Annotated in this window: 50 protein-coding genes, 1 tRNA gene and 2 pseudogenes (1 of these 53 only partly in view); 28 read left to right on the forward strand and 25 right to left on the reverse strand. The window is 71.1% G+C overall.

Going from position 1 to position 56739, the window contains the following annotated elements; translation table 11 throughout:
- Positions 1–137: 137 nt before the first annotated feature.
- The 5 genes from ACWD0A_RS18060 to ACWD0A_RS18080 form a co-directional block, all read right to left on the reverse strand.
- Complete coding sequence (locus tag ACWD0A_RS18060) at positions 138–1400, reverse strand: beta-ketoacyl-[acyl-carrier-protein] synthase family protein (protein ID WP_451299180.1); 1263 nt, start codon at positions 1398–1400, stop codon at positions 138–140.
- A 76-nt stretch (positions 1401–1476) separates the two neighbouring features.
- Positions 1477–1725 carry an acyl carrier protein gene (locus tag ACWD0A_RS18065; protein WP_010987188.1) on the reverse strand — a complete coding sequence of 83 codons (249 nt, stop codon included), beginning with the start codon at positions 1723–1725 and terminating at the stop codon, positions 1477–1479.
- 66 nt (positions 1726–1791) lie between these two features.
- Positions 1792–2793 carry a beta-ketoacyl-ACP synthase 3 gene (locus ACWD0A_RS18070; RefSeq protein WP_451299182.1) on the reverse strand — a complete coding sequence of 334 codons (1002 nt, stop codon included), beginning with the start codon at positions 2791–2793 and terminating at the stop codon, positions 1792–1794.
- Positions 2794–2809: 16 nt separating this feature from the next.
- Complete coding sequence (locus ACWD0A_RS18075; protein WP_451299184.1) at positions 2810–3727, reverse strand: ACP S-malonyltransferase; 918 nt, start codon at positions 3725–3727, stop codon at positions 2810–2812.
- An 89-nt stretch (positions 3728–3816) separates the two neighbouring features.
- Positions 3817–5001, reverse strand: coding sequence for a PucR family transcriptional regulator (locus ACWD0A_RS18080; protein ID WP_177153422.1), 1185 nt, complete (start codon positions 4999–5001; stop codon positions 3817–3819).
- A 93-nt stretch (positions 5002–5094) separates the two neighbouring features.
- On the opposite strand from ACWD0A_RS18080, the gene ACWD0A_RS18085 reads away from it, so the two are divergent.
- Entirely contained in the window at positions 5095–5766 is a 672-nt protein-coding gene (locus tag ACWD0A_RS18085) for a pirin family protein (protein ID WP_451299186.1), read from the forward strand.
- A 79-nt stretch (positions 5767–5845) separates the two neighbouring features.
- Positions 5846–7987: a HEAT repeat domain-containing protein gene (locus ACWD0A_RS18090; protein ID WP_451299188.1), complete on the forward strand. Its 2142-nt coding sequence runs from the start codon at positions 5846–5848 to the stop codon at positions 7985–7987.
- A 29-nt stretch (positions 7988–8016) separates the two neighbouring features.
- On the opposite strand, the gene ACWD0A_RS18095 is transcribed toward ACWD0A_RS18090, so the two are convergent.
- The 3 genes from ACWD0A_RS18095 to ACWD0A_RS18105 form a co-directional block, all read right to left on the reverse strand.
- Positions 8017–8280, reverse strand: a complete 264-nt coding sequence (locus tag ACWD0A_RS18095) for a DUF397 domain-containing protein (RefSeq protein WP_451299190.1) — start codon at positions 8278–8280, stop codon at positions 8017–8019.
- A complete protein-coding gene (locus ACWD0A_RS18100; RefSeq protein ID WP_451299192.1) occupies positions 8246–9088 on the reverse strand; it encodes a helix-turn-helix domain-containing protein in 843 nt (280 codons plus the stop codon). The genes ACWD0A_RS18095 and ACWD0A_RS18100 overlap by 35 nt, the downstream gene beginning before the upstream one ends.
- 67 nt (positions 9089–9155) lie before the next feature.
- Positions 9156–10373: an Ig-like domain-containing protein gene (locus ACWD0A_RS18105; RefSeq protein WP_451299194.1), complete on the reverse strand. Its 1218-nt coding sequence runs from the start codon at positions 10371–10373 to the stop codon at positions 9156–9158.
- 210 nt (positions 10374–10583) lie between these two features.
- On the opposite strand from ACWD0A_RS18105, the gene ACWD0A_RS18110 reads away from it, so the two are divergent.
- From ACWD0A_RS18110 to ACWD0A_RS18130, 5 genes are all read left to right on the forward strand, one after another.
- A complete protein-coding gene (locus ACWD0A_RS18110) occupies positions 10584–11756 on the forward strand; it encodes a lipid II:glycine glycyltransferase FemX (RefSeq protein WP_451299196.1) in 1173 nt (390 codons plus the stop codon).
- A gap of 572 nt (positions 11757–12328) precedes the next feature.
- Positions 12329–13909, forward strand: coding sequence for a murein biosynthesis integral membrane protein MurJ (gene murJ / locus ACWD0A_RS18115; protein ID WP_451299408.1), 1581 nt, complete (start codon positions 12329–12331; stop codon positions 13907–13909).
- Between the two features lie 24 nt (positions 13910–13933).
- A complete protein-coding gene (locus ACWD0A_RS18120; RefSeq protein ID WP_451299198.1) occupies positions 13934–14617 on the forward strand; it encodes a response regulator in 684 nt (227 codons plus the stop codon).
- Entirely contained in the window at positions 14614–16128 is a 1515-nt protein-coding gene (locus tag ACWD0A_RS18125; RefSeq protein ID WP_451299200.1) for an ATP-binding protein, read from the forward strand. The genes ACWD0A_RS18120 and ACWD0A_RS18125 overlap by 4 nt, the downstream gene beginning before the upstream one ends.
- A 4-nt stretch (positions 16129–16132) precedes the next feature.
- Positions 16133–16810 (forward strand): hypothetical protein, encoded by a 678-nt coding sequence (locus ACWD0A_RS18130; RefSeq protein ID WP_451299202.1) that lies wholly within the window; start codon positions 16133–16135, stop codon positions 16808–16810.
- Here ACWD0A_RS18130 and ACWD0A_RS18135 read toward each other — a convergent pair.
- Complete coding sequence (locus tag ACWD0A_RS18135) at positions 16776–17591, reverse strand: serine hydrolase domain-containing protein (RefSeq protein WP_451299204.1); 816 nt, start codon at positions 17589–17591, stop codon at positions 16776–16778. The genes ACWD0A_RS18130 and ACWD0A_RS18135 overlap by 35 nt on opposite strands.
- Before the next feature lie 20 nt (positions 17592–17611).
- Positions 17612–18076 carry a GNAT family N-acetyltransferase gene (locus ACWD0A_RS18140; RefSeq protein ID WP_307715666.1) on the reverse strand — a complete coding sequence of 155 codons (465 nt, stop codon included), beginning with the start codon at positions 18074–18076 and terminating at the stop codon, positions 17612–17614.
- Positions 18077–18163: 87 nt separating this feature from the next.
- Here ACWD0A_RS18140 and ACWD0A_RS18145 point away from each other — a divergent pair, with 87 nt between their 5' ends.
- Together ACWD0A_RS18145 and ACWD0A_RS18150 are read left to right on the forward strand one after the other, a co-directional pair.
- The gene (locus ACWD0A_RS18145; protein ID WP_451299206.1) at positions 18164–18625 is read left to right on the forward strand and encodes a MerR family transcriptional regulator; all 462 of its coding nucleotides are present in this window, start codon (positions 18164–18166) and stop codon (positions 18623–18625) included.
- Between the two features lie 5 nt (positions 18626–18630).
- Complete coding sequence (locus ACWD0A_RS18150; protein WP_451299208.1) at positions 18631–19641, forward strand: aldo/keto reductase; 1011 nt, start codon at positions 18631–18633, stop codon at positions 19639–19641.
- Between the two features lie 206 nt (positions 19642–19847).
- Here ACWD0A_RS18150 and ACWD0A_RS18155 read toward each other — a convergent pair whose 3' ends face one another.
- The 3 genes from ACWD0A_RS18155 to ACWD0A_RS18165 form a co-directional block, all read right to left on the reverse strand.
- Complete coding sequence (locus ACWD0A_RS18155) at positions 19848–20717, reverse strand: DUF4429 domain-containing protein (RefSeq protein WP_451299210.1); 870 nt, start codon at positions 20715–20717, stop codon at positions 19848–19850.
- A gap of 66 nt (positions 20718–20783) precedes the next feature.
- Entirely contained in the window at positions 20784–22004 is a 1221-nt protein-coding gene (locus ACWD0A_RS18160) for an alpha/beta hydrolase (protein WP_451299212.1), read from the reverse strand.
- A 509-nt stretch (positions 22005–22513) separates the two neighbouring features.
- Positions 22514–23179, reverse strand: coding sequence for a TetR/AcrR family transcriptional regulator (locus ACWD0A_RS18165; RefSeq protein ID WP_451299214.1), 666 nt, complete (start codon positions 23177–23179; stop codon positions 22514–22516).
- Between the two features lie 92 nt (positions 23180–23271).
- Here ACWD0A_RS18165 and ACWD0A_RS18170 point away from each other — a divergent pair, with 92 nt between their 5' ends.
- Both ACWD0A_RS18170 and ACWD0A_RS18175 read left to right on the forward strand, forming a co-directional pair.
- On the forward strand, positions 23272–24894 hold the full coding sequence (locus ACWD0A_RS18170; protein ID WP_451299216.1) for an MFS transporter: 1623 nt from the start codon (positions 23272–23274) through the stop codon (positions 24892–24894).
- A 150-nt stretch (positions 24895–25044) separates the two neighbouring features.
- Entirely contained in the window at positions 25045–25422 is a 378-nt protein-coding gene (locus tag ACWD0A_RS18175) for a peptidase inhibitor family I36 protein (RefSeq protein ID WP_451299218.1), read from the forward strand.
- On the opposite strand, the gene ACWD0A_RS18180 is transcribed toward ACWD0A_RS18175, so the two are convergent.
- Both ACWD0A_RS18180 and aceE read right to left on the reverse strand, forming a co-directional pair.
- On the reverse strand, positions 25403–26185 hold the full coding sequence (locus tag ACWD0A_RS18180; protein ID WP_451299220.1) for a potassium channel family protein: 783 nt from the start codon (positions 26183–26185) through the stop codon (positions 25403–25405). The genes ACWD0A_RS18175 and ACWD0A_RS18180 overlap by 20 nt on opposite strands.
- 63 nt (positions 26186–26248) lie before the next feature.
- Positions 26249–28996: a pyruvate dehydrogenase (acetyl-transferring), homodimeric type gene (aceE, locus tag ACWD0A_RS18185; protein WP_451299222.1), complete on the reverse strand. Its 2748-nt coding sequence runs from the start codon at positions 28994–28996 to the stop codon at positions 26249–26251.
- A 477-nt stretch (positions 28997–29473) separates the two neighbouring features.
- Between aceE and ACWD0A_RS18190 the strand changes: the two genes are divergently transcribed.
- The 6 genes from ACWD0A_RS18190 to ACWD0A_RS18215 all read left to right on the forward strand — a co-directional run bounded on the left by ACWD0A_RS18190 (position 29474) and on the right by ACWD0A_RS18215 (position 34007).
- On the forward strand, positions 29474–29905 hold the full coding sequence (locus tag ACWD0A_RS18190) for a DUF3052 domain-containing protein (protein ID WP_177149976.1): 432 nt from the start codon (positions 29474–29476) through the stop codon (positions 29903–29905).
- A gap of 175 nt (positions 29906–30080) precedes the next feature.
- Entirely contained in the window at positions 30081–30539 is a 459-nt protein-coding gene (locus tag ACWD0A_RS18195) for a peroxiredoxin (protein WP_177149977.1), read from the forward strand.
- 157 nt (positions 30540–30696) lie between these two features.
- A complete protein-coding gene (locus ACWD0A_RS18200) occupies positions 30697–31272 on the forward strand; it encodes a TerD family protein (protein WP_177149978.1) in 576 nt (191 codons plus the stop codon).
- Between the two features lie 93 nt (positions 31273–31365).
- Positions 31366–31941, forward strand: coding sequence for a TerD family protein (locus ACWD0A_RS18205; protein ID WP_451299225.1), 576 nt, complete (start codon positions 31366–31368; stop codon positions 31939–31941).
- Between the two features lie 71 nt (positions 31942–32012).
- A complete protein-coding gene (locus ACWD0A_RS18210) occupies positions 32013–33155 on the forward strand; it encodes a DUF475 domain-containing protein (protein ID WP_451299227.1) in 1143 nt (380 codons plus the stop codon).
- 111 nt (positions 33156–33266) lie between these two features.
- The gene (locus tag ACWD0A_RS18215) at positions 33267–34007 is read left to right on the forward strand and encodes a TerD family protein (protein ID WP_451299229.1); all 741 of its coding nucleotides are present in this window, start codon (positions 33267–33269) and stop codon (positions 34005–34007) included.
- A gap of 67 nt (positions 34008–34074) precedes the next feature.
- Here the strand turns inward: ACWD0A_RS18215 and ACWD0A_RS18220 are convergent, their stop codons facing one another.
- Positions 34075–34893 carry a TerD family protein gene (locus ACWD0A_RS18220; RefSeq protein ID WP_451299231.1) on the reverse strand — a complete coding sequence of 273 codons (819 nt, stop codon included), beginning with the start codon at positions 34891–34893 and terminating at the stop codon, positions 34075–34077.
- A gap of 212 nt (positions 34894–35105) precedes the next feature.
- On the opposite strand from ACWD0A_RS18220, the gene ACWD0A_RS18225 reads away from it, so the two are divergent.
- From ACWD0A_RS18225 to ACWD0A_RS18235, 3 genes are read left to right on the forward strand one after another with little or no spacing between them, the layout of a single operon-like run.
- Entirely contained in the window at positions 35106–36272 is a 1167-nt protein-coding gene (locus tag ACWD0A_RS18225; protein ID WP_451299233.1) for an HpcH/HpaI aldolase/citrate lyase family protein, read from the forward strand.
- The gene (locus tag ACWD0A_RS18230; protein WP_451299235.1) at positions 36269–38764 is read left to right on the forward strand and encodes a phosphoribosyltransferase; all 2496 of its coding nucleotides are present in this window, start codon (positions 36269–36271) and stop codon (positions 38762–38764) included. The genes ACWD0A_RS18225 and ACWD0A_RS18230 overlap by 4 nt, the downstream gene beginning before the upstream one ends.
- Positions 38761–39576 carry an HAD family hydrolase gene (locus ACWD0A_RS18235; protein ID WP_451299237.1) on the forward strand — a complete coding sequence of 272 codons (816 nt, stop codon included), beginning with the start codon at positions 38761–38763 and terminating at the stop codon, positions 39574–39576. The genes ACWD0A_RS18230 and ACWD0A_RS18235 overlap by 4 nt, the downstream gene beginning before the upstream one ends.
- Positions 39577–39722: 146 nt before the next feature.
- On the opposite strand, the gene ACWD0A_RS18240 is transcribed toward ACWD0A_RS18235, so the two are convergent.
- From ACWD0A_RS18240 to ACWD0A_RS18255, 4 genes and pseudogenes are all read right to left on the reverse strand, one after another.
- Positions 39723–39947: an FmdB family zinc ribbon protein gene (locus tag ACWD0A_RS18240; RefSeq protein ID WP_451299239.1), complete on the reverse strand. Its 225-nt coding sequence runs from the start codon at positions 39945–39947 to the stop codon at positions 39723–39725.
- Positions 39948–39956: 9 nt separating this feature from the next.
- Positions 39957–40559, reverse strand: coding sequence for a DUF4383 domain-containing protein (locus ACWD0A_RS18245; RefSeq protein WP_451299241.1), 603 nt, complete (start codon positions 40557–40559; stop codon positions 39957–39959).
- Positions 40560–40772: 213 nt separating this feature from the next.
- Positions 40773–42155, reverse strand: coding sequence for a hypothetical protein (locus tag ACWD0A_RS18250; RefSeq protein ID WP_451299243.1), 1383 nt, complete (start codon positions 42153–42155; stop codon positions 40773–40775).
- A 75-nt stretch (positions 42156–42230) separates the two neighbouring features.
- Positions 42231–43008 (reverse strand): annotated as a pseudogene (locus tag ACWD0A_RS18255) (DUF4097 family beta strand repeat-containing protein).
- 163 nt (positions 43009–43171) lie between these two features.
- Between ACWD0A_RS18255 and ACWD0A_RS18260 the strand changes: the two are divergent.
- A tRNA-Val gene (locus tag ACWD0A_RS18260) sits at positions 43172–43246 on the forward strand.
- Between the two features lie 764 nt (positions 43247–44010).
- Entirely contained in the window at positions 44011–45153 is a 1143-nt protein-coding gene (locus tag ACWD0A_RS18265; protein WP_451299245.1) for an IS110 family transposase, read from the forward strand.
- Positions 45154–45185: 32 nt separating this feature from the next.
- Here ACWD0A_RS18265 and ACWD0A_RS18270 read toward each other — a convergent pair whose 3' ends face one another.
- Positions 45186–45623, reverse strand: a complete 438-nt coding sequence (locus ACWD0A_RS18270) for a hypothetical protein (RefSeq protein WP_451299247.1) — start codon at positions 45621–45623, stop codon at positions 45186–45188.
- A 329-nt stretch (positions 45624–45952) separates the two neighbouring features.
- Between ACWD0A_RS18270 and ACWD0A_RS18275 the strand changes: the two are divergent.
- Together ACWD0A_RS18275 and ACWD0A_RS18280 are read left to right on the forward strand one after the other, a co-directional pair.
- Positions 45953–46529: pseudogene (locus tag ACWD0A_RS18275) on the forward strand (IS5/IS1182 family transposase); the annotation flags it as partial.
- A 361-nt stretch (positions 46530–46890) separates the two neighbouring features.
- Positions 46891–48966, forward strand: a complete 2076-nt coding sequence (locus ACWD0A_RS18280) for a PA14 domain-containing protein (protein ID WP_451299249.1) — start codon at positions 46891–46893, stop codon at positions 48964–48966.
- Positions 48967–49268: 302 nt separating this feature from the next.
- On the opposite strand, the gene ACWD0A_RS18285 is transcribed toward ACWD0A_RS18280, so the two are convergent.
- The 4 genes from ACWD0A_RS18285 to ACWD0A_RS18300 all read right to left on the reverse strand — a co-directional run bounded on the left by ACWD0A_RS18285 (position 49269) and on the right by ACWD0A_RS18300 (position 52957).
- On the reverse strand, positions 49269–49811 hold the full coding sequence (locus tag ACWD0A_RS18285) for an SMI1/KNR4 family protein (protein WP_451299251.1): 543 nt from the start codon (positions 49809–49811) through the stop codon (positions 49269–49271).
- A 361-nt stretch (positions 49812–50172) separates the two neighbouring features.
- Positions 50173–50658: a hypothetical protein gene (locus ACWD0A_RS18290; RefSeq protein WP_451299253.1), complete on the reverse strand. Its 486-nt coding sequence runs from the start codon at positions 50656–50658 to the stop codon at positions 50173–50175.
- Between the two features lie 585 nt (positions 50659–51243).
- A complete protein-coding gene (locus ACWD0A_RS18295; RefSeq protein WP_451299255.1) occupies positions 51244–52197 on the reverse strand; it encodes a DUF4344 domain-containing metallopeptidase in 954 nt (317 codons plus the stop codon).
- Between the two features lie 109 nt (positions 52198–52306).
- Entirely contained in the window at positions 52307–52957 is a 651-nt protein-coding gene (locus tag ACWD0A_RS18300; RefSeq protein ID WP_451299257.1) for a hypothetical protein, read from the reverse strand.
- 287 nt (positions 52958–53244) lie between these two features.
- Between ACWD0A_RS18300 and ACWD0A_RS18305 the strand changes: the two genes are divergently transcribed.
- The 4 genes from ACWD0A_RS18305 to ACWD0A_RS18320 all read left to right on the forward strand — a co-directional run.
- Positions 53245–53508 carry a hypothetical protein gene (locus ACWD0A_RS18305; protein ID WP_451299259.1) on the forward strand — a complete coding sequence of 88 codons (264 nt, stop codon included), beginning with the start codon at positions 53245–53247 and terminating at the stop codon, positions 53506–53508.
- On the forward strand, positions 53505–53735 hold the full coding sequence (locus tag ACWD0A_RS18310) for a hypothetical protein (protein WP_451299261.1): 231 nt from the start codon (positions 53505–53507) through the stop codon (positions 53733–53735). Before ACWD0A_RS18305 ends, ACWD0A_RS18310 begins: the two co-directional genes overlap by 4 nt.
- A gap of 1172 nt (positions 53736–54907) precedes the next feature.
- Entirely contained in the window at positions 54908–56239 is a 1332-nt protein-coding gene (locus ACWD0A_RS18315; RefSeq protein WP_451299263.1) for a phosphatase PAP2 family protein, read from the forward strand.
- 375 nt (positions 56240–56614) lie between these two features.
- Positions 56615–56739, forward strand: the 5' portion of a protein-coding gene (locus tag ACWD0A_RS18320; RefSeq protein WP_177150028.1) for a hypothetical protein. Its footprint extends 52 nt past the window's final position; only the first 125 of its 177 coding nucleotides appear in the window; it begins with the start codon at positions 56615–56617; its stop codon lies off the right edge, out of view.

Raw genomic sequence — 56739 nt, forward strand, 5'->3', positions numbered from 1 at the left:
GGTCCGGGGGCGGAGCCCCCGGTTACGGGATGGGGGCACCTCCCACGGCCGCCAGGCCGTAGGGGGAGGGCGGGGTGGGGAAATGCCGAGGCCCGCCCCCAACAGGGGGCGGGCCCGAAGCATGTGCGCTGTGCGCGTCACACCGTGCGGAACGCCAGCACCACGTTGTGGCCGCCGAAGCCGAACGAGTTGTTGATCGCCGCGATCGTGCCCTCCGGCAGCGCCCGCGGCTCGCCGCGGACGATGTCCGCGTCCACGCTCTCGTCCAGGTCGTCGACGTTGATCGTCGGCGGGGCAGTGCGGTGGTGCAGCGCGAGCACGGTCGCCACCGTCTCGATACCGCCCGCGCCACCCAGCAGGTGACCCGTCATCGACTTCGTGGCGGAGACCGCGACGTGGTCGAGGTCGTCGCCGAGGACCGACCGCAGCGCCTTGATCTCCGCGACGTCACCCTGCGGCGTCGAGGTGGCGTGCGCGTTCAGGTGCACGACCTCGGACGGCTTGAGGTCCGTCGTCTCCAGCAGGTTCCGCAGCGCGGCGGCGATACCGCGGCCCGTCGGCTCCGGCTGCGCGATGTGGTGGCTGTCCGCGGACAGACCCTGGCCCAGCACCTCGCAGTACACCTTCGCGCCGCGTGCGGCCGCGTGCTCGGCCGACTCGAGGATCACGACGCCCGCGCCCTCGCCGAGGACGAAACCGTCCCGGGCCGTGTCGTACGGGCGCGAGGCCTTCGTCGGCTCGTCGTTGTTCTTGGACATCGCCATCATGTTGGCGAACGCGGCGATCGGCAGCGGGTGGATGGCCGCCTCGGTGCCGCCCGCGACGACCACGTCGGCACGGCCGGTACGGATCATCTCGACGGCGTAACCGATCGCCTCCGCGCCCGACGCGCACGCCGAGACCGGGGTGTGGACGCCCGCCTGGGCGTTCACCTCCAGGCCGACGTTCGCGGAGGGGCTGTTCGGCATCAGCATGGGGACGGTGTGCGGGGAGACGCGGCGTACGCCCTTCTCCTTGAGCACGTCGTACTGGTCGAGCAGCGTCGTGACGCCACCGATGCCGGAGGCGATCACGGTGCCCAGCCGGGCCGGCGCGACGGCGGCGTCCTCGCCCGCGGGGGAGGTGAAGCCGGCGTCGGCCCACGCCTCGCGCGCCGCGATCACGGCGAACTGCGCGGAGCGGTCCAGCTTGCGGGCCAGCGGGCGGGGCAGGACCTCGCCCGGGTCGACCGCGGCCGCGGCGGCGATGCGCACCGGGAGGTCGGCGAAGCGCTCGCCCTCCAGGAGCTGCACTCCGGAGCGCCCGGCGATCAGGCCCTCCCAGGTCGATGCGCTGTCGCCACCCAACGGTGTGGTTGCGCCGATACCGGTGACGACCACGGTGCGATTGGTCGAGTTCACAGGAATTCTTTCTCCACGTGTAGGGGGTGCGGAATGTGCACGGCGCCACCGCTGGGCGGCGACGAGCGCGTCAGTCTCAGGCCTGGTGCTTGAGGATGTAGTCCGCGGCGTCGCCGACGGTCTTCAGGTTCTTGACGTCCTCGTCCGGGATCTTGACGTCGAAGCGCTCTTCGGCGGCGACGACGACCTCGACCATGGACAGCGAGTCGACGTCCAGGTCGTCGGTGAAGGACTTGTCCAGCTGGACGTCCTCGGTGGGGATACCGGCGATCTCGTTGACGATCTCGGCGAGACCTTCGACGATCTCTTCCTGCGTGGCGGCCATGTTGGCGCTCCTTCGGTGTGTATCAGAGGGTGTGGCTGTAGCCGTCCGGAAGATCCGTACGGGTGCCTAGGGGAGGGTAACGACCGTCGCGGCGTAGACGAGACCCGCCCCGAAGCCGATGACGAGCGCGGTGTCGCCGCTCTTCGCCTGTCCGGTCGCCAGGAGCCGCTCCATGGCGAGCGGGATCGAGGCGGCCGAGGTGTTGCCGGTGGTCTCCACGTCACGGGCGACCGTGACGTGCTCCGGCAGCTTCAGCGTCTTCACCATCGAGTCGATGATCCGCATATTGGCCTGGTGCGGGATGAAGACGTCCAGGTCGGCCACCGAGATGCCGGCCGCGTCGAGCGCCTGCTGGGCGACCTTCGCCATCTCGAAGACGGCCCAGCGGAACACCGCCTGGCCCTCCTGCGTGATGGCGGGGAACTTTTCGACGGACCCCTCGCGGTAGTCCGTCCACGGCACGGTCTGCTTGATGGTCTCGGACTTGTCGCCCTCCGAGCCCCACACGGTCGGGCCGATCGCCGGCTCGTTCGCGGGGCCCACGACGACCGCGCCGGCGCCGTCGCCGAACAGGAAGGCCGTCGCACGGTCCTCCAGGTCGGTGAGGTCGCTGAGGCGCTCCACGCCGATCACGAGCACGTACTCGGCGGAGCCTTCCACGATCATGCCCTTGGCGAGGGTGAGGCCGTAGCCGAAGCCCGCGCAGCCCGCGGAGATGTCGAACGCCGCCGGCTTGACCGCACCGATCCGGTCCGCGATCTCCGTGGCGACGGCCGGGGTCTGCTTGAAGTGCGACACGGTGGAGACGATCACGCCGCCGATCTGCTCCGGGGTGATCCCCGCGTCGGCGATCGCCTTGCCGGACGCCTCGACCGACATCGCGGTCACGGTCTCCTCGGGGGAGGCCCAGTGGCGCGTGGCGATGCCCGAGCGCGAGCGGATCCACTCGTCCGACGAGTCGATCGTCTCGAGGATCACCTCGTTGGGCACGACCCGGGTCGGACGGTAGCCGCCGACGCCCATGATGCGTGCGTACGGGGCACCCTTGCTGGGCTTGATCTTCGACATGCGCTACGGCTCCTTGTCAGGCTGCTGAGTGCTCGGCGACGAGCGTGCGGGCCGCGTCGAGGTCGTCGGGGGTCTTCAGCGCGAGCGTCTGGACACCCTTGAGGGCGCGCTTGGCGAGACCGGTGAGGGTGCCGCCGGGGCACACCTCGATGAGGGCGGTCGCCCCGAGGTCCGCGAACGTCTCCATGCACAGGTCCCAGCGCACCGGGTTGGCGACCTGGCCGACCAGGCGCGAGACGACCTCGGCACCGGTGTCGACGGTCCGCCCGTCCTTGTTGGAGACGTAGGGGAAGGCCGGGTCGGCCGGGGAGAGCTCCTGCGCGGCCGCCTCCAGCTTGGCGACCGCGGGCGCCATGTGGTGGGTGTGGAACGCACCGGCCACCTTCAGCGCCACGACCTTGCGGACGCCTTCCGGCTTGTCCGCCTCCAGCGCGGCCAGCTGCTCCGTCGTGCCCGCGGCCACGATCTGGCCGGCGCCGTTCACGTTCGCAGGGGTCAGACCGAGCTTCTCCAGGTGCGGGACCGTCACCTCGGGGTCGCCGCCGAGCAGCGCCGACATGCCGGTCTCGGTGACCGCGGCGGCCTCGGCCATCGCGAGGCCCCGGGCGCGCACGAGACGCAGCGCTGCGGTCTCGTCGACGACACGGGCGAACGCGGCCGCGGTGATCTCGCCGACGCTGTGGCCGGCGACCGCGCCGGGGGCGACGTCCCCGAGCGCCGAGGCGGACAGCAGTCCGGCGGCGACGAGCAGCGGCTGGGCCACGGCCGTGTCGCGGATCTCGTCCGCGTCCGCCTTCGTGCCGTAGTGGGCAAGGTCGAGCCCGATGGCGTCGGACCAGGCCGCGATGCGGTCGGCGGCGCCGGGGAGTTCGAGCCAGGGAGTCAGGAAGCCGGGCGTCTGGGCGCCTTGGCCGGGAGCGACGAGTACGAGCACCCTCACACTCTCTCTTGTGGACGGCCGTACCCGCCCGTGGGGACAGGGACGAAGAACCGTCAGGGGAATTGTCGGTGTTCCACAAAAGTCTATGGCTGGCTGTCCCCGTCGGCCAGACGCCCGAGAATCAGGGCGATCCGCAGAGTGAACGCCGAGCGGACATCAGAGGGTGACCAACCGGTGACGTCCGTCACACGTCGGAGCCGGTAGCGCACGGTGTTGGGATGGACGAACAGCATCCGCGCGGCGCCTTCGAGGCTGCTGGCCTGCTCCAGATAGACACTCAGAGTCTCCAGCAGCGCCGAGCCCGCCTCCTCCAGCGGTCTGTAGATCTCCTCCACCAACTGCTCACGCGCCGCAGGGTCCGAGGCGATCGCGCGCTCCGGCAGCAGATCGTCCGCGAGAACCGGCCTCGGCGCGTCCTGCCAGGCGGAACACGCCTTGAGGCCCGCGGCGGCGGCCTGCGCGGACCGGGTCGCGGCCAGCAGGTCGGGCACGATGGGGCCCGCGACCACGGGCCCGGCCGCGTACGGGCCGATCAGCGCCTTGGCGACGTGCAGCGGATTGTCGCTGCCGCCCGCGATCACGACGAGCCGGTCACCGAGCACACCGGTCAGCACCTGCAGCTTGGCGTGCCGCGCGGCCCTGCGGATCGCCTCCACCGTCAGCTCGCTGTCCCCGTCGGGCGCGGTGCCGAGAATCACGCACACGTGCTCGGGCGAGTTCCAGCCGAGCGCGGCGGCCCGGGACACCGCGCCCTCGTCGGCCTCCCCGGACAGCACCGCGTTCACGACGAGGGATTCGAGCCGGGCGTCCCAGGCGCCCCGCGCCTCGGCGGCCTGCGCGTACACCTGAGCCGTGGCGAACGCGATCTCCCGCGCGTACACCAGCAGCGCCTCGCGCAGCACCGACTCGTCGCCGGGGGCCGCGACCTCCTCGATCGCCGCCTCCATGACCTCGATGGTGGTGCGCACCATCTCCACGGTCTGGCGCAGCGTGATCGCCCGGGTCAGCTCACGCGGGGCCGTGCCGAAGACGTCGGTCGAGATCGCCTGCGGGGTCTCCGGGTGCCGGAACCACTCCGTGAACGCGGCGATGCCGGCCTGCGCGACCAGTCCGATCCAGGACCGGTTCTCCGGGGGCATGGCCCGGTACCAGGGCAGCGACTCGTCCATGCGGGCGATGGCGTTCGCGGCCAGCCGGCCGGACGACTGCTCAAGGCGCCGCAGGGTGGCGGAGTGCGGATGGGAGGAGTTCGCTGCAGGTTCGGGCACGGGGACAAGACTGCCTTATCAGGACGCGTGGTCTAAGTGCCGGGGTTCCCTCATCACGGCGTGTACTGCGGCGGCCCCGCTACGGTGGTCCGCGTGACTGCCATCCGGACCTCCATCCGGCGCTCCGCCGACCGCTACCCGGGCGGCGACCCGGCGGCCGGGATCGAGTCCCTGCACGCCTTCTCCTTCGGGCGCCACTACGACCCCGACAATCTGCGCTTCGGCGCGATCCTCGCCTGCAACGAGGAGCGCCTCGCGCCCGGCGCCGGGTTCGACGAGCACCCGCACAGCCACACCGAGATCGTCACCTGGGTCGTCGAGGGCGAGCTGACCCACCGCGACTCCGCGGGCCACGCCACCCTCGTGCGTCCCGGCGACGTCCAGCGCCTCAGCTCGGCGGGCGGCGTCCGGCACGTGGAACGCAACGACGGGCCGGACCCGCTGGTCTTCGTGCAGATGTGGCTCGCGCCGAAGGACCCGGGCGGCGAACCGTCGTACGAGATCGTGCGCGGCATCGCCGACTCCACCCCGTACGCGCTCCCCGAGGCCGGGGCGATGCTCCACGTACGCCGCCTCGCTCCCGGCGAGCGCACCGCCGTCCCCGACGCGCCGTTCGTGTACGTGCATGTGGTGCGGGACGAAGTGGCGCTCGGCGGCGAGGAGTTGGGTCCGGGGGACGCGGCACGGATCACGGACGCGGAGGGGCTGGAGATCGTGGCCGAGGGGGCGGCGGAGGTGCTGATGTGGGAGATGGCCGCCGGCTGACGGGTCCGGTCCGGCCCGGCCCGCGCGTCCCGCACGGCGAGGGCAGCCGGGTGTCGGACCTGCCTGCCATGATCCGCGCATGGATCTCGCACACGCACTCGACGGTCTCGACACACACCCATGGGCCGACACCACCCATGCCTACGGCAGTGCCGAGGACCTGCCGGAGCTGCTGCGGGCGCTCGCCGGGGACGACGAGGAAGCCGCGGACGAAGCGGTGTCGGAGCTCTACGGCAGCGTCCTGCACCAGGGGACCGTCTACGCGGCCACTGCCGACGTGGCGCCCTTCCTCGCCCGGATCGCGGCGGCCGGCCACAAGTCCGCCGATCTGCTGAGGCTGCTCGGCGACATGGCCGGGAGCGACGACGAGTACGGGGTGGAACCGGGCACCGTGCGCAAGGCCGTCACCGCGCAACTGCCACTGATCACGCCGACGTTGGATGATCCCGATCCCGCGGTGCGTCAGGCCGCGGTGTGGGCCGTTGCGCAGACGCGGGCTTCCCACACGGTGCTGCCCGCGCTGCTGGGCCGGTGGGACACGGAGCGCGAACCGCTCGTGCGGGCCGAACTCCTCGGCGCCATCGCAGGGCTGGACCCGGCGGCCGGTGCCACCCTCGCGCAGGCGGCCCTTGGGCCGGAACAGCCCGCGCACCTGCGGCTCGCCGCCGTGTTCGCCCGCCTGGACGCGGGCGAGGCGTGGGACGCCGCACACCACCGGGCGATGCTGTTGTCGCTGCCCGCGAGCCCGCTCGGCCGGGAACGGCTCGACCTGGACCGGGCTGAGCCGTTGTGCGCCGTCGTCGAGGAGCTGCTGCGGCGGGGGACCGACGCGGACACCACGGCGGCCGGGGACCTGCTCGACGCCGCCCTGCGGGACGAACGGGCCGATGTGCGGGCCGAAGCCGCGTGGGCCGCCGGCCGGGCCTGCCAGATGTCCCGCAGCGCCCCGGAGCGGCTGCTGCCCGCACTGCTGCCGCTGGTCACGGCGGGCGACGCGCGGGGCGTGCTGTCCCTGCTCGGGAAGCTGGGACCGATCGCGGCGGAGGCCGCGCCTGCCCTGGTCCAACTCGCGGAAGCCGGCCACGACGACGATCTCGCGGACCGCGCGCTCGGCGTGCTTGCCCTGGTGGCGCCGGACCGGGCGGCTCCGCTGCTCGCCCGCGGCCTCGGGAAGCGCCCCTGGGGCCTGGACGCCGCCGCCGGGTTCCGGGCACCGCAAGACGTGCCCTTCCCGTTCCACCCCGAGCTGTTGACCGCGGTCCGGGCCAGGCTGGCGGAGGACGACCTCACCGGGAACGAGCCCATCCAACTGATGCGCCTGCTGCGGCAGTGGGGCGGACGGGCCGCCGACGCGCTGCCCGAGCTGTACGAACTGCTCACCCGGTTCCCGCTGCCGGCGGCCCCGGCCGTCGCCGCGATCGCCGCCGAGTGCCCGCCCGGCGAACGTCGGCGTGCGGCCGAGGCGTTGCGGGCGCAGGCCCCCGACGGGCCGCTCCCGGTGGCGGAGGCCCACTTCGAACTGACCGGTGAGACAGACGTTCTCCTGGCGAGGCTCGCCAAGGAGCTCTCGGACGCATCAGGCGACGCGGCCTGGGCGGCCCAGGTGGCGGGCCGGCTGGGTGCGGCGGCAACGGGGTTGGCGGACGCACTGCGCGGAGCCCTCAGCGGCGCGGACGCCCATGACACCTCGCCCGTGCTCGACGCGGACGTGGCGCTGGCCGACGCCCTGTGGCGGATCACCGGGGACGCCGAGACCGTGGTCGCCGTGCTGGACTCGGTGTTCGCCCGGGCGTCCGGTGAGTACTGGTTCCGCTGGACCGCGATACGCGCCGCCCGCGCGGCCGCGCTGCTCGGCCCGGCCGGCCGGCCCCTGGTGCCCCGGCTCACAGCGCTGCTCGACGAACCCGCACAGGCGCCGGCGGCCGTGCTCGCCCTGGCGGCCGTCGCCGGCCCGGACACCCTCGACCGCCCGGCCCTGGCTGACACCGTGCTGTCCTCCGCCGAGCAGGAGGCGGGCGCGCTGGAGGCGTGCGACGCCCTGCTCGCCCTGGGCGCCGACGCGTTGTCGGCCGATCACGTGCGCCGGCTGACGGACCTCGCGGAACGGGACCTGCGGGTGATCCGGTCGGGTGTCGAGAGCGAGATCGTCCGCGCCGACGAACGGCTCCGGGCCCGCGCCCGCGAGGTGCTCGCCGCGCTCTGCCCGGACCGGACCGGCTGAACGCGCGGCCGGCCGCGGTCGTGGCGGCGCTACCGCAGGCCGTCCACGAACGCCCGCCACGCGCCTGCGCCGACGACGACCACCGGACCGTCCGGGTTCTTGCTGTCCCGGACGGGGACGGCGCCGTCGGGGCAGCCGTCGGCGACCTCGACGCACTCGCCCCCGTTGGTGCCGCTGTACGAGGACGTCCGCCACGTGGCGCCGCCGGTGACGGTGCACTCGACGCATTCGCCGCCAGTGCTGCCGCTGTAACTGGACTTACGCCACTGCACCTTGCTCGGGCCGGTCTCCATAGCGCTCCTCCATCACGCGGGCGATCAGTGCCGCCGAGTCCTCGACGGAGAGGGCGGCGGCCTGAAGGTGAGCGTAACGGCGCGCGGCTTCCCTGATGGTTTCGGGGTTGGCCGTCATATGGCCGGAGATGAGGTCCTCGGTGTAGATGATGTCCGGGTCGGTGTCGAAGCGCATGGTGGTAAATGCTCCGTCCAGGCTGGTGTGTTCACCCGCTGCGTACGGCAGCACCTGGATGCGCATCCACCTGTGGCCCGTGAACTCCAACAGGCGGGCCAGTTGCGCGCGCATCACCGCGCGGCCGCCGATCGGCCGGTGCAGCACGGCCTCGTCCAGGATCGCCCAGGCCAGCGGCGGCCGTTCCCGCTCCAGAATGCGCTGGCGCTCCATCCGGGCCGCCAGCAGGCCCTCCAGGTCATCGGGCATGCCCGTGGCCAGTACCGCCCGCGCGTACTCCTCCGTCTGCAGCAGCCCGTACACCAGCTGCGCCTGGTACGCGGAGATGTACGCCGCCTTCGCCTCCATCTCCGCGTACGGCTGGAACCAGTTGGGCAGTTGGCTGCGCAGCACCAGGCCGATCAGGCGCGAGAACACCCCGTCCGTCCCGAGCGCCGCGTCCACCCGTTCCGAGAAGTCGCGGGTGGGGACCTTCTTCGTGGTCTCGATCTGGCCGATCAGCGAGCCCGTGCAGTAGATGATGTCGCCGAGCTGGCTCTGCTTGAGGCCGTGGGCCTCTCTCTGGCGGCGCAGTTCCCAGCCGTAGTAGTCCAACGGGGATGCGCTGGGGTCGAGTGACTGGACGTTGGCCACGGTCGGCACCTCCGGTTTCCGGTACGTAGCCGAGCGTAACCGTGCTGTCGCAGCGTGGTGACGCGAATCACACAACTGGCGTGTGCAGAGCGCTCTTTGCCCTCCACTCCTCCCAGGAGAGGTTCCACGCGCCGAAGCCGTTGCCGGGCGCGGGGACGCCCTTGGTGTCCTTGCCCGTGATCTCGAACGGGTCGCCGGGGCGGACCTGGGCGTAGAACCAGGCGGCGTTCGCGTCGCTCATGCCGATGCAGCCGGAGCTCCTGTTGGCCTTGCCCATCCACTTGTCGTTCCACGGCGCCGCGTGCGCGTACATACCCGACCAGGTCAGGCGCATCGAGTAGTCGACCATCTTGTCGTAGGCGTCCGCGAGGCCGACCGTCTCGGAGTTCATGTTGATCGTTCCCTCCTTCGACATCAGCACCGCCGTGCCGCGCCAGGAGCGCTTGTCGCCGCCGGGAGTTCCGCCGGAGACGGGTATGGTCCGCACGGTCCGGCCGTCCCGCTCCAGCGTCAACCTGCGTCGATCGAGGTCGACTTCGACGATCTGGCGGGCGCCGATCGTGAACGACGTCGCGTAGTCGCGGACGAACCAGCCTCCGCCCGTGCCCGAGTCGGTGCCGTTCAGCCGGGCCTCCAGGGTGACCTTCGTGCCGGGCTTCCAGTACGCCTTCGGCCGCCAGTCGACCCTGTCGCGGCCCGACCAGTCCTTCATCCAGCCCCAGGAGCCCTCGGTGCCGTCGGAGGTGCTGACCCTCAACTGCCGCTCCACCTCCGCCTTTTCGGTCACCCGGTTGTCGAAGACCAGGGACAGGGGCTGGGCGACGCCGACGGTGGCGCCCGCGCCGGGCCGCCAGTCCACCTTGTTGACCTTGCCGGCCGGGGCGGTCGTGAACGACGTGGACGTGGTGCGCTCCGTGCCGCTCGCGGTACGGGTCGTGGCCTTCACCGTGTACGTGGCGCCGGGGACGGCCTTGCGGTCGGACTGCCAACTGCCGGTGTCCCCCGAGCCCTTCAGCGTGCGGCCCTCGGTGTCGGTAACCGTGACGGAGGCGAGCGTGCCGCCCGAGGCGGTCACCTTCACCGGCTGCCCGGCCCGGACCGCGCGCCCGCTCGGGGACACCGTCACGGTCGCCGGACGGTCGTCGGCGGCGCGGGCCCCGGTCTTGGCGTCGTCGGCCGGCGCGTCCGTGGAGCCGGGGGAGCAGGCGGCGAGCGGGGCCAGCAGCACGGCGGCCGCCACGACGCGCACGCGTATACGGCGAGCGGGTGCGCTTCTCACAGTCATGGGCGCAGGCATGGGCGGGTCCTCCGTCGTCGCGGAATGAGGTGGGATGCGACGAGCGTAGGACGGAGAAATAGCAGGTGAAGGGCTGTAGGGCCGTGTGACGGCGGTTGGGGTCGAACGGTCATCGTCCGGTCACATTCACCGCGTGGACCGGTCACGGACGGCTGTGAGCATCCACGGCATTCCGCGACCACAGGGAGGTCCCACACCGTGTCTGCGCTGCTCGTGCCGGCCGACCGCGGCCAGGAAACACCGCTCGGTCCCATCACCGAAGAGGCTTACCGCGTCTTCCTCGCGTCCCGTGCCGGGATTGCCCTCGGGCCCGGCTTCCTCCAGTGCCCGTCCTGGGCCGAGGTGAAGGAGGGATGGCGTTCGCTGCTCGTCGGCTGGGGGCCACGGCCTGAGGCGGGGGAGCTCAGTGGAGTGGCTCTGGTGCTGCTGCGCCAACTCCCGGGCACGCGCAAGTTCTTCGCGTACCTGCCCGAGGGGCCCGTCGCCGACTGGGCCGATCCCGGCATGGACGCCTGGCTCACCCCGTTGCTGAGGCTGCTGCGCACCGCGGGCGCGTTCGCCGTACGGATCGGTCCGTCGCCGGGCCACCGCAGCTGGGACGCCGCGCGGCTCAAGGCGGCCGCGGGGGCGGACCGGCGGCTCGCGGACGTGCTCGCCCGCGAGGTCGACCCGCTGGGGACGGCTGTCGCCGAACGGCTGCGCGCCCGCGGCTGGCACAGGTGCGGGGGCGAGGAGGACGGGGACGCGCAGCCCCGGTACGTGTTCCGCGTGCCGCTCGTCGGGCGGACCGTCGAGGACCTGTGGTCCGGCCTGAACCAGGAGTGGCGGCGCAATGTGCGGCGGGCGCGGAAGGCGGGCGTCGAGACGGTGGTCGGCAGCGCGGCGGACCTGCCCGAGTTCTACCGGCTGCTGCGGATCACCGAGGAGCGCGACGGCTTCCGGCTCGGCCGCTCGCTCGCGTACTACGAGCGCCAGTACGCGGCGCTCAACGCCGAGGAACCGGGGCGGATGACGCTGTACCTGGCCCGGCACCAGGGGGAGATCCTCGCCGCGCACACCATGATCAGGGTGGGCCGCCGCATCTGGTACCAGACCGGTGCGTCGGCCGACCACCGCCGTGAGGTGCGGCCGTCCAACCTGTTGCAGTGGCGCATGATGCAGGACGCCCACGCTCTCGGCGCGGACGTCTACGACATGCGCGGGGTACCCTCCACCCTCGACCCCGGCGACCGCGGGTACGGACTGCTGCGCTGGAAGCTCGGCACCGGGGGAGAGGTCGTCGAGACCCTGGGGGAATGGGAGAGACCGTTGGACGGCACCGCCAACCACGCGCTGTACCGGGCGTTCCAGGCGTACCTGGCCCGCCGATGACGCGCGACGCGCGCATGTCCGCCGCCCACGTGCCCGCGCCGGGCCACGCCGCACCCTCGGCCCCGGTGACCCGAGCCGTGCCGCCGGGAGCGGCTGCCGCCGCGCCGCTCGGCGGCCCGGCTGTTCCGGCCGACTCGGCCGGCTCCACCGGGGCGGGTGCCGGCGCCGGGCGCGTGCCCGCCGTGCCGGCGGGACCGGCCGCCTCGGGGCCTGTCAGCCTTGAGACCGGCGACCGGGCCGAGGAGACGGGAGTTCCGACTGCGCCGGGCCGCGCCGCGCCGCTCGGCGGCCCGGCCGTTCCGGGCGACTCGGCCGGCTCCGCCGGGGCGGAGGTTCCGGCCGTGCCGGGCCGCGCTGCGGCCGCCGCCGTCCCGGAGCCGTTCCGGGACGCTTTCGCTTCCGCCGGGGCGGGTGCCGACGCCGGGCGCGTGCCCGCCGTGCCGGCGGGACCGGCCGCCTCGGGGGCCGTTGGCCTTGAAGCCCGCGACCCGGCCGGTCCGGCCGGCTCCGCGGCCTCCGAGACCGCGCCTGCCGCCGACGCGACGGCGTCCGCCGCGCGCAGCGGTGCCGTCATGGCCGCCGGGTCCGTCGTGTCGCGGGCCACCGGGTTCGTGCGGTCCGCCGTCGTCGCCGCCGGGCTCGGGGTCGGGGCCGCCGCCGACGGGTACGCCGTCGGCAACTCCGTCCCCACCATCGTCTACATGCTCCTCCTCGGCGGCGCCCTCAACGCCGTCTTCGTGCCCGAGCTCGTCAAGGCCGCCAAAGAGCATCCCGACGGCGGCGCCGCCTACACCGACCGGCTGCTCACCGTCTGCGTGCTCGCCCTGCTCGGCCTCACCGCCGCCGCCGTGTGGGCCGCACCCGCGATCGTCGACGCGTACACGGACTACCGCGGCGAACAGGCGGCCATGACCGTCGCGTTCGCCCGGTACTGCCTGCCGCAGATCTTCTTCCTCGGCGTGTTCACCCTGCTCGGGCAGGTGCTCAACGCCCGCGGCCGGTTCGGCGCCATGATGTGGACGCCCGTCCTCAACAACCTCGTCGTCATCGCCGTCTTCGGCCTGTACCTCGCGGCCGGCGACGGCGGCACGCTGACCCCCGCCGAGACCGCCCTCCTCGGCTGGGGCACCACCGCGGGCATCGCCGTCCAGGCGCTCGCCCTGCTGCCGTTCCTGCGCGCCGCCCGGTTCCGGTTCCGCCCCCGCTTCGACTGGCGCGGCAGCGGACTCACCCGCCCCCTGCGCTCCGCGGGCTGGCTCGTCCTGCTCGTGCTGACCAATCAGGCCGCGTACTGGGTCACCACCAGACTCGCCACCGCCGCCGGCGCGCGGGCCACCGCCGCGCACATCGACGGCGCCGGGTTCAGCGCGTACAACAACGCCTACATGCTGTGGGCCGTGCCGCACGGCATCGTCACCGTCTCCCTCGTGACCGCGCTCATGCCCCGTATGAGCGGCTCCGCCGCCGACGGCGACACCGCCGCCGTGCGCCGGGACGTCGCGTACGCGCTGCGCACCAGCGCCGCCCTGATCGTCCCCGCCGCGTGCGCGCTGCTCGCCCTCGCGGGGCCCGTGATGACGCTCGTCTTCCAGTACGGCGCCGTCGAGGCCGACGACACCGCCGTCATGGCGGGCATCCTCATGGCGTTCGCGCCCGGACTCGTCGCCTTCTCCGGCCAGTACGTCCTCTCGCGCGCCTTCTATGCCCTGTCCGACACCCGCACCCCCTTCCTCCTCAACCTCGTGATCGCCGGGCTCAACGCGGCACTGTCCGCGACCGCGTACGCCCTGCTGCCCGCGCGCTGGGCCGTCACCGGTATCGCCGGGGCGTACTCGCTGGCCCTGTTCACGGGCTGGGCCGTCACGGCGTACGTCCTGCACCGCAGGCTCGCGGGCGGCAGCGGCGCCCTGTGGCGTTCGGCGACGCTGCGCGGGCAGCTGCGGCTGCTCGCCGCCGCCGCGCTCGCCACGGCCGCCGCTCATCTCGCCGCCCGCTGGGCCGCCCCGGCCGGCGCGCTCGCCGCCACCGCCGCGGGCGTCCTCGCGATCGCGGCCGTCCTCGTCCTGCTCGCCCGGCCCCTGCGGCTGGACGGGACCACCGCGCTGCTGTCCGGGGCCACGGCCCGGCTCCGCCGCCGCACCGTCCGACGCTGACCACGATCTGGAGACACCCCGCCCATGCCACGCGTCCTCCTCATCGAAGACGATCCCTCGGTACGCGAAGGGGTCGAACTCGGGCTGCGCCGCCGGGGCCACGAGGTCCGCACCGCCGCCACCGGCGAGGCCGGACTCGACGCCCTGCACGCCTTCCGGCCCGACCTGCTGCTGCTCGACCTGATGCTGCCCGGCATGAACGGCGTCCAGGTCTGCCGCCGCGTACGGGAGAACAGCCAGCTGCCCATCATCATGCTCACCGCCCGCGGCGACGACTTCGACGTCGTCGTCGGCCTGGAGGCGGGCGCGGACGACTACATCGTCAAACCGGCCCGGACCGAGGTGATCGAGGCCCGTATCCGGGCCGTGCTGCGCCGCATCGAGGGGCCGGGGGCCGGTAAGCCCGCCGTCGAGTCCCACGGCGAACTCGCCATCGACCGCGCCGGTCTCACCGTCACCAAGGCCGGCCGGCCGCTCGCCCTCGCCCCCTCGGAGCTGAAGCTGCTGCTCCACCTGTCCGCGGCCCCGGAGCAGGTGTTCAGCCGCCAGCAACTGCTGGAGCACGTGTGGGAGCACAGCTACCACGGCGACGCAAGGCTCGTCGACGCGTGCGTACGGCGGCTGCGAACCAAGATCGAGGACGGCTCGGGCACCCCGCGGTACATCCAGACCCTGCGGGGCTTCGGCTACCGCTTCGGGCCCCTGTGAGACGCCCGGGGAGCGGCGAGGACCGGAGGCCGGGCAGGCGCGGCGCCGGAAGCGGCGGCCGGGGGCGCATCGCCGCGTTCGGACTGCGCACCCGGCTGGTCATCGCCTTCCTGCTGGTGGCCGTCGTCAGCGCCGGGACGACCGCCGCGCTCACCTACCGCGAGGCGCGCAACGCGGTCCTCGCGAGCGCCCAGGACACGGCGGTGGAGTCCTTCCGCGAGCAGGTCCAGACACTCGGCGTCGGGCTGCCCATGGACCGCACCGTGCTGCAGGAGCTGCTGCGCGGCATCGCGCGCAAGGCCAAACCGCACCCCTGGGTCGTCTTCGCCGAGTACGGCTCACTGCGGGTCTCCTCCGGCACGAGCCCCACCTCGACCGTGATCACCGAGGAGTTGCGCCGCGCCGCCCGCGCCGGCTCCCCGCACGGGAGCTTCGAACGCGTCGTCAAGGACGGCGTGCCGTACCTGACCATCGCCATGCCCGTGGTGGTGAAGGTCGGCGCGGGCGGAACGCTGCCCACCGGGTTCGTGCTGTACGCCGTGATGCGGATGTCGGACGAACAGGCGAACATCGACGCCCTGGTCGCCGCGGCCCGGGACGGCGCACTGCCCGGCCTCGCCATCGCGCTCGTACCCGCGCTGATCGCCGCGCGCAGCGTCCTGCGGCCGGTCCGCGAACTGCGGGAGGCCGCCCGCTCCATGGGCAGCGGCCGGCTCGACACCCGCATCCGCACCCGGGGCCGTGACGAACTCGCCGACCTGGCCGGCACGTTCAACGAGTCGGCGGCCCAACTGGAGAGATCCGTCGACGAACTGCAGAAGGCCGAGGCACGCGCCCGCCGCTTCGCCTCCGACGTCTCGCACGAACTGCGCACCCCGCTCGCCGGGATGCTCGCCGTCACCGAGGTCCTCGACGAGGACGCGGACGCCCTCGACCCGGACACCGCGCGGGCCGTGCGGCTGATCAGCGCGGAGACGGGCAAGCTCGCCGTCCTCGTCGAGGACCTGATGGAGATCTCCCGCTTCGACGCCCGCGCCGCCGAGCTCCACACCGACGAGGTCGACGCCGCGGAGACCATACGCAAGACCCTGCAGAACCGGCACTGGACCGACCGGGTCCGCACCGATCTGCCCGACGGCATCCGCTTCCGCCTCGACCCCCGCCGCTTCGACGTCGTCGTCGCCAACCTCGTCGGCAACGCGCTGCGCCACGGCGGCGCGCCCGTCACCGTGGCGCTTCGGACCACGACGGCGGCGGACGGCACACCGCTGCTGGTCACCGAGGTCACCGACAGCGGGCCCGGCATCCGCCCGGACGCGCTGCCGCACATCTTCGACCGCTTCTACAAGGCGGACGCGGCCCGTACCCGGTCGGCGGGCAGTGGACTGGGTCTCGCGATCACCCAGGAGAACGTACGGCTGCACGGCGGCACGATCCGCGCGGCCAACGGACCCGGGGGCGGGGCGGTGTTCACCGTCGAGATCCCCGCGGACCACGGAAGGCGGGAGTGAGGGCATGAGCACGAGGAAGCGCGTACGCGCCGCCCTGGCGGGACTGGCGGGCGCGGTGTCGCTCACGGCCTGCGGCATCCAGGAGTCCGACGTCATCGAGGCCGGCGGCCCGGCGACCCTCGACGTGCTTCCCGCGCGCGAGGTGCGGATGCTCCTGTTCTTCTACTCACCGGAGGGCACGCTGATGCCGGTGAGCCGTTACACGGGCGAGCCCTTCGGCGACTCCGCCGTCGAGCGCACCCGGATGTCGACCGCCAAGACCGTCGCCGCGCTGCTGAACGGACCGAACGCGGAGGAGGACGGGTACGGGCTCCGCAGTGCCGTCGCCCTGCCGGCCCTCGGTTCCGCGCCGGAGGTCGAACCGGGCCAGGACACGGTGGTCGTCACGATGGCCGCCCCCGTCCGGGGCCTGACCGGGCCCGCGCGGCGGCAGCTCGTCTGCACGATCGCCTATGCCGAGGACGCCGAGGGGCAGACGGAGGTGACCCTGCGGGGGGTGGACGGCACGCTCGATCCGGCCCGCTGCGACGCGGGGTCGGGCCCCGTGCCGACGGACGTGCCGCGCCGGGCGGACCCGGAACCGGAGAAGGACCCCTGGGGCTCGGTCCGCCGGAGCACTCCTGCCGGCGAGACCCCCGCGGCCACCTCTAGCGACGCACCTCCGCGAGCACCGCGTCCGTGAACGGCGGCCACGCCTCGATCGCCCAGGGCCCGAACGCCCGGTCCGTGAGCGCCACGCACGCGGCCCGCGCTTCCGGGTCGATCCACAGGAAGGTGCCGGACTGGCCGAAGTGGCCGAAGGTGCGCGGCGAGGACGAGGCGCCCGTCCAGTGCGGCGACTTGGAGTCGCGGATCTCGAAGCCGAGGCCCCAGTCGTTGGGCTTCTGGTGGCCGTAACCCGGCAGTATCCCGGACAGCCCCGGGTGCACGACCGACATGGCCTCCAGGACCGTGCGCGAATCCAGCAGCCGCGGCGCCTGCACCTCGGCCGCGAACCGCACCAGATCGTCGACCGTCGAGACGCCGTCCTTCGCCGGCGAGCCCTCCAGCGTGGTGGACGTCATGCCGAGCGGCTCCAGCACGGCCTGGTGCAGGTACTCGGCGAACGGGATCTCGGTCGCCTTGGCGATGTGGTCGCCGAGCACCTCGAACCCCGCGTTCGAGTAGATCCGGCGCGTGCCGGGCGCGGCCGTCACGCGGTGCTCGTCGAAGGCGAGCCCCGAGGTGTGGGCGAGCAGATGACGGACGGTCGCGCCGTCGGGCCCGGCCGGCTCGTCGAACTCGATCGCGCCCTCCTCGTACGCCACCAGCGCCGCGTAGGCCGCGAGCGGCTTGGTGACGGAGGCGAGCGGGAAGCGGCGGTCGGTCGGGCCGTGGGAACCGGCCACGGTCCCGTCGGCGCGCACGACGGCGGCCGCCGCGGTCGGTACCGGCCAGTTCTCGATCATCGCCAGGCTCTGCATGCGTACGAGCCTAGACGGTGCTACATGCTCAGCCGCATGGCCGGGTCCGGAGTGCGGACGAAGCCCAGCGACGCGTACAGCGGCTCACCGTCCGAGGAGGCGCGCAGATCGATCCTGCGCACGTCCCGCTCGCGGAACCAGCCGAGCAGGCCCTCCATGCAGGCGCGGGAGAGCCCGCGCCGGCGCATGTCCTCGTCCGTGGCGACGCTGAACACGTAGCCGGTGGTGCCCTGCGGGTTGCCCGGACCGCCCAGCCGGTACTCGATCGTGCCCACCGCACAGGCGGCGAGCCCGCCGCCGGGCCGGTCGACGACGTACGCGGCCAGGTCGCCGGACCGGTCCGCCAGCCGGTCGCGCAGCGTCGCCACGGCGGCGGGCTGCCAGCTCACATCCGGGTTCGGGCCGTGGCAGGAGTCCTGCATCACCTTGCGGAGGCGGACCAGTTCTTCGGCGTCGGCGGGGACGGCGGGGCGTGCGGGGCTCATGGTCCGGGAGGCTAGTCCGGGCTCCTCCCGGATCGCCACGGGATTGTGCTTGCTTCGAGTGCACTCCAGGGTTTTAGCGTGGAGCGCATGACGGTGATCGAGAGCACGACCGCGACCGCCCGGACCGATCTCTGCAAGGCCCCACCCCGCGCACATCCGCGCCCCGAGGGCCAGGACCGCTACACGATCAGTGAGGTCGTCGCCTTCACCGGACTCAGCGCACACACCCTGCGCTGGTACGAGCGGATCGGGCTGATGCCGCACATCGACCGCTCGCACACCGGGCAGCGCCGCTTCAGCAACCGCGACCTGGACTGGCTCACCTTCGTCGGCAAGCTCCGGCTGACCGGGATGTCCGTCGCGGACATGGTCAGGTACGCCGAGCTGGTCCGCGAGGGCGAGCACACCTTCGAGGCCCGCGCGGAGCTGCTGGAGCGCACCCGGCGCGACGTCCTCGACCGGATCGCCGAACTCCAGGACACGCTCGCGGTGCTGGACCACAAGATTCACTTCTACGCGGACGCCCGCGCGGCGTCGGAGAGGGACTGACCCCGATGAGCAACAACAGGATCCCGCAGGTGCCGCTCGGAACGGACGGCCCGCCGGTCGGCGTCCAGGGCCTCGGCTGCATGGGCATGAGCGAGTTCTACGGCGACACGGACGAGGCCGCGGCGCGGCAGACCCTGGAGGCGGCGCTCGCCGAGGGCGTCACGCTCTTCGACACGGCGGACGTGTACGGGCGGGGCGCCAACGAGGAGTTCCTCGCGCCGTTCGTGGCCGCGCACCGTGACGAGATCACGCTGGCCACGAAGTTCGCGATCGAGCGCACCGACGACCCGCACTACCGGGGCATACGCAACGACCCCGCGTACATCCGGCAGGCCGTCGAGGGCAGCCTGCGCCGGCTCGGCGTCGACGTCATCGACCTCTACTACATGCACCGCCGCGACCCGGCCGTGCCGCTGGCCGAGTCCGTCGGCGCGATGGCGGAGCTGGTCGAACGCGGCCTCGTCAGGCACCTCGGCCTGAGCGAGGTCACCGGTGCCGAGCTGCGCGAGGCGCACGCCGTGCACCCCATCGCCGCCCTCCAGTCCGAGTGGTCGCTGTTCAGCCGGGACGTCGAACGCAGCGCGGTCGGCGCGGCGGCGGAGCTGGGTGTGGCGCTCGTGCCGTACTCGCCGCTGGGGCGGGGCTTCCTCACGGGCGCGTTCACGGACGCGGGCGCGCTGTCGGAGGGTGACTTCCGCCGGTACCAGCCGCGCTTCACCGGTGAGAACGCGCGGACGAACGCGGCGCTGCTGGAGCCCGTCCACAAGATCGCCGCCGCGCACGGGGTGACGGCGGCGCAGGTGGCCCTGGCCTGGGTCCACCAGCGCGCCCAGGTCCACGGACTGACGGTGATCCCGATCCCCGGCACGCGCCGGGCCACGCGCCTGAGGGAGAACCTGGCGGCGGTGGGGCTGACGCTCGGTGCGGAGGACCTGGCGGCGCTGGAGCCGATCGCGGGGCGGGTGGCGGGGGACCGCTACCCGGACATGTCGTCGACGGCGACGGTACGGGAGTGACGGGGCCGCTTTCCTGGGGCGAGCCCCAGCCCTCCTGTGAACTCAATCGGCTGCCGGCGCCCCCAGCCACTCCAGTCGGGGGGCCAGCAACTCCACTGCCCTGCGCCCCTGTTCGCCATTGAGAGCCGGCGAACCGGGCAGCCATGCGCGGTCACCCCACCGGAAGCCGGGGTCGCCCGCGCCGGCCACGCCCGAGGGCGGCATGCTCAGAGCTCCGCCAGCAGCTCCGCCTTCTTCTTCGTGAACTCCTCGTCCGTCACCAGTCCCGCCAGGTGCAGGTCCCCCAAGTGCCGTATCCGGTCCGCGATGTCCGCCGGGTCGCGGCGGGCAGGGGGTGCCGTCAGGGCGGGTGCGGGGGACTGGGCGCGGACGGACTCCAGTACTGCCGCCGCGAACGGCAGCGACTCGTGCACCGGGCCGTAGCCCAGCCCGAACACCACCGCCGCCGGATCCTGGTCCGCCTGCGAGGCGGGCGTGGCCGCGGGCGCGCACGCGCCGGGACGCGGCAGCAGGCGCAGATAGCCGTCGAACGCCTCCGGGGAGCGCCACTCCACCCCCGTCAGCTCGGACACCGCGAAACTCTGGTCCCCCGCGTTCCACTTGGCCGTCGACGCCGCCGTGCGCGACCAGCGGAATCTCACGCGCGAGCCGTCGAAGGACGCCTTCCCGTCGTACGCCTTGAAGCCGAGCGGCGCCGGGGGCGCGGCGACCGTGTACCGCTCGGCGGGACGGTCCGCGTCCGGGCCGAGCGCGTCGCGCAGCGCGTCCGCGTAGTACTCGGCGAGCGTCTCGCGCTCCGCCGGCAGCACCAGCCGGTACGGATCGCTGGCGTCCTTGAGCTGACCCGCCGCTGCGTCCATCAGCGGGTCGGCTCCGGGTCTCGGCACGGCGTGCAGGACGACGGTCCCGGCCTTGCCGGGCGTGAGTGTCACCGCGGTCAACGCCTCGTGGGGGACACGCCGTTCACGCAGGGCGGAGAAGAGCCTCGGCCTGCGGATCCCCCGATCGAAGCGGATGAGCACGGAGTCGGTCTCGAACTCCCAGGTGGCTTGAATACCCGCCAGCACATCACCCATGTGCCTCATCGTATGCGGCCGACGCCTCTCCGTCGCCCCTCGGTCACAAGCCCGTTCCCCGACGCTCTACGCGCGTTGGCCCGCGGCCTCGCCGTAAATACCACTGCGGCACGTGTCGGTGTCGCCTGCGCAGCTGATGCCCTCGTACGAACCCACGCCGATCTCGGCGAAGTTGTCCACGCTCTCCGTACCCGGCTCGAAATAGCCGGTGTGTCCCGTCGCGCGCTCCGCGGAGACGACCCGCGCCCCGAACTCCGGCGTCACCGGGTCCTCGCCGTGCCCGAGCCCGCCGACCGCCAGGTGCGGCACGTCCTGGATCCAGTCGTCGCTGTCGCGCGTGGCCCAGACGCGGGCGCTGGTCCCGAGCTCGGAGACGTTCTGGGCGCGCATCCCGGGGCTGCCGGCGACCGCGATGTCCTCGACCCGCTCGGGCAGGTTCCGGGCGGCGACCCCGCAGACCACGGAGCCGTAGCTGTGGCAGAAGAGCGCGACCCTGGAGTCGCCGGGCAGCGCTTCGGTGAGGGCGTTCAGCCGCACGGCGCCGCTCTCGGCGAGCCGGCCGATCGCGGAGTCCATGCCGACGCCGACCGGCGAGGTGTAGTCGGCCCAGGCGATGACGGCGGTACGCACGCCGGGCGCGGCGGCCCGTTCGGCGGCGTACAGCGACTGCGCCATGCCGACCGGCGCGGTGTACTTGCGGGCCGTCCTCTGGAACGTGAGCAGGTTGGTGTCGACGCCGGGGACGATCACCGACACCCGCTCGGCGCGGTCGAGGTCGCCGAAGACCTCGGCGACCCGGCCAGGACCCGTCGGGTCGAAGGCCAGGATCTGCCGGCCGCTGTCCATCAGCGCGCGGAACCGGTGCATCCGCCGGACCGCCTCGTGATGGCCTTCCGCGGTGAGGTCCGGGTCGGCGACCCGCCGCCGTTCGGCGGCGAGGGACGTGGCGAGCGCCTGCCGGTTCGCCCGGTAACGCAGGGTGACGGGGGCGCCGTTGAGATTGCCCACCACATGGGGGAAGTCGGCGGCGAGCCGCTTGCCCCGGGCGCTGCCGATCGACGCGAAGAACGCGGCGAGCCGGGCGGGCGCGGAGTCCGGCGCGGGCAGCGCCTCGGCTCCGATCCGGGCCTTGCGCCAGCCCGCCAGTTCGGCGGCCAGTGCGGTGCGCGGGCCGCCCTGATCTCGTATGGCGGTCCATCCGGTGGTCGCGAGCATCATGAGGACCACCGTCAGGGCGAGCAGGGCACGCCAGACGGTCGGGGCGGGGGAGGCGTCGAAAGAAGTCACTGCGGGACACCCTAGGAGAAGGGTGGCCGCGGGCGCGAAGAGGGTGAGGCAGATCACGTGTGAAGGGGGAATGAACGGGCAGGAGGGTGACGTTCCGTGCGCGCGGCGTACGCATCGACGCAACTCGTGCGCCTCCGCGCCGCGTTGAGCGCCCTGCGCCGGGTCCGACCGGGCCTGACACCGTGCCCCGCGCCCGCGCGTACCGCCGGACACCCGCTGTCCTGCCGGGCGTTGCGCGCGTGTCGCGCCGAGCGACACGGCGCCGCTGTCCCGCCGGCCGTGTGACCCGGGCGCCGCGAGCCGCCGCCCGCCGGGCCCCGCTGTTCCGTCGCTGGCGCGTGCACCCATCTGCCGCCCGCTGCCTTCGCCGGCCTCGTGCGTGCGCCGGGCATCGCACCGCGAGCCGCCGCCCGCGGGGCGCCGAGCCGCCGTCCGCCGCGTGTCGCGCCGCGCCCGGCGCCGTGGGCCGCCAGGTGCCCCTGGGCGCCTGTGCGAGCAGCCCGGCCTCGTCAGGCGCCGGCGCGCCAGTTGCCCGCCAGGGACGGGCCCAGGTGGTCGAGGTAGGCCTCGGTCAGCGCGCGGATCGCCTCCACGCTCGGGTCCTCGCCCCGGCCCCACAGGCGGCCGGTCACCCGCATGACCCCGCCGAACGCCGCCACCGCCACCCGCGGCCGCGGATCGGCGTCCACGTCCAGGCCCTCGCGTTCGGCGATCAGGCGGGCGAGCAGGTCCTCCATGTCCGCGGAGCGCCGCAGGTGCGCCGCGAGCAGCGCCGGCGTCGACTCGATCATCAGGAAGCTGCGCATGTACAGGTCGAGCGGGACGATCTCCTCGATGGCGACCCCGATGGTGTCCCAGGACGCGGAGACGGCGTTGCGCATCGCCTCGAACGGGCCTTCCCCGGTGGGCCGTTCGCGCAGGGCGGCGACGTAGTGCGACTCCGCAAGCTCCTGGACGGCGAACGCGACCTCCTCCTTGCTGGCGAAGTACCGGAAGAAGGTGCGCTGGGACACCTCGACCGCGTCGACGATCTCGTCGACCGTCGTCCTCTCGTATCCCTGCGTGGTGAACAGCTCGAGGGCCACGCGCACCAGGGCGTCGCGGGTGCGCTGCTTCTTGCGGGCGCGCAGTCCGGTCGGCTCGACCGTCACGTCATCGTCCTCTTTCCCCAGCATTCGTCCAGCTCAGCGTACCTGCGAGCGGCGTGACAGTTACTGACTGGTGAACTCGTTTGTCAACTGTCAGTCGCTGACATTAGCCTCGCCGTATGACTAGTCAGACCACCGTCGCAAAGGCGCCGAGAGACCCCGGAGGTTCCCAGGACTCCGCCCCGGCGCCCGTCAAGGGGCTGCGCGGCCACCCCTGGCTGACCCTGTTCGCCGTCGCCATCGGTGTGATGATGGTCGCGCTCGACGGCACGATCGTCGCGATCGCCAACCCGGCGATCCAGAAGGACCTCGGCGCATCCCTGTCCCAGGTCCAGTGGATCACCAACGGCTACCTGCTCGCCCTCGCCGTCGCCCTGATCACGGCGGGTAAGCTCGGTGACCGCTTCGGCCACCGCCAGACGTTCCTGATCGGCATCACGGGCTTCGCCGCGGCCTCCGCGGCGATCGGCCTGTCCGACTCCATCGCCCTCGTCATCCTGTTCCGCGTGTTCCAGGGCCTCTTCGGCGCGCTGCTCATGCCGGCCGCGCTCGGCCTGCTGCGCGCCACGTTCCCCGCCGAGAAGCTCAACATGGCCATCGGCATCTGGGGCATGGTCATCGGCGCCTCCACGGCGGGTGGCCCGATCCTCGGCGGTCTGCTCGTCGAGCACGTCAGCTGGCAGTCGGTGTTCTTCATCAACGTGCCCGTCGGCGTCGTCGCCCTCGTCTTCGGCCTGGTGATCCTCAGGGACCACCGCGCCGAGAACGCGCCGCGTTCGTTCGACATCCCCGGCATCGTGCTGCTCTCGGGAGCCATGGGCGCGCTGGTCTACGGCCTGATCAAGGCGGGCGAGTCCTGGGGCTGGGGCGGCGGCCGGACCTGGCTCTGCCTCGGCGGCGCGATCCTCCTCTTCGTCCTCTTCGCCCTCTGGGAGACGAAGGTCGACGAGCCGCTGATCCCGCTCGGCCTCTTCCGCTCCGTCCCCCTCGCCGCGGGCACGGTCCTGATGGTGCTGATGGCCTTCGCCTTCATGGGCGGCCTGTTCTTCGTGACGTTCTACCTCCAGGGCGTCAAGGGCCTCAGCCCGGTCGACAGCGGTCTGCGGCTGCTGCCCCTGACGGCGATGATGATCGTGTCCTCGCCGCTGGCGGGCGCGCTGATCACCAAGTTCGGCCCGCGCGTCCCGCTCGTCGGCGGCATGGTCTGCACGGCGGTCGCGATGTTCGGGATGACCGCCCTGACCGAGGGCACCGGCACGTTCGTGATGTCCCTGTGGTTCGCCCTGCTGGGTCTCGGTCTCGCGCCGGTCATGGTGGGCGCCACCGAGGTCATCGTCGGCAACGCGCCCCTGGAGCTCTCCGGTGTCGCAGGCGGCCTCCAGCAGGCGGCCATGCAGGTCGGCGGCGCGCTCGGCACCGCCGTACTGGGTGCCGTCATGTCCTCCAAGGTGAGCGCCGAGTTCGCGGACAACTGGCAGGACGCGGGCATCCCCGTCCCGCCGGACCCGCGGCTGGAGGAGGCCGCCGAGTTCGGGGCCGTCCCCGCGGAACTGGCGAAGGCGCCCGGCATGACGCCGGATCTCGTCACCAGGATCGGTGACGTCATCCATGACACGTTCATGTCCGGCATGGGCCTGGCGTTCACCGTCGCCGGTGTCGTCGCGGTCGTCGCCGCCCTGGTCGCCACGCTCACCAAGCGCGGCGAGAACGCGGAGGCCGGTGCGGGCGGCGCCCACATCTGACGTCAACGCAGCGCCTGCGAGAGCCCCGACGGACAGCCCCGCCGGGGCTCTCGCCTATCCGGGTGATCATGCGACCGCCCTCTTCCGTTGTCGTGTCACCGCAGGTCAGGCTGCGGCCAAGTGATCCACACGACACGGGGGACGATCCGTATGCGTACGACTGTGTTCGCGGCGGCCGCGCTGGCCGCCACCGCCCTGCTCGCACCCGCCGCCGCGTCCGCGGCCCCGGCGGCCGCGCCACCGCGCCTCGGGGCCTGCGCCGCCGGTGAGTTGTGCCTCTGGGCGAAGAGCGGCTTCCAGGGCGCCCGCACGGCCCACGAACTCGCCGGCACCGACATCGACAGCTGTGTGCCGCTCCCGGCCGGCACCACCGCGGTCTCGCTCGCCAACCGGACGGGCCGCCCGGTGACCACGTACCAGTCCGCGGAGTGCGCGGAGACGGGCGAGTTCGAGACCTACCCCGGCGGCGGCACCTGGGTGCCCGAATCGCCGTACCGGGTACGGGCGTTCAAGATCTGGGAGAACTAGGGGGAGCGGCTGCCTGCCCGGGCACGGAAGCACCCGCCTCCGTGCCCGAGAGCCGCGCCACCTCGGCGCGGAGCTGCTTCACCTCGGTCGTCAGCGCCTCCAGCAGCGCGGTCTGCCGGCGCTCCTCGGCGTCGTCCCTCTCGAAGCGGGCGATGAACCACGCCGCGATGTTCGCCGTCACCACACCGAGCAGGGCGATGCCCGAGATCATCAGCCCGACCGCCAGCAGCCGGCCGAGGCCCGTCGTCGGCGCGTGGTCCCCATAGCCGACCGTCGTCATCGTCGTGAACGACCACCACACCGCGTCGCCGAGCGTCTTGATGTTGCCGCCCGGCGCGTCCCGCTCCACCCGCAGCACGGCGAGCGAGCCGAACATCATCAGCCCCACCACCGCTCCGCCCACATAGGTCGTCAGCGTGATCTGCGGGGCCATCCGGGCCCGCCGCCCCACCAGCAGCAGCGTGGAGACCAGCCGCAGCAGCCGCAGCGGCTGCACCAGCGGCAGGGCCACCGCGAGCAGGTCCAGCGGGTGGCTGCGCACGAACAGCCACCTGCCCGGCGCCAGGGCCAGCCGTACGAGATAGTCCGCCGCGAACGCCGCCCACACGGCCCACTCGGTCACCGTGCACAGCCTGTGCACCCACGCGTCCGCGCCGGGCGCCACGATCGGCACCGCGTACGCGACGGCGAACACCACGGCGAGACCCAGCAGCGGCCCCTGGGTGCGCGCCTCCCAGCGCATCTGCGCCGTTCGTTCCTTCATGGGGCGCATCGTAAAGGGGGTGTGCGGGGACGAACCCCGCACACCCCCCAGGAACGGGAGCGGCTACGCGTCGCCGCCGGCCGCGCCGGGGTCCGCCGCCGACACGTCGAGCAGCTGGTAGCGGTCCACCGCCTGCTTCAGCACGCTGCGGTCCACCTTGCCCTCACGCGCCAGCTCGGTGAGCACCGCCAGCACGATCGACTGCGCGTCGATGTGGAAGTACCGGCGGGCCGCACCGCGCGTGTCCGCGAAGCCGAAGCCGTCGGCACCCAGCGAGGTGTACGTGCCCGGCACCCAGCGGGAGATCTGGTCCGGTACGGAGCGCATCCAGTCCGAGACCGCGACGAACGGGCCCTCGGCGCCGGACAGCTTCTGCGTCACGTACGGAACGCGCTGCTCCTCCTCGGGGTGGAGCAGGTTGTGCTCCTCGGCCTCGACGGCGTCGCGGCGCAGCTCGTTCCACGAGGTCGCCGACCACACGTCGGCGCGTACGTTCCACTCCTCGGCGAGGATCCGCTGCGCCTCGACCGCCCACGGCACGGCCACACCCGACGCCATGATCTGCGCCGGGATCGCGCCCTGCTCGCCGCGCCGGAAGCGGTGGATGCCCTTGAGGATGCCCTCGACGTCCACGTCGGCCGGCTCGGCCGGGTGCTGGATGGGCTCGTTGTAGACGGTGAGGTAGTAGAAGACGTCCTCGCCGTGCGGGTGCTCGGCGTCGCCGCCGTACATCCGGCGCAGACCGTCCTTGACGATGTGCGCGATCTCGAAGCCGAACGCCGGGTCGTAGGCGACGCAGCCCGGGTTGGTGGAGGCGAGCAGCTGGGAGTGGCCGTCCGCGTGCTGCAGGCCCTCGCCGGTCAGCGTGGTGCGGCCGGCCGTCGCGCCCAGCACGAAGCCGCGCGCCAGCTGGTCGGCCATCTGCCAGAACTGGTCGCCGGTGCGCTGGAAGCCGAACATCGAGTAGAAGACGTAGACCGGGATGAGCGGCTCGCCGTGCGTCGCGTACGCCGAACCGGCCGCGATCAGGGAGGCCGTGCAGCCCGCCTCCGAGATGCCGTCGTGCAGCATCTGCCCGGTCGGCGACTCCTTGTACGCGAGCAGCAGCTCGCGGTCCACGGCCTCGTACTGCTGGCCCAGCGGGTTGTAGATCTTCGCGCTCGGGAAGAACGAGTCCATGCCGAAGGTGCGGTACTCGTCGGGCGCGATCAGCACGAACCGCTTGCCGATCTCCTTGTCCCGCATGAGGTCCTTCAGCAGCCTGACGAACGCCATCGTGGTGGCGATCGACTGCTGGCCGGAGCCCTTCTTCACAGCCGCGTACGTCTTGTCGTCGGGCAGCACGAGCGGCTTGGAGCGCACGACGCGGGTGGGCACGTAACCGCCGAGCGCCTTGCGGCGGTCGTGCATGTACTGGATCTCCTCCGACTCCGGGCCCGGGTGGTAGTACGGCGGAAGGCCGGACTCCAGCTGGGCGTCGGTGATCGGGATGTGGAGGCGGTCGCGGAAGCGCTTGAGGTCGTCGACCGTCAGCTTCTTCATCTGGTGCGTGGCGTTGCGGCCCTCGAAGTTCGGGCCGAGCGTCCAGCCCTTGACCGTCTGGGCGAGGATCACGGTCGGCTGGCCCTTGTGCGCGCGTGCCGCCGCGTACGCGGCGTAGATCTTCCGGTGGTCGTGCCCGCCGCGGCCCAGCATGAGGATCTGGTGGTCACTCATGTTCTCGACCATGGCGCGCAGACGGTGGTCGTCACCGAAGAAGTGCTGCCGGATGTACGCGCCGGTCTCGGTGGCGTACGTCTGGAACTGGCCGTCCGGCGTGGTGTTCAGCTTGTTGACCAGCACGCCGTCGCGGTCCTGCGCGAGCAGCGGGTCCCAGGTGCGGTCCCACACCAGCTTGATCACGTTCCAGCCGGCGCCGCGGAACTGCGACTCCAGCTCCTGGATGATCTTGCCGTTGCCGCGGACCGGGCCGTCGAGGCGCTGCAGGTTGCAGTTGACGACGAAGGTCAGGTTGTCCAGGCCCTCGCGGGCGGCGATGGACAGCTGGCCCAGCGACTCGGGCTCGTCCATCTCGCCGTCGCCGAGGTAGGCCCACACGTGCGAGTCGGAGGTGTCGGCGATGCCGCGGGCCTCCATGTAGCGGTTCATCCGCGCCTGGTAGATCGCGCCGAGCGGACCGAGGCCCATCGACACGGTCGGGAACTCCCAGAAGTCCGGCATCAGCCGCGGGTGCGGGTAGCTGGACAGGCCGTACGGCGCCTTCGACTTCTCCTGGCGGAACGCGTCGAGCTGCCGCTCGGAGAGCCGGTCCAGCAGGAACGCGCGGGCGTAGATCCCGGGGGAGGCGTGCCCCTGGAAGAAGATCTGGTCGCCGCCCTTGCCGTCGTCCTTGCCGCGGAAGAAGTGGTTGAAGCCCACGTCGTACAGGGAGGCGGAGGACGCGAACGTCGCGATGTGGCCGCCGACGCCGATGCCGGGGCGCTGCGCGCGGGAGACCATCACCGCGGCGTTCCAGCGCGTGGCGTTGAGGATCTTGCGCTCGATCTCCTCGTTGCCGGGGAAGAACGGCTCGTCCTTGGTGGCGATGGTGTTGACGTAGTCCGTGCTGCGCATCTCGGGCACGGCCACGCGCTTCTCGCGCGCCCGCTCGATCAGGCGGAGCATCAGGTAGCGGGCGCGCTCGCGGCCCCGCTCGTCGACGGCGGTGTCGAGAGAGTCCAGCCATTCCTTGGTCTCTTCGGGATCGAAGTCCGGGACCTGGCTGGGAAGGCCGCCAATGATGATCGGGTTGCGATCGGATCCGGAAGCCACGCTATTCCTTCGCTGTTCGGGAGTCTGCCGCGACGAGATCACGGGAAGACGCGCTGACGTGATGTCGGGGAAGCTGTCGCACCGCCTCCATCGTGTACCGCAGGGAGGCGTACGTCACCTCTACCGAGGGGTAACCCCCGGACTTCGTGACATCGGGCCAGGACCCCGGGTGCCGGCCCTGCCAAATCGCAACCATACGCTCAACCCGGCCATGCGTTTCGTTCGGCCGTTCGGTTCCGATTGGGGGATCGAGGGTAGGTATGCGGCAAAGATGGCCAAAAGGCGTGGCGCTCTTCACGCATGGGTCACCGGGCGCTGCCTGGAGTTGCGCCGAGACGGCCCCAAACGTCACCGTTTCGGCGGTCCGTACGGCCGGGTACTTGCGCGATCCGTCCCGCCCGTGTGGACTACGGCCAATGCCACGCGTGCGCGCGTGGCCTCAAGGCATTCCCAAAGAACAAGATCAGGAGGCAAGCCGTGAGCGCGACCGCGGACCACGCGGAGACGAACCTGGCCGCAAGGCTGGGTTTCCAGCCCGACCAGGTGGTCCAGGAGATCGGCTACGACGAGGATGTCGACCAGGAGCTCCGCGAGGCCATCGAAGAGGTCACCGGCACCGAGCTCGTCGACGAGGACTACGACGACGTGGCCGATGCCGTGGTGCTCTGGTTCCGTGAGGACGACGGGGACCTGACCGATGCGCTGGTGGATGCCATCGCGTACATGGAGGAAGGCGGCCAGATCCTGCTGCTGACGCCGAAGACCGGCCGCGACGGCTACGTCGAGCCCAGCGAGATCGGCGAGGCTGCGACCACCGCGGGCCTGTCGCAGACCAAGAGCATCAGCGCCGGCAAGGACTGGGCGGGCACCCGTCTCGTGACGCCGAAGGCCGCAGCGAAGAAGCGCTAGCCGCGAAGTGGCGCCGGCCGCGGCGCCGGGTGCGATCCGACAGCATCGCGAGGCCCCCGTCGACACCTCCCACGACCCGGTGGGAGCGGTCGGCGGGGGCCTCGCGCATGGGGCCCGCGCCTTCTGCGTAGGGTGGTCGTTCACCTGACCGGCTCACAGAAGGGATGCGTTTTCCATGGCCATCGAGGTCGGTGACAAGGCTCCGGAGTTCGAGCTCAAGGACAACCACGGGCGCACCGTCACGCTGTCCGAGTTCCGCGGCGAGAAGAACGTGGTGCTCCTCTTCTACCCGTTCGCCTTCACCGGCGTGTGCACCGGCGAGCTGTGCGCCCTGCGCGACGAGCTGCCGACGTTCGTCAACGACGACACCCAGCTCCTCGCGGTCTCCAACGACTCGATCCACACCCTGCGCGTCTTCGCCGAGCAGGAGGGGCTCGAGTACCCGCTGCTGTCCGACTTCTGGCCGCACGGCGAGACCTCCCGGGCCTACGGCGTCTTCGACGAGGAGAAGGGCTGCGCGGTGCGCGGCACCTTCATCATCGACAAGGAGGGCGTCGTGCGCTGGACCGTCGTCAACGCCCTGCCCGACGCGCGCGACCTGAACGAGTACGTCGAGGCCCTCGGCGCGCTCTGAGGCTCCCGGCGCACCGGCCGCCGCGAACCGCAGGGGTTTCCCGGGGATCGCCCGGAAATAGCACAGCGGCCGGGAACCGGTCACTAGGATCCTTTCGTTGATCCCAACAGCAACGAACGACGGGGGCGCTGCCCCTGAACATCCAATGGAGGGACTCGTGGGAGTCAGCCTCAGCAAGGGCGGCAACGTCTCGCTGACCAAGGAGGCCCCTGGCCTGACCGCCGTCACCGTCGGTCTGGGCTGGGACGTCCGCACCACCACCGGCACCGACTTCGACCTCGACGCCAGCGCCATCCTGGTCAACGCGGAGGGCAAGGTCCGCAACGACCAGGACTTCGTGTTCTTCAACAACCTCAAGAGCGCCGACGGCTCGGTCGAGCACACCGGTGACAACCTCACCGGTGAGGGCGAGGGCGACGACGAGCAGGTCAAGGTGAACCTGGCCGGCGTCCCCGCCGACGTCGACAAGATCGTCTTCCCGGTGTCGATCTACGACGCCGAGACCCGCCAGCAGTCCTTCGGCCAGGTCCGCAACGCCTTCATCCGCGTCGTGAACCAGGCCGGCGGCGCCGAGATCGCGCGGTACGACCTCTCCGAGGACGCCTCCACCGAGACGGCGATGGTCTTCGGCGAGCTCTACCGGCACGGTGCGGAGTGGAAGTTCCGCGCCGTCGGCCAGGGTTACGCCTCGGGCCTGCGCGGCATCGCGCAGGACTTCGGTGTGAACGTCTGAGCCCAGCAGTTCCCATGCCCGGCGCCGCACTCCTTCTGGTGCGGCGCCGGACGTGCCTCGCAACCAAGCCCAGCCAGGGGAGGACTCACCATCATGGGCGTCACGCTCGCCAAGGGAGGCAACGTCTCCCTCTCCAAGGCCGCACCCAATCTCACCCAGGTCCTCGTGGGGCTCGGCTGGGACGCACGCTCCACCACGGGAGCACCCTTCGACCTCGACGCCAGCGCCCTGCTCTGCCAGAACGGCCGCGTCCTCGGCGACGAGTGGTTCATCTTCTACAACCAGCTCACGAGCCCCGACGGCTCCGTCGAGCACACCGGGGACAACCTCACGGGTGAGGGCGACGGCGACGACGAGTCGCTCCTGGTGGACCTCTCCAAGGTGCCGGCCACGGTCGAAAAGATCGTCTTCCCGGTCTCCATCCACGACGCCGACAACCGCGGCCAGACCTTCGGCCAGGTGAGCAACGCCTTCATCCGCGTGGTCAACCAGGCCGACGGCCAGGAGCTCGCGCGCTACGACCTCAGCGAGGACGCCTCGACGGAGACCGCGATGATCTTCGGCGAGCTCTACCGCTACGGGGGCGAGTGGAAGTTCAGGGCGGTAGGACAGGGGTACGCGTCGGGCTTGCGGGGCATCGCTCTAGACTTCGGGGTCAACGTTTCGTAAAGCCGCGTGCGGCGCGGGGGAGACCCTCCCTCGGGCATCGCCCGGGGGACCATTACACGATTGGGTAGCCAGTGGTTCTGAAAACCTTCGGCTGGTCGTTCGCCGTCACGGCGCTCGGCCTCGCATTCGCCGCCTGGCAGTGGGGCTGGGAGGCGTTCGGGATCGTACTGATCCTGTCGATCCTCGAGATCTCGCTGTCGTTCGACAACGCGGTCGTCAATGCCGGAATCCTCAAGAAGATGAACGCCTTCTGGCAGAAGATCTTCCTGACCATCGGCATCCTGATCGCCGTCTTCGGTATGCGACTGGTCTTCCCCGTCGTGATCGTCGCCATCAGCGCCAAGGTAGGACCGATCGAAGCGGTCCAGCTCGCCATGGACAACCCCGGGCGGTACGAGGACCTCGTCACGGACGCGCACGCGGCCATCGCCGCGTTCGGTGGCATGTTCCTGCTGATGATCTTCCTGGACTTCATGTTCGAGGAGCGCGAGCACAAGTGGCTGGCCTGGCTGGAGCGCCCGGTGGCCAAGCTCGGCAAGGTCGACATGCTGTCGGTCTGCATCGCGCTGATCGTCCTGATGATCACTGCCATGACCTTCGCCACCCAGGCACACACCAGTACGGGGCACGCCGACAAGTCGGCCACCGTGCTGCTGTCCGGTGTCGCGGGTCTGATCACGTACCTGGTCGTCGGCGGCCTCTCCGGCTACTTCGAGGACAAGCTCGAGGAAGAGGAGGAGCGCGAGCACGAGGAGGAGGAGCAGGCCAGGCGCGAGGGGAAGCAGGTCTCCGCGGTAGGCCTGGCCGGCAAGGCGGCGTTCTTCCTCTTCCTGTACCTCGAGGTGCTCGACGCGTCCTTCTCCTTCGACGGCGTCATCGGCGCGTTCGCCATCACCAACCACATCTTCTGGATGGCGCTGGGCCTCGGCATCGGCGCGATGTACGTCCGGTCGCTCACCGTCTACCTGGTGCGCCAGGGCACGCTGGACGACTACGTCTACCTGGAGCACGGCGCGCACTACGCGATCGGCGCGCTCGCGGTCATCCTGCTCGTCACCATCCAGCACGAGATCAGCGAGATCATCACCGGCCTCGTCGGTGTGTTCCTGATCGCCGCCTCCTTCTGGTCCTCGCTGCGGCGCAACAAGGCGCTCGCGGCGGCCGAGGGAAAAGCTGACTCGGGCGACAAAGCCGGAGTGTCGTCCGGGGTGTGACACCCTCCGGGGGGAGGGAACGCTCTGAACGGGGCGGTCACGAGGTTCTCGAGCCTCGGGACCGCCTCGCGGCATGACGCGGGGACTTGACGACCGAGTGTGGGGTGGGGCATGGCCTTCTGGGACAACCTGTTTCGGGGGAGCGGCGCGGCGCAGTTCGATTCCGGCAGCGCCGCGACCAACTCCATAGAGCTGACCAAACGGCGCCCGACGGTCTCGCTCACCAAGCAGGGCGCTGCCACCGGCAATCTGCGCGTCAACCTCTCCTGGCGGATGCGCACCTCGGACATCGAGGGGCGCTCACGCCAGGGCGGCCGGCTCCTGCGCCACCCGTTCAAGCTCTTCCAGCCCGACGTGGTCCAGGCCCACACCCAGGGCGTGGTCAACGTGGACCTGGATCTCGGCTGCCTGTACGAGCTGACGGACGGCAGCAAGGGCGTGGTGCAGCCGCTGGGCAGCTTCTTCGGCAGCCTGAACGAACCGCCGTACGTACGCCTCAGCGGCGACGACCGGTTCGGCGCCCCCTCCGGCGAGACGATCTTCGTCAACCTCGACCACCGGGACGAGATCAAGCGCCTGCTCTTCTTCGTCTACATCTACGACCAGACGCCCGCCTTCGACCGCACGCACGCGCACTGCACGCTCTACCCGAGCAACGGGCCGCGCGTGGAGATCGAGCTCGACGAGCGCGCGCCCCAGGCCCGCTCCTGCGCGGTGTTCTCCGTGGAGAACGTCAAGGGAGAGCTGGTCGTGCGCCGCGAGGTGAAGTTCGTGTACGGCTTCCAGGCAGAGCTCGACCGGCTGTACGGATGGGGGCTGCAGTGGGGACGGGGCTACAAGAGCCGGGTCTGACGAAGGCGCCGGGCGGCCGCGCCCGGCGCTGGTGAGCGCCTCGTACCGGGCCTACGGCGTACAGGGCCTACGGCCGCAGGAACTGCGGGCCCATCGGAGGCAGCCGGAAGTTCGGGTCGGGCGCGTGCGCGGCCAGGGGAGCGGGCTGCGGATAGCCGTACCCGGAGGCGGGCGGCGCCGTCTGCGGGGGCGGGGCGGTCTGCGGGTAGCCGTACGCGGGCCGGGTCGCGTCCGACTGCGGATAGCCGTAGGCGGGCGCGGGCTGCGCCGGCAGGGGCGGGGCCGCCTGGGCCGCTGCCCCGGGCTCCGCGGAGGGCTCGGCGGACGGCTCCGCGGCCGCCTCCGCCTCGTCCACCGAGATGCCGAACGCGGTCGCGAGCCCCACGAGGCCCGTCGGGTAGCCCTGCGCCACCGCGCGGAACTTCCAGCCGTCCCCGCGCCGGTACAGCTCGCCGCAGATGATCGCCGTCTCCTCGCCGGTCTCCGGCTTCACGTCGAAGACGGCCAGCGGCTCCGCGCCGGGCGCGGCCGCGTCGTGGAGCGATATGCGCAGATCCCGTACATGCTCGAAGGTGCCGCCGTCGGAGGAGGCGGCGATCACGACCTGATCGACGGAGGTGTCCAGTGCCCCCAGGTCCGCCTCGACGGTGTCCGTCAGGTGCTCGGCGATCCGCTTCTTCGGCAGCCGGCGCACCAGACCCGAGGGATGGCGCGGCTGGTTGTAGAAGACGAAGTCCTCGTCGGAGCGCACACGGCCGTCGGCGCCGAGCAGCAGCGCCGACGCGTCCACGTCCGGCACCCCGGTGCCCGGGGTCCAGCGCAGCACGGCCCGTACGGCCGTGGCATCGAGAGGGACGTTCGAGCCCTTCAGCATCGCGTGCGTCATGCCCGTCATCCTGCCTGCCCGAGGCCGCGCGGGACAACGCGGGGCCCTGTTGCGGGCCCTTGTGCGTGCCGGTCCGGCAGGCCGGGCGGCACGAGTGCGAAGCGGACGAGTTACCTGCATTTCATGCACATGGGGAACTCTCGACACCCGCGCTTACGTACTATTACCGGCCACATGTTGTCAGGGCCGTCGAGGCAGTACGGGGGATGTAGATGCGTCATTTCGGGCAGGTCCCGCCCGCGGTCCAGGCGAGACTCTTCCACCGGCAGCCGTGCGAATTCGACGCCGGCTCTCCGGCCAGGACGCTCGCCGCCGCCCTCGGCGCCACGCTCTACAGCCCGGCCACCCGCCCGCGGCTCGCCGACGACGTGGTCAAGCAGGCCGGCCGGGGCGTCGTGTCCATGGTGCTGTGCCTGGAGGACTCCATCGACGACGCGGACGTGGAGGCGGCCGAGGCCAACCTGGTCCGCCAGTTCGCCGACCTCGACGCACGCGGCGGCGAACTGCCCCTGCTGTTCATCAGAGTCCGCTTCCCGGACCAGATCACCGACCTCGTGAAGCGCCTGGGACCCGCGGGACGGCTGCTGACCGGATTCGTGCTCCCCAAGTTCACCGAGGAGCGCGGCGTCCCCTTCCTGGAGGCCCTCGCCACCGCCGAGGCCGCCTGCGGGCGCCGGCTGTTCGCGATGCCCGTCCTGGAGTCGCCCGAGCTGCTCTACCTGGAGAGCAGGACCGACACGCTCGTCGGCATCTCCCGCACCGTCGACAAGTACCGCGACCGCGTCCTCGCCCTGCGCCTCGGCGTCACCGACTTCTGCTCCGCTTACGGACTGCGCCGCTCGCCCGACATGACGGCGTACGACGTACGGATCGTCACCTCCGTCATCGCCGACGTGGTCAACGTGCTCGGCCGCTCCGACGGCACCGGCTTCACCATCACCGGTCCGGTGTGGGAGTACTTCCCCACCCAGGAGCGCATGTTCAAGCCCCAGCTGCGCCGCAGCCCCTTCCTCGAAGGGCGGGCCGAGGAGCTGCGCACCGCGCTCATCGAGCACGACATGGACGGCCTGCTGCGCGAGATCGAGCTCGACCGGGCCAACGGCCTGCTCGGAAAGACCTGCATCCACCCCTCCCACGTGCTGCCCGTCCACGCCCTGTCCGTGGTCAGCCACGAGGAGTACAGCGACGCCTGCGACCTCCTGCGCCCCGAGCGCGGCGGGGGCGGCGTGCTGCGCTCCGCGTACACGAACAAGATGAACGAGGTGAAGCCGCACCGCGCCTGGGCGGAGCGGACGCTCCAGCGCGCCGAGGTCTTCGGCGTCGCCAAGGAGGACATCGGCTTCGTGGACCTGCTGCGGGCGGGAGTCGCCGACTCATGACGAAGGAGGAGGACGGCGTGGTGTGGTCGGGCAGCTGGGTCGCGGACCGGCTGGGAGTCGGACTCGACGGTGACGAACGGCTGCCCGAGCTCCTGGGCCTCGCCCTGCGCCGCAACCCCAAGCGGGCCCACCTGCTGGTGTCCAACGTGCTGGGCAAGCACGTGCCGCAGAACCCACGCGTGGTCTGGCAGTGCGGGTACGACCTAGGCCGCCGCGTGCGCGAACTGCTCGGTGACGCCGCGTCCCGCCGCGCGGTCGTCCTCGGCTACGCCGAGACCGCGACCGGCCTTGGCCACTCCGTCGCGGACGGTGTGGCCCTCGCGCCCTATCTGCACTCCACCCGGCGCCCCGTCGACGGCGTCGCCCGCGCCGGAGGGTTCGAGGAGTCCCACTCGCACGCCACCACCCACCTGCTGCTGCCGGAGGACCCGCGGCTGCTGGCGGGCGACGGCCCGCTGATCCTCGTCGACGACGAGTTCTCCACGGGCAACACCGTCCTCAACACCATCCGCGACCTGCACGAGCGCTTCCCGCGCAAGCAGTATGTGATCGTCGCGCTCGTCGACATGCGCGCCGAGGCGGACCGGCGGCGCTTCACCGCCTTCGCGGACGAGATCGGCGCGCGCGTCGACCTCGTGTCCCTCGCCTCCGGCACCGTCCGCCTGCCGGAGGGCGTCCTGGAGAAGGGCCAGGCGCTCGTCGCGGAGCACGAGCCCACGGCCCCCGCCGTGAGCCCGGCCCCGGCCGCCGGCCGCCTCACCCGTATCGACCTGGACTGGCCCGCCGGCGTCCCCGACGGCGGACGCCACGGGTTCACCCCCGAGCACCGGCGCGCCCTGGAGGCCGAACTGCCCGCCATGGCGCTGCGGATCGCCGACGCGCTCGGCGAGGCCTGCGGCACCGGCCGCCGCGTGCTCGTCCTCGGCTTCGAGGAGCTGATGTACGCGCCGCTGCGGATCGGCGTCGCCCTGGACCAGCACGCCGACGCCGACGTGTCCTACTCCACCACCACCCGCTCGCCCGTCCTCGCCGTCGACGACCCCGGCTATGCGATACGGACCCGGCTCGTCTTCCCGGCCCACGACGACCCCGCCGACGGCCCCGGCGAGCGCTACGCCTACAACGTGGCGGGCGGCGGCTTCGACGCCGTCGTCGCGGTGGTCGACTCCACCGCCGACACCGCCGAGCTGCACGGCCCCGACGGGCTGCTCGCCCGCCTCGCGGCCCACACACCGCACGTGCTGCTCGCGGTGGTCCCCTCGTACGTCCCCCCGGCACCCGAAAGGGCCTCCATGCTGCCCGAGCCGCTCCGCGGACCCGCCTTCTCGTCCTACGCGCCCGAGGAGGTCGGCTGGCTGCTCCAGGACCTGTCGGACGTCGAACTGGAGGCGCCCACGGAGGAGCGCGAAGAGGCCATCCAGAGCGGCGGCGCGCACTACGCCGAGTCCCTGCCCGTCGAGTATCAGCCGAGCGAGGCGTACCAGGCGCTGTTCAAGGCCGCGCTCGAGACGTCCGCGGCCCGGATCGCGCGGGCCGTCGCCACCGTCACCGAGACCGTCCTCGCGGAGTTCCCCCAGCGCGTTCGGCCCGGGAGGCGCCCCCACGAGCGGCCTGGGAGGCACCCCCACGAGCCCCGCCCCGTCCTCGTGTCCCTCGCCCGCGCCGGCACGCCCGTCGGCGTCCTGATGCGCCGCTGGGCGAAGCACCGGCACGGCCTCGACCTCCCGCACTACGCCGTCTCCATCGTGCGCGGCCGGGGCATCGACGCCAACGCGCTGCGCTGGCTCGCCGCCCACCACGACCCGGCCGACGTCGTGTTCGTCGACGGCTGGACCGGCAAGGGCGCCATCACCCGCGAACTCGCCGAGGCGCTGCGCGAGTTCGACGGCTTCGACCCCGAGATCGCCGTCCTCGCCGACCCGGGCGGCTGCGTGCGCACCTACGGAACGCGCGAGGACTTCCTCATCCCCTCCGCCTGCCTCAACTCCACCGTCTCCGGCCTCATATCCCGCACCGTGCTCCGCGCGGACCTGGTGGGACCCGACGACTTCCACGGCGCGAAGTTCTACCGCGAACTGGCCCCCGCCGACGTCTCCGGCCACTTCCTCGACACCGTCGCCGCCCGCTTCGACGAGGTGACGGACGCCGTCGACGCCGACGTCAAGGAACTGCTGGCCGCCGACCGCGCCCCCACCTGGGAGGGCTGGGCGGCCGTCGAGCGGATCAGCGAGGAGTACGGCATCCACGACGTGAACCTCGTCAAGCCCGGCGTCGGCGAGACCACGCGCGTCCTGCTGCGCCGCGTCCCCTGGAAGATCCTCGCCCAGCGCGGCGCGGGCGCCGACCTCGACCACGTACGGCTGCTCGCCGAGCAGAGAGGCGTACCGGTCGAGGAGGTCGACGACCTCCCCTACACCTGCGTGGGGCTGATCCACCCCAAGTACACGCGGGGCGCCACCGGCGCCGACGGCAGGGCGGTGACCGGCCAGTGAGCGTCCTCGTCGCCAGCGACCTCGACCGTACGCTGATCTACTCCAACGCGGCCCTCGCGCTGACCATGCCCGACGCGGAGGCGCCCCGGCTGCTGTGCGTCGAGGTGCACGAGCGCAAGCCCCTGTCGTACATGACCGAGACGGCGGCCGGTCTCCTCGCCCGCCTCACCGAGGACACGGTCTTCGTCCCCACGACCACCCGCACCCGCAAGCAGTACCAGCGCATCAGCCTGCCCGGTGCCGCGCCGCGGTACGCGATCTGCGCCAACGGCGGGCACCTGCTCGTCGACGGGGTCAGCGACCGCGACTGGCGCGATGCCGTCGACGTGCGGCTCGCCGACGAGTGCGCGCCGCTGGCCGAGATCCGCGCCCACCTGTCCGCCGCGTCCGACCCCACGTGGCTCAGGAAGGAACGGGTCGCGGAGGACCTGTTCGCCTACCTCGTCATCGAGCGCGCGCTGCTGCCCGAGGGCTGGCTCAAGGACCTGAGCGGCTGGGCGGAGGAACGGGGCTGGTCCGTGTCGCTCCAGGGCCGCAAGATCTACGCCGTCCCCAAGCCGCTCACCAAGAGCGCGGCGGTCCGCGAGGTGGCCCGCCGCACCGGCGCCCGCCTGACCCTGGCCGCGGGCGACTCCCTGCTCGACGCGGACCTCCTCCTGTGCGCCGACCGCGCCTGGCGCCCCGCCCACGGCGAACTGGCGGAAGCCGGCTGGACGGCCCCCCACGTGGAGGCGCTCCCCGAGGCGGGAGTGGCGGCCGGCGAGGAGATCCTGCGCCGCTTCGGGGGACACGCCCGGCTGACGACCGGGTAGGCGCGAACGCCTGGGGGCGGTCGCGAACGCCGGGTGCCGGCGGTGCTGGGGCTCGCAGGGGGCCGGGGCGCGGCTCCGACCCCCCGGGCCGGGAGGGCCCGTTTGCGGCAGCCGGGGGGCGACCGGCGTCGTGGATCGTCTCGGCGTCAGCCGCAGCAGCCGCCGCCGCAGCACCCACCGCCGCCGCCCGCGCCACCGGCGCCGGGCGCCGGTCCCGCGGACCTCGTGCCGCCCACGGCGACCGCGGACAGCAGCTTGACCGTGTCGTCGTGCCCGGCCGGGCAGCTGGCGGGAGCGGACGACTCGGCCATCGGCCGGCTCACCTCGAACGTGTTGTCGCAGGACCGGCAGCGGAATTCATAACGCGGCATGCGCTCAGGTTACCGGGGCCTGCGGAGCGGCGGCTGCGGCCGCCGCTCGGCGAGTTCACGGCGGCGCCTTGCCCGCTGTTCCCGCTCGGCCTCCTCCGGGTGCCGGGCCTTCCAGTACGGGTTGTCGTGCGGCAGGGTCGCGCTGACTCTCCCGTACATCCCGAAGAACATGAGCATCACGCCCACCACGAAGCTGAACATCACGTTCTGGATGCGGAAGGCGAGCGGGTTGAAGCTGCGGTCGAGGAGGGCGAGGTTGACGAACCCGCTGGCGATGAAGAGCACGCCGAGGACCATGTTCACGGTCGAGGCGAAGTTGCCTCCGACGACCATGCCGGCGAAGAGCAGCAGCCCGACCGCGATGGACAGCACGCTCAGCGCGCCGTTGGTGTTCAGACCGGCGACGGTGTCCCCGCGGGTGTCGAAGAAGCCGATCCGGTCGATCAGCCCCAGGATGCCGAAGGCGACCAGCAGGAGACCCATGAGCCCGGCGCCGATGCGGTAGAAGCGGCTCAGCCGGTGGTCGACAGGCAGATGCTCGTCGAGCTTGATGCGGTTGCGGCGGCGGGCCCGGTCTCCGGCTCTCGGATGCAGTACGTGTCCTGCGGCCATCACCGGCCTCCTTCGTCCGTACGCGTGCCCCGGCTTTCAGGATCCGCCCGGGTCGCGGGCGCTACAAGCCCGGGCCTCGGGGCGGGGGCGTACGTGGCCGGGCCCCTTCCGCCGCCGCTGCCGGCCGTGGGCGAGCGCCCTCGGGTCAGACGCGTCCGGTGTCGGGCCCCTTCCGCTGCCGCCGTTGCCGGTCGGGGGCGAGCGCCCCGCGGATCAGACGCGCCCGGTGCCGCCGCCGCGCTCCTCGCGGATCCGCTCGACGACATGCGCGACCGCGCGCCGCACCGCCTCCGTCTCCTGCAGGAAGTGCCAGTAGTCGGGGTGGCGGCCCTCCAGCCCGGACACCGCCCGCTCCAGGCGGGCTACCGAGTCGTCCAGGGGCCGGGCATGGCGCGGGTCCGGGGTGTTCCGCCCGGTCATGGCCAGCCGCTGGGCGTCACGGATCGCGAACCGGGTCCGTTCGATCTCCTGCTGCGGATCCTTGGCGACGGCGTTGAGCCGCTGAAGACGGCCGCCGGCCGCGGAGACGGCCTCGTCCGTGGCGTTGAGCAGGGCGCGGACCGTACTGAGCAGGGCGGTGGCGTCGGGCCAGCGCTGCTCCTCGCGCGCCTTGCCGGCCTCCTTCAACTTCTCCTCCGCCCGGCGGATGCCGACCGCGGCCTGCTCGGGAACGGGCTGGAGGTCCTGCCAGCACTCCGCCGAGAAACGCCGCCGCAGCTCGCTGAGGACGGGCTGGACGGAATCGGCGCGGGTGCTCAGGGCCTGGGCACGGGTGCGCAGGGACACCAGGCGCCGGTCGATCTCGGCCGCGCGCTCGGGCAGCCGCTCGGCCTCGGCCCGTACGGCCTCGGCGTCGCGCAGCACGCGGTCGGCGCGCTGGAGCGTCTCGGTCACGCCGTGCCGGCCGGCGCCCTCGTTCAGCTTGGTCAGCTCGGGGCCGAGGGCGGCGAGCCGGCCGGCGAGATCGTCCGCTCTCAGTCCGGAGCTGCGCACCGAATCGAGAGCATTGCTCGCGGAGAGGAGCGCCTGTCGCGCACGCTCCACGGCGGGCGCGAGCCGGGCGAGCTGCGTCTCCGCCTTGTCGAGCAGCGGCCCGAGCCCCTGCGCGAACCGGTCGAGCTCGCCCTTGACCCGTACGAGCTCGTCCTTGGCCCGGTGAAGCTCCGTACGCGCCCGGGCGGCGACCGACGCCTCCAGATCGTCCCGGTCGAGGTCATGCGCGTCGACGGCGGTGATGTAGGTGTGGCTCACCTCGTCGATACGGCGCCCCAGCGAGGCGAAGTCGTCCACCGCGCGGCGGGCACCCGGCGAACTGTCCACGGCGCTGATCGTCTCGATCGAGATCCGCAGATCGCGCTGGGCGCTGTCCAGCTCGTAGAACGCGGCGGCCGCCGCGTCCTTCGCGGCCTGGGCGTCGGCCCGCTGGCTCTCGCCGCGCCCGCCGAACCAGCGCCGCGTGCCGCCCGCGGCGAAGGCCGCCGGCAGCGCGGCGGCGAGGAGCGGCAGCGGGAGCAGCACCAGCGCGAGGGCGTCCCGCACGTCCCGGACGGCGCTCGCTCGCGCCTCGCGGTGCGGCCGCGCGTGTCTCGCCGTCACATGCCTCTCCCGTGCCGTGTCCGCCGTGCCCGTTCCGGTCAATACTCCCACCAGAAGGACGAACACACGGGCCTGTTAGTTCATGCTGCGCACCACGACTTTCCCGTTGTCGCTGCGTGCCGTGACGATGTGCCTGCTGTCGTCGTCGGTCGGCACGGCGATGTCCACGTCGCCGTTGCGGCTCTCGGCCCTGACGGCGTACGGAGCGCCGGAAGCGGGCAGCTCGATGTCGATGCGTCCGTTGTCGCTCACGGTCTCGACCCGCTCGGGCACGGCGCCGAGCCCGAGCCGTACGGACCCGTTGTCGGACGTGGCGGTGACGATCCTGGAGGTGACACGCTCCGTGACGATGCTGCCGTTGTCGCTGCCGAGCGTGAGCGGCCCGCTGGAGTCGCGTACGGTCACGCTGCCGTTGTCGGAGGTGATCTTCAGCGGGGTGGTGAACCCGTCGGCGGTGCCGCTCCCGTTGTCGTCGTCGACGGTGACGGCGACGTCACGGGGCACCTTGACGCGGTGCCGCGCCTCGCAGTCACTGGCGACGGCCTCGCAGGGTCACGTCCAGCGTCAGCGTCCCGTCCCGCATGCCCCACGAGGCCGAGGGCCCGCTGCCGAACATCACCCACCCGTCGACCTGACGGGTGACCTGCACGTCGTCGATGTCGGCGGGCACGATCTCGAGTGCGGAGCCGTCGGCGTCGACGGTCAGCGCCTTGCCCCCGAAGGCGAACGCCTTCCTCTCCACGGGAGCCTCGTTCGCATCGGCGCTCCCGCACCCATGGACGCCGAGGACGCCGACGAGAACGGCGGCGCCGGCGAGCGCGACGCGGGCTGGGCGATGACGGATGACGGACATGGCGATCGTTCCCCCAGGTGGCACGGCTGATGCGCCCACGCTACGAGCCCTCCGGCCGGGTCTCGATACGGCGGCCCACCGCATCGGGGGTGGGGCCGGCCCCCAGGTCGCCCATGGGTTTGGAGGTGGGGGGTGTGCGCAAGGTAGGCTGTGGCGCATCCACGGGTGCGTAGCTCAGGGGTAGAGCGCTGCTCTTACAAAGCAGATGTCGGCGGTTCGAAACCGTCCGCGCCCACCAGTGCGAAGGCCCCCAGCCGATCACGGCTGGGGGCCTTTGACATCCACCTTGACAGTGGCGGCGGTGGTCCCATCTGGTCATTGACATGCTGGTCGGAGCCTTTCAGCGGCTCCCGATGTACCCAGCGCAGTCCCTGATCAGCCAGGGTGTTTCTGCCGATGTCACGGCAGCCTACGAGCGCCTGTGCGCCCAAGGGTTCACGAGTCGGCTCGTGCCCGAAGCCGCTCGGGATGAAGTGAGTAAGAGCCTTCTCTACGAGGTCAAGGCGCTTGCCTCGCGCACAGCGCGGCGTCGCGCGGTCCGGCGACTCGGGCGGCGCTCCTTTCTTGGCCCCGCTCTGGCCCGGGCGCCGACCGCACGCCAACGACGAAGGGTTGATGGCGGTGAACCCGGATGGGGCTGGGGCGGCCGGCTCCACGGCTTTAGGCAGCCACCATGGGGCGAGCCTCGAAGATCGGAGACCACATCGGGCTCTAGCGGGCAGGTCCACAGACTGCCCGAGTCGCGGCAAGCTCACCGGCCCCGATCTCTCGCCCCATGGCAGCTCCCGCCCAAAGCCGCTCCGTAAGTTGTTCGGTGGTCCGGGAGAGTCGGGTGTGGCTCTAAAACCGCTTGCCCATAGGTGGCTCCGGTGGAGTGGCCGCCCGACTCTCCGGGACGCCCTGGCCGCTGATTGAGATGTGCGCATTGGTCGCTGTTTACGGAGCTGACGGCGGGTGTTCCTCGGACCGAACGGCATGCTGCCTGACGCTGAGGAGAAGCACATGGCCGAGCATGTGACCCGCCTCTGGGTCGGGATCGACGCAGGCAAGGCCCATCACTGGCTGGCCGCGGTCGACGACGCCGGGGCAACGGCCTGGAGCCGGAAAGTTCACAACGACGAAGCCGCGATTCTGACCGCACTCGGCGAGCTTCTCGACCTCGCGGACGAGGTGCACTGGGCCGTGGACATCGCCGGCACAGCATCCGCGCTGTTGCTGGCCTTACTCGCCGCCCACGGCCAACAGGTCGTCTACGTTCCCGGCCGGACGGTCAACCGGATGTCCGGCGCCTACCGCAGTGAAGCCAAGACGGACGCTCGCGACGCCTACGTGATCGCCGACACCGCGCGATTGCGGCGAGACTTCAGCTCTATCGAGGTGCCCGCCCAGCTCGCCGCCGACCTGGCACTGCTGACCGCCCGCCGAACCGATCTGATCGCCGATCGAGTCCGCATGCTCAACCGGCTCCGCGACGTGCTCACCGGCATCTTCCCCACGCTGGAAAGCGCCCTACGCCGCCGCGGCCAGGCCCGCCTCACCGCCTGGCTGGCAGGCCGGAAGGTGCGCAACCCCGCCTCGGTTGCCGCCACCGCACTCCACGCCGCGCAGGCCCAGCACACCACGCTGCCGGGCCAGGACATCGCCGCCGCAATCGTCGCAGACATTGCCGCTCAGGTACTGGCCCTGGACGACCGGCTCAAGCACATCGACCAACAGATCCGGCAGACCTTCCACACCCACCCCCAGGCCGACATCATCGAGTCCCTGCCGGGCATGGGCCCCATCCTCGGCGCCGAGTTCATCGTCGCCGCAGGCGACCTGGCCGCCTACCCCGACGCCGGCCACCTCGCCTCCGCCGCCGGACTCGTGCCCGTCCCCAGGGACTCCGGACGCCGCACAGGCAACCTCCACCGCCCCAAGCGCTACAGCCGCCGCCTCCGCCGGGTCTTCTACCTGTCCGCCCAGACCAGCATCATCCGCGAAGGCCCCAACCGCGACTACTACTTGAAGAAGCGTGGCGAAGGCTGCAAACACATCCAAGCCGTGATCGCCCTCGCCCGCCGACGCGTCAACGTCCTCTGGGCCCTACTCCGAGACAGTCGGCGCTTCACGACAGCCCCACCAACGGCTGCCTCGGCAGCTTGACTGGGTCATTAAGACTCCGCCGACCTCGTTTCCTAGTGGCCGTAGATGTGCCCTCGCACCAGTGGGTCGTTCTCCAGGATGAAGTCCGAGACCTTCCAGAACTCGTTCAAGCGCGGGTGCTGCAAGGCGGCTTCGCGATCGAGTTTCAGCCCGAAGAGCGGCCCGTCGGGGTGGGTCAGGCCTGCGGTCACAAGCGTGGAGGCAGGCGTGGTCTGCCCCACCACCGGACCGATGCGGCAGGCGAAGGCGACGTGGTCACTCCACTGGTCCGGTCCCTCGCCCCACGACCCGAAGATGACGTCTATCCAGGCATCGTGGTCTCGGTCGGTGTGGTGGTAGCAGTTCGCGAAGTACACGGCGTGCGGAGCACCGTCGGCATAGATGAAGTCCCACGCCCGCTCAATGGGCGCATTGCAGCAGTCGCAGGTGAACTCGCGCGTCTGGCGGTCGGGACCGAAGGTCAGCAGCATGCGCACATGATGCTTGATCCGGCGATGGGCGCTCCTGGCGGGTGCCGCGTGCCCCGCGCGTGCCCGACCGGTCGGAGGCGAGCGGGGAGCCGCGGGGAACAAGAGTGACGAGGCCGCTCCCCCGGCAGGTCAGCGAACTGGCAGGTCAACCGGAAGCACCTACGGGATCTTCCAAACTGGTGACGGGGAAGGCTAGGCACCGGAAGAACGCCGTTAAGGGCGACCGGCAGTAGGCGTGCACCGGCGGTCGGAGGGTGCCCCGAACGAAGAGCAGGCACGAACTCCGGTGATCATGGAGTTCTCTACGCTCAGTGATCACCGGAGGGCTCGTGCCTGTTCTGCCATCGTGCCTGCTCGACCCCCTGTGGGACCAATTCGCGGCGCTGCTGCCCGAGCACGTGGACAGCCACCCGCTGGGCTGCCACAACCCGCGCATCCCCGACCGGATCGTGTTCGAGCGCATCGCCGGGCCCGGCTGTTCGGACCGCACCACCGGCGGCGCCTCACATACTGGGCCGAGCTGGGGATATCCGCGCAGGTCCACACACTGGCGCTGCAGGCGTACGACCGCATGATCGGCCTGGAGCTCGGCGAGCTGTCCGTGGACTGCTGCATCACCAAGGCGCCCTGCGGCGGCGAGGCCGCCGGACGCTCCCCGGTGGACCGGGGCAAGCAGGACCAGAAGCGCTCGGTGGCCTCCGAGGCCCGCGGCGTCCCACTCGGCCTGATCCCAGCGGGGCCAACCGGCATGACTCGCCCCTGCTGGTGCCGACCCTGGAAGCCGCGAAGACCCAGGTTGGGCCGCTGCCCGAGCAGGTAAGCGTCAACCTGGACCGCGGCTACGACAGCGACAAGACCCGTTGTGCACTGGCGGAACTCGGCTTCACCGGCGAGACCGCCCGCAAGACGCCTAGCTCCAAGGCACTGGGGGAGGAACGCCTGCCCACAGCGGCGGCGGGGAGGCGCGCCTGTGTGAACGGGGCGCACGCGCCCGTGGCACGCGCACTCTCCCCGTGCGCCCCGGCAGGAGTGGACGGGCCCCAGCCCCGCACAGGATGACGGTCCCCGTGCGGCAGCGGGTCGCCGGCCTCACCCAGCCCTGGTACGGCGGCCCGTGGCGTACTCGTACGAACACGACACCCGCCCCCACGCCATATGTGAGGGACGCCACACCCGAAGCCCGCACAACCCCCCGCTCTTCCCGAAGGTCTGGGTCGGCGGTGGGAAGACACCGTCTTCCCACCGCCGACCCAGAACGAAGGAAGGCATGAACCGAGCCACTCGTGCGTCCGCCCTCGCCGCGACCACCGTCCTCGCGACGACCGGAGCCCTGCTCACGTGCACGTCCGCCGCCGGTGCCGCCACGGCGACCGTGACCTGTAAGTCGCCCGTCTTCAAAAGGCAGTTCTACGCGAACACGACCTTCTCCGGTACGCCGAAGAAGACCGACTGCGATGCGAAGATCGATCAGAACTGGGGCACCGGCGCCCCCGCCGCCGGGCTGCCCAGCAACTACTTCGGCGTGCGCTGGACGGTCACCCGGGACTTCGGCTCCGGCGGCCCGTTCTCGATCCCCGTCGCGACCCGCGACGGCCTGCGCGTCTACCTCGACGGCACGCGCAAGGTCGACATCTGGAAGAACGTCTCGACGACCCAGACGAAGACCGTCAACATCACCATCCCGTCCGGGACGCACACCCTCCGCTTCGACTTCGTCAACTGGACGGGCGCCGCGAACGTCAAGGCGGACTACCTGCCCCGCACGTCCGCCACCGTCGACACGGTCAAGCCCCTCGTGCCCACCGGCACCTCCCTTACGTACGGCTCCTCGTACCAGGCCAACTTCAGCTGGACGGCCAACAAGGAGATGGACCTCGCAGGCTACCGCGTGTACCGCCGGCTCCAGGGCACCTCGTACGGCACCAAGCCGCTGGCCACGACGACCTCCACCTCGTACACGGACACCACGCTGCCGAAGAACGGCGCGGTCTACTACTACGAGGTCCGCGCCTACGACAAGGCGGGCAACGCGTCCGCGGGTACGGCGGACAAGTCCGTCACCACCGTCGACGAGAGCGCTCCCGCGGCGCCGAAGGGGGTCGAGGACGCCTGGAAGCCCGACTACTCCGAGAAGGTCAGCCTCTCCTGGTACGGGAACACCGAGGCGGACCTCGCCGGGTACAACGTGTACCGCTCCACCACCGGCTGGCCGGTCGTGCTCACCGCGGCGAACCGGCTGAACGGCGACAAGCCGCTCAGCGGAGCCTGGTACGAGCAGCCGCTGCCGCAGACCGGGGACACGTACTACTACGTCGTCACGGCGGTCGACACGCACGGCAACGAGTCGGCGGCTTCCGGCACGGCGGAGCTCTACACGCGGGACAAGACGGGTCCCGTGAACACCGCGTACAACGCGACGGCGGTCGAGGACGAGCGCGGGGTCACGCTGACCTGGGACAAGTCGGAGGCCACCAGCGAGGACTTCGTCGGTTACACGGTCGTGCGCTACGACAAGCCGCGCACGGAGAGCGGGCGCACGGTCGTGGAGGTCGCCAAGGGCATCCAGGGCACGTCCTTCACGGAGGCGGCCCCGCCGCCGGGCGCCACGTACTACTACTCGGTCGTAGCTGTGGACGACGCGGGGAACGGGGGCACCCCCTCTGTCGAGATGCCGGTCGCCGTCGCAGGGAACAGCACCCCGCCGCCCCCGGTGACGGGCATGACCGCCACCGCCCAGGAGAACGGCGTCTCGCTGAGCTGGGACGCCAGTGACGACCCCGGTCTCGACCACTACCGCATCATGCGGGGCACCCTCATCGACGGCGAGTGGGTCTACAAGCCGCTCATCGACGCCTGGACCCTCAGGCCCAAGGAGTTCACGGAGACCCACCACCTCGACCGTACGGTCGCCGATGGGGAGCAGGTCCGCTACAGCGTCGTCGCCGTCGACCAGTACGGCAACCAGCTCACCCCGGAGACCGGCGCCTCCGTCCAGGACGTCACCGAGCTCGACCTGCGCCCCGACGTCGACGCCGACCCGGCCGTGGGTGACAACCCGCTCGGCCACCTCAACGGCGACGTGTACGGCTCGGTCCGCTGGTGGCTGGGCAGCGACACGGGCGCCAACGGCAGCAAGGTGACCAGCTTCACCGTCTACCGCTGGAACCGGTCGGCCCACGTCTTCGACAAGGTTGACGTCCAGACGCGCGGTGACAGCACCAGCTGGTCGTACGTGGACACCACCATGCCCAAGGGCACGACCACGTACTACCGCGTGACCGCCACCCTCGCCGACGGCACGGAGACGGCCGCCCGCGAGACGGCGATCGCCTCGGTGGACTAGCTCCCGCCAGGGGAAGCAGTGGAGGCGCCCGGCCGGAGTTCCCGGCCGGGCGCCTCCCTGTTCTGTGCCGCTGTATGCGTCAGAGCGAGCCGCGGGCCGCTGCCTCGACGAAGTCCGAGAACGCCTTCGGCGTCACCTTGAAGGCGGCCGCGCCACCACCCGCAGGCTGAAGTAACGCCTACTGCCGGACGCTCTAAGCTCCCTGAACAAAGCCGATCGCCACCGCACGGAACAACCTCATGGCTGACAGCGTGCCGGGGAAGGGTGATCGCTGTCACCTGTGCCTGCGGAGCTGTAGCCGATCAGTCGATGCGGTCGCTCAGGCCCAGCACCTTCGGGTCGTCACTCGGGAAGCTCCTGGGCATGCCCGGCACGTGGATGGTGCGCCGGTACACGCCGGCTAGGAACTCGACGGCACCGACCGGGAACTCCGACCAGTCGCCGTTGTCTCCACGGACGACCACCGGCCATGCGTCCGGGGCCGCGGGGCTCGTCCTCCAGTAGAAGGAGTCCCCCGAAGTGGACTCCGCCCAGCAGATCAGGCCTCCCGGCTGCGGGTAGGGAACGTAGCCCTCGGTGTCGCCCATCTCGTACAGATCCTGAAGGATCTCGTCCTCTCTGGACGCGGACGCCCATGACGCCTCGGCACCGGGCCGGGGAACGGACACCTTCAGGAAGTCGTCGACGACCAGGACCGGATACGCCTCCGCCAGAGAGCGGAAGTCCGAGGGCAGCGCCGTACCCAGGTCCGCCTCGAGGGTCGCCCAGTCCACGCTACGGCGCGCCGGCGCACGCCACTGTGTCATCGACGGAAGCGCCGCCTCCAGCTCTTCGACTCTCAGCATGGTGTCTGCCAATCCATGATGTTCAATCACCTCGCGTCCAGACCGAGATCAGGGTCTCGGACCGACTGCGCGTACACGAAAGGGACGCGGCCGGAGTGCAGCAGCGCAGTACCGCAACCCCAGCAACCCCCCGTCCTGCAGCGTTCCTCGGGGCCTCGTAGCGGCCGGTATCACTGTCGCTGACCCATCCGGTTAGAGCGGCGGATCAGAAGGTCTCTGACAACTACGCTGACGTCAACGGCCGGGGACAGGGGGGCATATCGGCGTCCCGGTCCGGTCGTCATGAGGACAGCACCAAGCGTCAGCGTCCCGGCCCGATCGAACTCCTGAGGCGGTGGTCGCCTACTGGTTGCCGGCGTGTTCAGTCTTCGCCCACCTGAAGCAGCGCAACAACAAGCCCGTTCCCAGCGCCCGCCACAACGCCGTCGAAGGTCTGTCGGGTCACGGGGCTCCATGCTCGGACGCCGGAGGAGAAGTCGTCGATGTTCGTCCACCATCGAGCCTCGTGGCCCATGAGTTTCACAAGGCGCTCAGCGGCTCGAAGCGCATGCGCACGGTCGGCCCGAAGGCGCCCAGGGAACACCAGGTCATGGACCGACAGATGGGTCAGTAGCTCTACCGCGCGATGTCCGCTCGCCTCACTCAGCACGTTGGCAATCTCTACCGGTGAGTCCGGCCCCTCAGCGCCCTGCACGGTATAGCGCGCCCATGCCTGCTGTGCCTCCTCGGCGAGACGGTGAACCTCCTGAGCAACGGCGCCGACGCCTCCGGGAGTCACCAGCCCGTAGACGCTCTTGCCGTCCGCCAGCGACCCCACCAGTCTCTGCAGCTCCGTCCTTATATCCATGAAACCCATGCTTCCAGAGGGCGGCTCCCTCGGTGTTCGTGCCAGATCGAGCGGTCAGCCGTGGTCAATTGAGGGCGACCACGGGGTCTACCCCCTCGGAACGGCCGTCGCAACTTCCATAGGTGATGAGCTGGGGTGATGCCTGTGATGCCGCTGCCAGGCTTACAAAGCGGATGTTGACGGCCCCGCGCTGGTTCTGGACCCCCGAACCGCCCCCCGGACTTCGTGCGTCAGACACTGTGCGGCCAGCATGAGTACCCATACTCAACCGTCACCTGCACGAGTCCGAGCGCGAGCGCCGACCTTGTCAGGGTGACCTGGGCAAGCCCGCAGACGGCCACGCTCCTCGTCGGCCTCTGCCGGCCGGACCTTCCTGATCTGCGTCGTCGAGTCGCTCTCTGCCGCAGGAACAGATCGCGTCTCCTTGGCGACGATCACCGGCTCACAGCGACGGTTCGCCGTCTTCCTCTCGGAAGACCCCATGCGCTGCGTCGCCTGCATGGGCTGACCAGCGACCCCATGGTGTTGTCCGTTGTCAGCAGTTCTCAGGGGTGGCAGGAGATGCGAGCCGACGGCTCTGAATGCTCATTGCCCGCTGCGGATCTTGTCGAGCTGCCTCTCGAAGGCCTTCGTCTCCGCGATCAGCTGGTCGCGTGCGTCCTCCTGCGTCTTGTCGCCCTGGTCCCTGAATGCCTCGCTGAAATGTGGCTCGAGTTGGGTCCACCAGCCGAAGTCCAGCATCGCCCATGCCTGCGGACACAACGGGGCGCGCGTTTTCGGCAGGTAACCTGCACCGACCAGGGGCCCGTGGAACTTCTTCGGGTCGCTCCCCTCGAGGTAGCAAAGGAAGTTGAAGACCCGTTGCTGGGTGACAGGGTGATCGCTCGAGAGGCCCTCCAGCGTCAACTCGCCCTCCTCGCGGGCGACCTCGTCGAAGAGAATTGCGGCGGCCAGCGACGGACCCGGCCCGACCTCGTTGACGGTATAGAACGACGCGAACCCGTCGGCGGCGTCTTCCTCGAGGCCGAGGTTCGGAAGCAGAAGCTGACGCTGCAGAGCATGGCCCATCTCGTGGCCGAAGATGAACTGGGTCGACAGCACAGTCAGGTCGTCGGCGTTGAAACTGGCCTTGGGGAACAGGGCGGGACGCTTGACGGTCTTGACCACGTTGCTGAGCACCCCTTCGATCCGGGTCAGGAACGACGGGGGCACAAAGATCGTCCTGCCGTCGGGCTGGGTGACCGCGTCCGTAACCCCCGGTGGGACCTTGTCGGTGACTTTCACCACCAGGTCATGCGGGAGGGCGACCGACTTGTTCACCCAGTCGGCGACCTGCTCGAACACGCGAGACTTCCGGATCACCTCTACGGCCTGCCGGTCCTTCGGCTTGATCGCGTTGTCGTACACGACTGTGACCTTGCCGTTCGTGTCAGCCTTGGCACTGTCGCCGCCACTCGAGGCGACTGCGAGGCCGGTGACGAGCAGCGCTCCCGCGAGTGCAGTCCTCAACAAGGCCGAGCGTCCACCACTGTTCAGCACCCTGGGTCAGCCCTTTCCTTGGTCAAGACGTCGGGACCATCCCGCTGGTCGATGCCCGGTTCGACGACGCATACCGCCGCAATCGCAGCGCCTGCCGCCGGGCCACGGCTCAGTGGGCGAGGAGCATGTAGGTGTTCTCCAGTTCGTCCTGCACGACGTGGGCATCTCCCGCGACGGTCCGCACGACAAGGTCGTCGTCCGGGATGTGGACCCGGTACTGCCAGCCTTGCGGGAGTCGCAGGCGCTGGCCGAGCGTGGCCAGGGAGTCCAACGTCTGGCTGTCGTCCACGGTGTGGGAGTACGCCTGCAGGACATATGTGCGGTCGCCCGGAGCGAGCAGCGCGTGCACTGGTTTGCCGCTGGACAGGACGTACTCGGTGTCCCGTTTCACCGTGGCGTCGACGTAGAACTTCTTGGCCGTCGCCCCGGTGAGGTCGATCTCCGCGGGGATGCGGAGTTCGGCCACGCAGCGGGCCTCGAGACCGTCGAACATCGCGGTGTTCCCCCACTCGAATGCCGTGACCTCGTCGATCGTCCAGAAGCGGGGTCCGTTCAGGAACACCATCGGCACGTTGAACCTTTCGGCCAGCGCACGGGGGTCGAGCGCGTTCCACCGCTCCGGCGGGCAGTCGTTGAGACCGAAGGTGTTGTAGACGGTTGCCTTGAGACGACCTTCCTCGTCCGGCGAGATGAGAAGGACTTCGCCATAGCGAGCGTTCCGCAGGCCGCTCAGGTGCCGTGCCGATTTCGTCTCGGACATGGCTCCTCCTTGTCACAGCCCGTCTCCGCTTCTGCACGGAGACCGCCTGTGGGGGAAAGGCCCGCCAAGGGTCGGGCCGGGGTAGTACCTCGGGTCGTCCACTCCATCAAGCGCATCACACGCGCGGTGAAGCCGCACGTCGTCCCCGGTGGCGTCGAGCGACGGCCGAGCGGGCGGCGCGCCGGGGTCTTGTGCTGACCAGCGACATTGCCGGGCAGTCGAGGGGCCCGGAGCCGGTCGTCTGCGGCAGCTCGCATGCGACACACTCCTCCTTCATGGAGACTCCAGTGAACGAACTCCGGCGGATCCGGAACGGGCCGGAGCCCGACGAGCAGGCGTTCGTGGTGCGCGTGCACTTCTCGGCCGACGAACCGGACTCGGTGATCGAGCGGGCTCGTGACGTGCTCGGGCGGGTGATCGAGCACGTAGAGCCATGGCCTGCTGAGGAGGACTGGCCGCAGCTGCTGCCCCCTTGGTTCGTGCAGGCATGCGCACCTGAACGGATCCCTCCTTGGATTTCGCCACTCGGTTGGCGCGGTTGCAGGCAATGACCTGGGACGAGAAGGTTGCCGCTTCCCGAGGCCCCTGGAAGCTGTCGAACTGGCTCTACTACTTCGACCCCGTCGACGGCGAAGGCGACGACCGCAGTTGGTGGTGGTGGGACGCCGCCAGTCGCGGGCCGGACACCGGCTGGATCGATGTCGCCACCACCGGCTGGCCGTATGGAACCGGCTCGTTGTACTGGCTGATCGAGGCTTCCGGCGGGGTGATCTCCTAGAGCAGAGTCAGCCCACCTGGCCCGACTCGAACCGGATGGCCATTTCCAGAACGGGTCGGGGGTGCGGGTCTCCAGTCTGCCGGCCGACGTTCGTGGTGGCGGGGCAGCCAAGGCCGGGACATCAAGCTGCTGGGCGCCTCGCGGCCTCCGCCCGCCCTGTGAGGGCCGGCACCTCACCGACCAGAACCGACGGCACCCGCCTGGTCAACGCCCCTGATTGGCCCGGCAGCCACCCCCCGGACCGGCCACGCGCACACGACACGGACAACGGCACCAGCCTTGGCTCACGTCGGATGGGACCGTGTGGTCCGCGCCCGTAAATGCGAGAGGCGCGAGCATCGCTCTGCCTGATCATGAGCAGATGCCTCTTGAGCAGCCGATCAGCACTCTCAGCCTGCGCCACATCGTCCCGGAGCCCGACGCCTGGTCGCACTGGGTGCAGGTGCGCCCGTTCATCGACGGCCGAGATGTGGTGAAGGAAGTCCTCCCGAGGGGCTGGCCAGCTGCCACGACGTATGGGCCGGTCCGGCGCAGGTCTGGCCGCTGGCAGCGACGGAAGACCCGCGGCGCATCGTTGTGTCCGAGCCCGACTGCACTCCCGGGTGCTGCGGAGCCCTCTACGTCACGATCCGCCGCCAGAACGACCGGGTGATCTGGTCGTCATGTGAGGCGCGGCCGCATTTGGCGTGATCCGTAGGCGCGGTCGAGGTGAACACGGAGGTGGGACAGAGACCGCCTGCCGGGTCTGCGGTTCCGACGACCAGGCGTTCCGGGCAGATGTCGGCCGGCCGGGGCGAGCCGGCGTCCGGCGCCAGGGGCATGTCCGTTTCGACCAGCCTGCGACCGGACGGACCACGCACTCCCCCGCGTTGAGGGCTCGAGCCTCCACCCCGGCACCCGCCCTCCGCCCGCGGAGCCGCCCCGCCGCCCCGACCCGGCCCGCGCAGCGCTACGTGACCGCCGTGGTCGTGCCGCGGGCAAGGGGGAGCCGATCGCTGTATTTGACCTACCCGTGATCAGCGAAACCCCCTTGTTCCGCTAGCATGTTCGAGCTCTTATCGATCGTATTGAAATATCACAAATCGGCTGAAAAATTGATATCCACACTGGCGCGAGGGTCTTCGCGGCGAGGCGGCAGCCCTCGGTTGGCTGCATGGCGTCAACCACGCGTCATGCTGTGGGGCGCGGTGAGTGCGGTGGGCCTCGTATTCCTCATTGCACTGGAGATCGCCGCGCGTCGGTACGGCGAGCGGGGGCCGATCACCGACCAGGCGCGAGAGGTGATATTCGCCCCCAAATCGGGGACGGTGCTGTACGTCAGCATGGCGTTGATGATGGTGGTGCTCACCTGGCGGCAGCGGTTCATCGCGGTCGGGGCCGCGATCGGCATCGACGTCGCCTTCTGGCTTGTGCGGTGGGCTGTCGACGCCAAGATGATGATCGGCAACGGCGCGTTGTGGGTGACTTTGGCCTGTGCCGTCATCGCCGTCACGCGCCGCACCGGCCGTGACCGCGTCCTGCTGTTGAAAGGCGTCGGACTGGCCCTGCTGCTGGTGGCCGGCCGCAAGACCGGATACACCTGGCTGCTGATCACGTCGAAGACGCGCCCGACGGTGCTCGACCAGTACGTGGCAACCGCCGATCACGCGTTGGGCGACCCGTCGTGGGTGGTGGGCCGGATTGTCGCGGCCACCGGCTCGGTCGGCGCCCACGTCCTGGACTGGGTCTACATTCAGCTCGCGGTGGCCGCGGTCGTCGTCGCGCTGTACCAGCTGCGCAACGTGGCGGTCGAGCGCCGCTTCCCGGGTCATCATCTGGTGCGCACATTTCTCGTCATCGGCCTGCTCGGGCCGGGCATCTACATGATCTTCCCGGTGGTCGGACCGATCTTCGTCTACGGTGCAGACGGGGGTCACTGGGCGGTGGCCGATCTGTGGCCGGACACGCCGCCGCCGGTCGGCACCCCGCACCCGATGCCCTTCGACGGGATCACCCCGCGCAACTGCATGCCCAGTCTGCACACGGCGTGGGCTACCGCGATCTTCATCCACTCCCTCAAGGGCCCGTGGGCTCTGCGCTTCCTGGGCGCCTTCTGGCTGATCGCCACGCTCGGCGCAACACTGGGCTTCGGCTACCACTACGGCGCGGACATCATCGCCGGTGTGGTCTTCACGCTCACGATCGAGACGGCGCTGCGCGCGCTCGACCGCGGCTGGGACCGGCCGGGTATTCAGATGGTCGTCTACGGCACCGCGGTCTTCGCTGCGCTCTTGGTGTCGTATCGCTATCTGTCGGTGGAGATGGCCGAACATCCGTGGGTGTTCGGGCCGCTGCTCGTCCTGGCGACGACCTCCGTGGTCTACGGCTACGTACGGACCACCAGTCTGTGGGAACGGAAGGCCGCGTCGGTGCATCTGCCGGAACCGCGACGCGAACCGCAGCCCGAACTGGTTGAGTCACGTGCGGCCGGAATGGTCGCCGCCGACCGAGCGGGCCGGAGCTGAGGATCGGAAGGCGCGTCGCGCCCGATCCGTGCCTGCCGCGTGACGGCCACGGGGTGAGCTCATGTGTGGAGTCCGGTCATGGAGGGCGAGCCGCCGGGCCCGGGCGCGGGGAGGCGTCCCCGGATCTGCCTGGATCTTTCGAATTGTGATGACGAAGTGGTGGAATCATGGAGCATCGGTGTGACTGTGTAAGTACCCTCAGTATCCGATGAGTTGACTCCTCGCCCTTCCCCACCGCTTGTGAGCCGTGCCCCACGCATGGCCGACAGGCAGGGGTGAGGACACGTGCAGACACGTTCCATATTCACTCGCCCCTCCCCCCACGGCGAGCGGGACGGGTCACCTGTCCACACCGTCCATCCAGGAGCAGCACACATGAACTACACAGGGGGGAGCGGCAGCCTCGCCGCTACCGGAGCCGGAGCCATCACCGTGGGTGGGATCGCCTTCCAGCAGCTGTGGCTGCTGGCCTTGGCTGTCCTGATCGTCATCGGTGGCGC

This window comes from Streptomyces sp. NPDC002867 (assembly GCF_053591895.1).

Excerpts from the sequence above, each read along its gene's own strand:
- ACWD0A_RS18175 (WP_451299218.1), top strand. The coding sequence starts at position 25,045 with ATGCGTACGACTGTGTTCGCGGCGGCCGCGCTGGCCGCCACCGCCCTG.
- ACWD0A_RS18285 (WP_451299251.1), bottom strand. The coding sequence starts at position 49,811 with ATGCTGAGAGTCGAAGAGCTGGAGGCGGCGCTTCCGTCGATGACACAG.
- ACWD0A_RS18195 (WP_177149977.1), top strand. The coding sequence starts at position 30,081 with ATGGCCATCGAGGTCGGTGACAAGGCTCCGGAGTTCGAGCTCAAGGAC.
- ACWD0A_RS18095 (WP_451299190.1), bottom strand. The coding sequence starts at position 8,280 with ATGGAGACCGGCCCGAGCAAGGTGCAGTGGCGTAAGTCCAGTTACAGC.
- ACWD0A_RS18180 (WP_451299220.1), bottom strand. The coding sequence starts at position 26,185 with ATGAAGGAACGAACGGCGCAGATGCGCTGGGAGGCGCGCACCCAGGGG.
- ACWD0A_RS18240 (WP_451299239.1), bottom strand. The coding sequence starts at position 39,947 with ATGCCGCGTTATGAATTCCGCTGCCGGTCCTGCGACAACACGTTCGAG.
- ACWD0A_RS18130 (WP_451299202.1), top strand. The coding sequence starts at position 16,133 with ATGAGCACGAGGAAGCGCGTACGCGCCGCCCTGGCGGGACTGGCGGGC.
- ACWD0A_RS18090 (WP_451299188.1), top strand. The coding sequence starts at position 5,846 with ATGGATCTCGCACACGCACTCGACGGTCTCGACACACACCCATGGGCC.
- ACWD0A_RS18170 (WP_451299216.1), top strand. The coding sequence starts at position 23,272 with ATGACTAGTCAGACCACCGTCGCAAAGGCGCCGAGAGACCCCGGAGGT.
- ACWD0A_RS18105 (WP_451299194.1), bottom strand. The coding sequence starts at position 10,373 with ATGACTGTGAGAAGCGCACCCGCTCGCCGTATACGCGTGCGCGTCGTG.
- ACWD0A_RS18265 (WP_451299245.1), top strand. The coding sequence starts at position 44,011 with ATGGCCGAGCATGTGACCCGCCTCTGGGTCGGGATCGACGCAGGCAAG.
- murJ (WP_451299408.1), top strand. The coding sequence starts at position 12,329 with ATGGCCGCCGGGTCCGTCGTGTCGCGGGCCACCGGGTTCGTGCGGTCC.
- ACWD0A_RS18225 (WP_451299233.1), top strand. The coding sequence starts at position 35,106 with ATGCGTCATTTCGGGCAGGTCCCGCCCGCGGTCCAGGCGAGACTCTTC.
- ACWD0A_RS18230 (WP_451299235.1), top strand. The coding sequence starts at position 36,269 with ATGACGAAGGAGGAGGACGGCGTGGTGTGGTCGGGCAGCTGGGTCGCG.
- ACWD0A_RS18280 (WP_451299249.1), top strand. The coding sequence starts at position 46,891 with ATGAACCGAGCCACTCGTGCGTCCGCCCTCGCCGCGACCACCGTCCTC.
- ACWD0A_RS18290 (WP_451299253.1), bottom strand. The coding sequence starts at position 50,658 with ATGGATATAAGGACGGAGCTGCAGAGACTGGTGGGGTCGCTGGCGGAC.
- ACWD0A_RS18315 (WP_451299263.1), top strand. The coding sequence starts at position 54,908 with ATGCTGTGGGGCGCGGTGAGTGCGGTGGGCCTCGTATTCCTCATTGCA.
- ACWD0A_RS18155 (WP_451299210.1), bottom strand. The coding sequence starts at position 20,717 with ATGGGTGATGTGCTGGCGGGTATTCAAGCCACCTGGGAGTTCGAGACC.
- ACWD0A_RS18205 (WP_451299225.1), top strand. The coding sequence starts at position 31,366 with ATGGGCGTCACGCTCGCCAAGGGAGGCAACGTCTCCCTCTCCAAGGCC.
- ACWD0A_RS18215 (WP_451299229.1), top strand. The coding sequence starts at position 33,267 with ATGGCCTTCTGGGACAACCTGTTTCGGGGGAGCGGCGCGGCGCAGTTC.
- ACWD0A_RS18165 (WP_451299214.1), bottom strand. The coding sequence starts at position 23,179 with ATGCTGGGGAAAGAGGACGATGACGTGACGGTCGAGCCGACCGGACTG.
- ACWD0A_RS18245 (WP_451299241.1), bottom strand. The coding sequence starts at position 40,559 with ATGGCCGCAGGACACGTACTGCATCCGAGAGCCGGAGACCGGGCCCGC.
- ACWD0A_RS18140 (WP_307715666.1), bottom strand. The coding sequence starts at position 18,076 with ATGAGCCCCGCACGCCCCGCCGTCCCCGCCGACGCCGAAGAACTGGTC.
- ACWD0A_RS18270 (WP_451299247.1), bottom strand. The coding sequence starts at position 45,623 with ATGCTGCTGACCTTCGGTCCCGACCGCCAGACGCGCGAGTTCACCTGC.
- ACWD0A_RS18135 (WP_451299204.1), bottom strand. The coding sequence starts at position 17,591 with ATGCAGAGCCTGGCGATGATCGAGAACTGGCCGGTACCGACCGCGGCG.
- ACWD0A_RS18120 (WP_451299198.1), top strand. The coding sequence starts at position 13,934 with ATGCCACGCGTCCTCCTCATCGAAGACGATCCCTCGGTACGCGAAGGG.
- ACWD0A_RS18150 (WP_451299208.1), top strand. The coding sequence starts at position 18,631 with ATGAGCAACAACAGGATCCCGCAGGTGCCGCTCGGAACGGACGGCCCG.
- ACWD0A_RS18220 (WP_451299231.1), bottom strand. The coding sequence starts at position 34,893 with ATGACGCACGCGATGCTGAAGGGCTCGAACGTCCCTCTCGATGCCACG.
- ACWD0A_RS18065 (WP_010987188.1), bottom strand. The coding sequence starts at position 1,725 with ATGGCCGCCACGCAGGAAGAGATCGTCGAAGGTCTCGCCGAGATCGTC.
- ACWD0A_RS18145 (WP_451299206.1), top strand. The coding sequence starts at position 18,164 with ATGACGGTGATCGAGAGCACGACCGCGACCGCCCGGACCGATCTCTGC.
- ACWD0A_RS18070 (WP_451299182.1), bottom strand. The coding sequence starts at position 2,793 with ATGTCGAAGATCAAGCCCAGCAAGGGTGCCCCGTACGCACGCATCATG.
- ACWD0A_RS18300 (WP_451299257.1), bottom strand. The coding sequence starts at position 52,957 with ATGTCCGAGACGAAATCGGCACGGCACCTGAGCGGCCTGCGGAACGCT.
- ACWD0A_RS18310 (WP_451299261.1), top strand. The coding sequence starts at position 53,505 with ATGACCTGGGACGAGAAGGTTGCCGCTTCCCGAGGCCCCTGGAAGCTG.